The organism is Levilactobacillus yonginensis (assembly GCF_964065165.1).
In the GTDB taxonomy this organism is placed as follows: domain Bacteria; phylum Bacillota; class Bacilli; order Lactobacillales; family Lactobacillaceae; genus Levilactobacillus; species Levilactobacillus yonginensis_A.
In genome coordinates, this window is the sequence record NZ_OZ061549.1 from 1,902,348 (window position 1) to 1,960,018 (window position 57,671).

Genomic DNA, 57,671 nt, shown 5'->3' on the forward strand with positions numbered 1-57,671 from the left:
AGAGGAGTCTGGGCTTGGTCGCAAGCGCCCGGACGATTTCCAGGCGCCGTTGAATCCCATAGGGGAGGTTTTTGGCGGGTTGGTCGGCGACCTCCGTGAGGTCAAAGATTGCCAGTAACTTCTGTGCGGCGGTGGTCATGTCAGCCTCCGTGCGGTAGAACTTGGGCGTACGGAAGATACTGGTGAAGAAGCCCTCCCGATAGTGGTTTGTCATAGCGATACGAACATTATCAAGCACAGTAAGTTCTTTGAAGAGACGAATATTTTGAAAGGTTCGCGAGATACCAGCTTGGGCAATTTCCGCAGGCTTTTTACCGTTGAGGGACTGAACCCCTCGATCTGTGTAAAGGCTAATCGCACCCGAGGTGACTGGTGTGACGCCGGTTAAGAGGTTAAATAACGTGGTCTTGCCGGCGCCATTGGGGCCAATCAGTCCAATCAATTCGTTTTGATCAAAGTGGACGGACACGTTGGCCACGGCGGTCAATCCGCCGAAGCTTTTGACGATTTGTTGTGCAGTTAATAGGGGACTACTCATGGGCGGACTGCTCCTTTCGTTGGCGTGATCCGAGACGTTTGAACGAGAACTCCCACGTCCCGAGCAGGCCAGATGGCTTAAAGATCATGATGAGAATCAGGGCTAGCGAGTAAATAATCATGCGCAGGGTCCCAAAATTCTGTAGGACGGTATCCAGCGTTCCCAAAACAATGGCGGCGATGAAGGTCCCGGTGATACTCCCAACACCACCTAGAACGACGATAATTAGGATGGCAATTGAGGCCATGATGTTGAAATCTCCGGGGGCAATGGTTTGGATGTAGGCGGCGTGGAGGGAGCCCCCAATGGCCGCGGTGCTAGCGCCGAAAATAAAAGCTGCTAACTTCCAACGGGTCGTGTTGATTCCCATAGATTCAGCCGCAATCTCATCTTCACGAACGGACATGACGGCTCGGCCGCTGCGACTGTGGATGAAGTTGACGGTCACGATGGTCGTTACACACATGAAGACGTAGACGGTGACCCAGGTCACCAATGGTGGGATGTTGAAGAGTCCCGCGGCCCCGTTGGTAATCTTGAGGTTGTTGATTAGAATCCGAATAATTTCGGCGGCCCCCATCGTGGCAATGGCCAGGTAGTCTCCACGTAGTCGCAGGGTGGGGATGCCAACAATCAGGGCGGCGACAATGGCGATGCCGATGCCGACCACCACGGATAGGTAGAAGCCGATGGGAGTGACTAGCGTTTGCGTGATGATCCCGGTAGCGTAGGCGCCGATGGCCATGAATCCGGCGTGTCCCAGTGAAAATTGACCAGAGAAACCAATGATTAGGTTCAGCCCCGTGGCCAGGATGATGTTGATGCCGATGGTAACGAGCATGTTTTCAATGAAGGTGTTGATAATGCCGAGAAATTCACAGGCGTCGATCACAAAGAAGCCGAGCACCATCACGCCTAGCCAGGCGGCATTGTATTTCAGATTGGCTTTCATTTATGACTCACCTACACTTTCTCTTTGGTCTTCTTGCCGAAAATACCAGCAGGTAGGACCAGCAGAATCACGATTAGGACGAAATAGACGACGGCATCTTTGTATGCTGAGAGACCCACGGCTTGGACGGCTGTTTCCAGCAGACCAATCAGAAAACCGCCGAGGGAAGCTCCGGGGATGGAACCAATCCCGCCAATGACGGCGGCGACAAAGGCCTTGATCCCGGGGGTCATGCCCATCAACGGGTCAATTGAGTTGTAATACAGGCCAATCAGCACACCCGCAGCCCCTGCCATAGCGGAACCTAAGGCAAAGGTGAAGGAGATGGTGTGGTTGATGTTGATTCCGACTAATTGGGCTGCTTCGGGGTCCACGGAAACGGCTCGCATGGCTTTACCCATCTTGGTCCGTTTGATGATTAACTCCAGTAGGAGCATCAGGAGACAGGCGGTCCCCAGAATCAGCAACTGAATATTGGAAATCCGAATGCCGCCAATGTGGTAGGTCACGGTCTGAATCGCCTGTGGGAAGTTTCGGGTGTTGGCAGTAAAGAAGTAAGTCATCCCATTTTCAAGGAGAAACGAGACCCCGATCGCCGTAATCAATGCCGTGATACGGGGGGATTTGCGGAGAGGCCGATAGGCAAAATACTCAATGATGACGCCAACTAGGCCGCAGAAGAGCATGGCTGACAGCATGGCGAAGAGAAAGTTGAAGTGGAGCTGGTTGATGACAAAGTAGCCCCAAAAAGCGCCAAGCATATAAATGTCACCGTGGGCAAAGTTGATCAGCTTAATGATGCCGTACACCATGGTGTAGCCCAATGCGAGTAGCGCGTAAATACTACCGAGCGAGAGCCCATTGATTAATTGTTGTCCGATTGTTTGCATGTAATCACTCCAAGTCTATTTCACGTTGTACGTACGCTGAACCTCACCCTTAGTCAATTGTTCAACGATCATGGACTTCTCAGGGTTGTGGTGTTGGTTCATGGTGATGGTCCCGGTGACACCCTTGAAGTTCTTCAGCTTAGCCAATCCATCCGTGATTTTAACGGAGTTAGCGGAGCCTTCATTTTCAATGGCGGCCTTGACCATGTAGACGGAATCGTATGCCAAAGCAGAGAAGGTTGGCGCCGTAGTGTGATACTTCGCCTTGAAGTCCTTCAGGAAGCCAGCAGCAACGGCGTTCGTGTCACCAGATTTCGTAGAGAACGGTGTGGTGTAGTAGACTTGGTTGGCGCTGGCCTTACCAGCAATTTTAGTCAGCTTTGCGTCGGCCATGCCGTCACTGCCGACGATGGGAACGTTGATGCCAGCTTGTCGGGCTTGCTTGATGATCAAGCCCAGTTCTGAGTAGTAGCCGGGAGCGTAGATGGCGTCAATCTTTTTGTGTTTGAGGGCGGTTAAGATGGCGTTGAAATCCTTGTCGCCTTCCTGGAAAGTCTGGCTACTAGCGATGGAACCCGTGTAGGTCTGTTTAAAGGCCTTGGTCAGTCCGGTTCCGTAGTCACTAGAGTTATCGGTGAGGACGGCGACCCGTTTAGCTTTCAGTGTATTCGTCATAAATTTGGCTGCCGAGGAACCTTGGAAATTGTTTTGGAAGCAGGCGCGGAAGATATACTTTTGCACGTCGCCGTTTTTTTGCAGTGTGTAGTCAGGATCGGTAGCGGAGGGGCTGACGGAAGGGACAGCAGCCTTGGTCATGTTGGGGATAGAAGCTGTCCCAGCGTTGGTGGCAGCTGGTCCGACTACGGCAACCACCTTGTCATTATTGACCAACTGGGCGGCAACGGAAGCAGCGGTGGTGTTGGAAGTCTTGTTATCACGAATGACCAGTTGAATTTTCTTTTTGGATTTACCAACCTTAATTCCACCGGATCGATTAATTTTGTTAACGGCTAATTGGATACCTTGTTTCTGTTGTTGACCGTAACCGGCAGCGGACCCAGAAAGCTCCATGTTGACCCCGATTTTAACGGTCTTGCCGGGATTATTACCCTGGCTGCCATTATTCTTAGCGGTGCTACAGCCGGCCATAGCGACGGCGGCGATGGAGAGTGCTGCGATTCTAATTGTCATTTTTTGCCATGTGTTCATATGTAATTCCTACTTTCTGGATTTTATTTGGTGACCAACTAAACTGGTTGATTTCCTCCCTTGGCTAATAAAAAGGCCTCATCCACGGAATGGATGAGGCCTAAGTACGTGTACTCAGCCCGCCATCCACGCAATGGGAAAGAAGGGCTCAGTACTTGAATTTGAGTGTTACCTCAAGGTCAAGTGACCGGGTCCTTCTTCGTTAATAATAAGGCTGCGTTTTGAACGGCAGGGGCGGCTGCCATGTTGGTTGTCTTTAGAGTTGTCATCATGATAGAATCCCTGCCTTTCAAAAGTTTTTTTGCTGTTTTTGCATTAGTTGATGTGTCCTACAATAATTAAAACTAAATGAGATGTCAATAGATGATCTCATTTTTAATTTGAACATCATCGTAAACCCCTTGGTATATAAGGCTTTTGGCGATTTAAAAAATAAGAGAATGACTAAAGGAACACTGGCACCGACGGTTGGAATTGACCAACTTGGTGCATTACCAAGTTGCTTAGGCGTGTTTGTGGCTCAAAAACCAGGCGGGGATGGCAGTGACGGCAATGAACCCGACGGACCACATGAAGGCGGTTTGGTACGCAGCATTTAGGCCTACCAGTGGGAATTCATGTTGGATGATGGTTGCCAGGACGGCAGTCCCCATGGCACCACCAATATTTTGTAGCATTCGGGTGGCCGTCGTTGCCTCCGCAACCAGATGTTGTGGTAGGCCCGTGTAGCTATCTGCCATGACCGGGATGGTTAGCCCGCCTTGGCCAATTCCCCGAATGAAGAGCACGAAGAGGAGCAGCCAAGTACTGGTTTTAGCGGTAAAGAAGACGAAGGGCAGGGTGCCAGCAATGGCAATGAGAATTGATCCCAGGACGACCCAGCGAGCACCGATACTATCTGTTAGCTTACCAATTTGACTCCGGGAGAGGAGCAGTCCTACCCCTTGGGCAATCAAATAGGTACCAGACCAGACAACACTAAGGCCGCGGCTGTTTTGCAGGTAGAGCGGCAGTAAAAACATGGCACCGTTAACGGCAATCCCAGATAGCATGAGGATGACGGCCGAGGCGTTAAACGTGGCTGACTTGAAAAGTTGCAGACTGACCAAGGCCTTGGTGGGGAGTAGCCAGGCGTAAAGGATGTAGCCAAGAAGCAACGCGGTAGCCATAATGAGTGGCGTTAGGACGTTGGCAGATAAGAATTTGTCACCACTGCTAAAGCGCGTGATCCCAATGATGGCCGTGATGAACAGGCCTGCCAACAGGCTAATACTGGGAATATCTAGGTGTTTGCCCGCTTTAGGAGCTGGAAAGGCCGGCATTTTCCAGGCCAATAAGACTAGTGAGATGAGAACTAGCGGAATATTGATTAGGAAAATCCAATGCCAGTTGAGTGCTTGAATCAGATAACCCCCAATTGTGGGTCCTAGAATGGGAATCAGCACGGCGGGCATCCCGACGACAGCCATGAGTTTGCCGAGATTTTGTCCCCCGGTGGCTTGGACGATCAGTGTGGTGATCAACGGGGTGACGAAGCCAGCTGCAGCCCCCTGAATGACACGTCCTGAGACCAACCAAGGTAGTGTGTTTGCCCAGCTGGAGACGATTGAGCCGGCTAGAAAGACAATGAGAGCGCCCAAATAGAGCTGCTTACCGTCGAACCAGTTAGTGGCCCAGCCGGCTATTGGAACGGCAATGCCTAGGGCTAACACGTAACTGGTGGTGACCCACTGAACGGCGTTGACGGAAACTGCCATCGACTTCATAATAGTAGCAAGGGCGACGTTGGTCATAGTTGTGTCCAGAAGCGGTGCAATGGCGCCGATGACTAGCAATAAAGCAATCTGAGTAATGTTTTTTTGCGATTGATGTGTGGTCATAGTATCACCTGTCTTTAGATTAGATACGGACGTATCTTATATTTGAAGATAGTACACGCATCTTGGAGAAAATACAAGGGAGAACGGCGAAATTATGACAGAAAAGAAAACACGTCGCAGAGGAGCAGCGTTAGAGAATGATATTTTGGCCGCTGCCTGGGCGCAACTCCAGGAGAAGGGGTATCAGTCCCTTACGATTGAAGGGGTCGCCGAAGCCGCTGCAACCACCAAAACGGTGTTATACCGGCGCTGGCCGGACAAGGCCCATCTAGTGATCGCCGTGCTAAGTCACGAAAAATTAGTGCCACCTTACGTGTCACCAGATACGGGCAGTCTGCGGTCAGACTTTCTGGATTTATTCGGCCAAATGGCTGGTTTCTTAGCTAAACTGAACGAAGAAACGTTTCGGGGATTGTTGGCGGATCGGTTAAAGACCGTAGATTTCTCTCAGTTGCTGACGGTTGCCAACGATGGTAGTGAAATGGAACGCTTGGTCCAGCCGATACTGGATCACGCCGCTGCTCGTGGAGAGATCAGTCGGGCCAAGTGGCCAGCACGGGTGGTCAGATTGCCGGCGATTTTGCTGATCAATGAGATCTTTAGTCATCAGACACTGACTAATGAGGCCCAACAGGCGATGGTTGATGAAATTCTGTTGCCTGTTTTTGGCGGGAAAACGGTGTAAGCTTAGCCATCGTGTCAGCCGGTCTCGCGCCTATTGGGTTGCATGTGAAAGCAGGTTAAAGAGATAACCGCGGTAGATTGAAATGTCGATTTAAATAATCAATTGAACAAAAAGTCTGCTTAGAATTCGTCATCATTCTAAGCAGACTTTTAGATTGGTATATGGTGCTTATGGTGTGGGGGCGTTGAGGCTGACCGTGAGGATCCGAACGTCATAGCTGGCGTTGGGGGCCTGAATCGTGACCGTGTCGCCTGGTTGGTGGCCCAACAATGCTTTACCTAGTGGGGAAACGCGGGTAACTTTGCCGGCTTCTAAATCAGCTTCCTGAGTGCCTACTAGCTGGTAGGTGGCTTGGTCCTTATCATCCAAAAAGGTAACGGTAACCCATTTGCCGAGTTCGACCACGTTGTTGGCGGTGGGGTCCACGACTTTAGCGTACTGCAGTTGCTTGTTGAAAAAGCGTGACTGACTTTCTAGGTGGCGGAGGTCCCGTTTTGCCGCTGAATATTCGGCGTTTTCTGAAAGGTCTCCGTGAGCGCGAGCTTCCGCTAAGATTGCGATTTTTTCTGGCCGGTCGGCTTCAAGCGCGGCGATTCTTGCCTGTAACTCCTGATAGCCGGCAGCCGTGATGGGGTTGAAGTCCCGTGAATCTGCCATCGAATCACTCCATCCATTTCAAGATTTAGGTCTAGTTTACAGCAATTTGGGTTCGAAAGGAAAAGGGGGGGCGCTTGGTGGGCACTTTTCTGGTCGGTACTGGATGCGACAAGCGAGCTAGGGTCTAATTGTGATTGGTTTCTTGCTTTTGTTAGGTCACCGGGATTAGGTTACGGGCGAGTTACTCATGCATTCTTCGGTGTTGGATGGGTATCTGATGGTGCGTTGGGTATGCGTAGGTTAACTGGGTTGTATGGCAGGATGCGCGGCGCAGGCCCACCACCGGATGGGAACAGTCAGTCTCGGATTGTGAGGAAATGAGCCAATCACGGGGCCCATTAGTGCCCCTAAACGAGGTATTGACGTGGGTTGCTGGAGTTTTGGCTGGCCATTCGCGTACCCGTCATCTTAAAAAATTTTTCCGTTTACTTGATTGTGCGAAATTTAATTGTGCTGTTTTTCCCTACGTTAACGTTAAATAATTGACGTTTTCGCTACTTAGCCGTTGATCAGTGGGGAACATGTTAAAGTAGTGACAGTTGGAAGGAGTCAGTTTTACGGCAACTGATTTCGCAGCTCAATCGGTTAAAGTGTATCTGTTTGACAGTGGCTAACCGTTGACGCTGGTAGTTCCATGAATCTAATCCAAAGGTTGAACTGGTAGTCTATCTGGTAGGCAATTAACGAAGTTAGTAAAGTAACGCGTTACCAATTGGCTGAAGAGTAAGTGGTGGTTATTGGAGAACCCGAGGGGATTAGACGTGTTGGGTTAGAGCTTGGGGGAGTGCTAATTTGACAGAATAGAAGTATATAATCCACTTAGGAAGAGGCTGCCTGGGGTAGCTTCTTTTTTTGGACGCAGAAATTTAACTGATTCCCCGTATTTCGTGATAATAACGATTGCAAACCGCTACCTTTCAGGTTACATTAATGGGTGATAGGTATTACAACGGTTTAGTTAAGAGGGTGGTATAAAGTGCTAGCGGTTTATCTTTGCGAGGATAATCCAGAACAATTGAAGCATTATACCGACGTTGTTCAGCGGTATATCATGATTAATGACTACGATATGCAGGTTCAATTGGCCACGCCAAGTCCGCAGAAACTATTAGCTAATTTGACGGCTAACCCCCCGGAGTACGCGCTGTTTTTCCTGGATATTGAATTTCCGGCGGAGGACATCACGGGATTGGAACTGGCAATTACGATTCGGCAGCGGTTAGGCTTTGCAGAAATCGTGTTTGTGACGACGCACTCTGAGATGGCGCTGCTAACGTTTGAACGGAAAGTCGAGCCCATGGATTTCATCGTGAAAGACTTAGGACGTGCGCAGATTGACCAAAAGTTACGGGAAAATATCGACTACGGGTATGAGCGTTACACAAATTATTTAGGAAATACGGAAAATTTATTTAGCTATACGATTGGTGGTCGCCAGTTCAGTATGCCTATGGGTGACGTTTACTTCGTTGCGACTTCTGATATGGCCCATAAGGTTACGGTGCACGCTGCTAACCAACTGGTTGAATTTCCTGGTTTCTTGAAGGATATTGCTGACGAGTATCCAGAGCTCTATCGAACGGATAAGAGTTTTTTGGTTAACTTAGCGAATGTTAGTGGACTAGACGTTCCCAATCGGCGTCTGATTTTTCCAAATGGTGATGAGACGGACGTAGCAACACGGCGGTTCCATGAGGTGAAGACGTTGGTTCAGAAGCATTTAAAGGCCTGAGAGGGTGACACGATGCACATCTTTGATACACACTTTTGGATAAACTTTGTGTTAGCCATGACGATGCAGTGGTTTTGGACGTTGTGGATTGGGGTCATTCGTCCACGTAACTGGAAATTGCCACTGAAATGGGTAGGGTGGGCGTTGATTCCGGCCATCATTGGCACCTCCTGGTCGTTGGCGATTCCCCCCGTTTCGGCCTTACTTTATTTAAATCATCACCGACCGAAGATGTCGCTAATATTTGTCAACGCAACGATTGTGATCTATCTGGTGGTCGTTTTGGTTAATGATGTGGTTCGCGCGGTAACGATTGAATTATTTGGTTTTGTGACCAGCCAGACGGCTCCGGTCATTGCCGGCCGGCTGGTTTTTCAAGTTTTCGTCTATACGCTCTGTTCGCTTGCGGTTTCTGGAATGCGGATTCAACCCGGAAATCTGGAAGAACTAGCGCTTAGTCGCAAGGAACAGTGGACGGTTATGGCATTATTGGGGAGTATGGCGGTTCTGGCCCAGCTGTCGACCGTCATCATCCATCGGCTGGCCATTACTCACGCGATGATGACCTTTGCCCTTAGCATCGAATTGATCATGATTCTGTTGATTAGCACCAGTTTGTTCTACTTTCTGCAGAGCTTCTTTCATCGTCAACGTGTTAAGGCGGGTTATCAGGAACTACTTTTACGTTCGCGCTATGACCGACGAATTTCCGATCAGGTCCGTGCCATCCGCCAGTTCAAACGACAGTATCAAAAGCAAATGCTGCGGTTGGGTGACTACCTCGATGCTGAAGATTATGCTGGTTTGACGACTTACTTTCAAACGTTGGATTCACGCTGGCATGCGACCAGCCATGTGACTGATCTGGAAGAGAGTGGGTTGCAACGACTGAGTGATCCACCGTTGAAGAGTCTGTTGTTTCAAAAGATTCTGGCAGCTCAAGCTAAGGGCCGTGACCTACGCTTGGAGATCCCTGATGAAGTTCGAACTTTCCCAATCGATAGTCTCCTCTTGATTCGTATCGTGGGCATTTTACTCGACAATGCCTTGGAATCGGCGCCCGTTGCGGATCAACGGGATATTTATTTTGCCATTCTGACGTATCCTGGTTCCATCGAAATTTCCGTGGCCAATCCCGTGTCACAGAAGGAACCCCCACAGATCAACCGGTTCTTGACGACTGGGTACACAACGAAGGGTTCCGGCCACGGTCAAGGACTAAAAACTGTGCAAGAGATCGTTATGCAGACTGACAATGCCTCCCTACAGATTGCGTTGAAGCGGGGGATGCTGTACTTTACGCTGATTCTAACCAAGGAAGGCGGGTGAGAACGTGATTCAGGTCAGTGCGTTGAGTTTTTCGTTATCAGAGTTTTCACTGGTCTTTTGGTTTGTTTACTGTCAATACTATTGGTTTCCCCAACTGCGGGTGAAAAAGAATTTCTCGCTGTACTGTGCGCTGATTGCCGCGGGTTACACGTTGATTGATTTTATTAATCCGTTTACCTTTCATAGCTCACTATTGGGTGCTCTTTCTGTGGTCATTATGTTGGGGGTCGAACTGGGGTTGATCGGCTATCAACGGAAATGGGTGTACTTACCCGCGTTTATTGAAGTTTCTATTTTGGCGTACTTATTAATTGAATTTGTGGATATGGTAGTTATTGTGGCCACGATTTATTTGACGAACATGCGGTTTGCTACCAGTCTGTGGGGGACGTTGTCTGAAATAGCGGTTGATAACATTATCTTTGTACTGATTATTATGGGTCTTTGGATGACCCGAGCTCCCATGGAAAATCTGATTGAGTCCATGATCGGTCGTTCGATTGAGTACATGTTTCTGACGTTTATGGCGACTTTGGCGGTCGTATACATTCTTTTTGAATACTCCTTACAGATGCTCCAGCGGTCGGACCAGTACCTGATATTTTTAGCTGGAATTGCTGGGACACTGCTAGTGGGCCTATCTTTGAGCACGTACATATTGATGCAGACCCACCTGCAAGAGGAACACACACAACTTCAGCGGCAGCAACAGGCTTTTAGGGAACAGTATACGACTGAGCTGAATCGGCAGATGAGTGTGGTTAAGAAATTTAGCCACGACTACCAGAACATGTTGCTGGGGCTGGGGGGGTACCTGGAAGATCAGGACTATGAAGGCTTCCGTCAGCTATATATCGATATTCGTTCTGGTTGGGCGACTAGTAATGCAGCGGAGTTGACCATTGACGACTTGGAAAATGTCCCCGGTACCAGTCTGCGTTTCCGACTGTATCACAATTATCTGTTAGCCAGACGTGAGGGGGTCCAACTCTTTGTGAAGGTCTCGGATCCGTTGACGGCGACTGTGGCCGCACTTAAGCAGATGGGGGCGATGATCGATGAATTGGCGCCAGAGATGTTGCCAATCATTAAGCAAGTCTCGCCGGCTATGATTACGCTGGAATTGAGTGAGACACCGCGACTGTTACGATTGCAATTAACGTTTCCTAGCCCCCCTAATGCACGGGTCGATGGGCACAAACGCATTATCTCGGATTTGGACACATTAGATTTTTCTAATGCGTTAGGAATGCTCCCGCAACAAGGAGCCAGTACTTTGCAGTTAAAATTCCACTGGGGTCAGTTGATTGTGACATTACCGAAGGGTTCTGGGCAATAGACCGGGTCTTGGAGTATTCACAAAGTCCGGATGATGAATAGTTTATCGTTCGCTGCCATCAGTTGTAAATTATTCACTGAAAACGCTTGCAATCTCATGCCCATCTGATATACTAAGACTTGTAATACCAATCAATCTTTCAGGGAAGTTGTAAAATAAAGTGATTTTATAAGTTCCCGACTTTGTGAAATAACTCTCATTCAAAAGATAAGAGTTATCTTTACAGCACGATTAGTTTTCGTTAACTAACCGTGGTTGAATTGCTCAATAACTACATATTGAGATTAATAACTGATTTCGAGTGAACAGCGTTTTCCTGACTACAAACTGTGATGATGTTGAATGCTCTAATGATGTTAGTGGGAGTCGGAGAGTGGTTACTCCGACTTTTTTTGTGTCTGAGATTAGTTTTCAAACATGACTGATGTTGTGTTCCGCCTCCGGTTGCGGTGGATTTCGCCGGCAACGGCATTAACGGTATAGTTCAATTTTGAATTGCCACTTGTAAGATGGTTGTCCGTTGCATGTATAATTTTAGGCTGCTAACAACTGAAAGCGAATTAAATATTAGTATCTAAAAAAGTCGCGTGCCGCTAGGGGATTGAAACCCAGCGGCACGCGACTTTTTTACACAATATTTAGTAAATTCAAAGTTCCCCAGACCAATAAGCTGGCTAGTAAAACCAATAGGATAAGGATTGCCCATTTCTGTGGCCAACGCATCATATCCCCCCCTAAGCCATTCAACTGACTTCAGTATACGGGATAAAAATGATTAACGGTTGTAATCGTCTCAATCGTAGAAAAATTGACGATTACGCTAATTCATGTGAAACGTGGCAAAATCAGCGGGTACGGGTGCCATCACGGTGGTTAAAGGACCATCCAGTGTCCATGGCTGGGGAAAGTCCAAACGCCAACAGTGTAGCCGTAAGCGGTCCTGACCGGGGTCTGCGTAGAGGGGGTCGCCAACCAATGGATGTCCAGCGTTGGCTAAGTGCACCCGGAGCTGATGTGTCCGACCGGTCTCTAGCCACAATTTGACTAACGTGGCACCGGGTTGGTGGTCGGCGACTTCATAGTGGGTCACGGCCGGCTGGGCATTTGTGCCATTAACCAGACGTTTGCGCTGGTCATTGGGGTCGCGACCGATGGGGTCATTAAAGATGCCTTGGCCCTGTAAGGTGCCGCGGACCCAGGCCAAGTAGGTCCGTTGGACGCGTTTTTCAGCAATGTTGCGGACCATCACGGGGACTACGGCTGGAGTCTTAGTCATCAGGAGGGCACCAGTGGTTTCCTGGTCGAGGCGACTTAGAATGTAAGGACCTGGTTCGTCGGGCCCCAAGTAGGCGGCTACGTGATTCAATGTGGTACCACGTTCTGCTGGTTGATTAGGGTGCGTCTTACTGCCCCGGGTTTTGTTGACAACCAGTAGATCGGCTGTTTCGTAGAGCACGTTGACGGTGGCGGCACTGTCGGGGAGCACGTCTGGGAATGGTTCTTTGAAGTCAGCGGGAACAAAGGTGAGTTGGACGGTTTCACCAGCGTAAACGGGTTGATTCATGGTTCGGTAGGCACCGTTGACTAGAACTCGCTGGTGAATTCGTAGGTCATGGACGAGATGACTGGGGAGCAACCAGGCCGTCAATAAGGCTCTGAGTGGCATGGGGAGTTGCGTTGCGGGGATAGTCTGGGTGTAAGTCCATTGCATGGTGACACTCCTTTCCGTGACAGGGAAATTCCTAGTCACAAGCTGGTGGTAATTGAACGTTGAAAGCATTTAGAGGTTGGCAGCATAGTGGAACTTTCCGCCTTACCGGCCGCCAGATATGGGCTGGAGCGGTGCGGACGCAACTTGAAGCCTCGAAAGACTCGAGTCTCCAAGCTTGGTTTTTAGGAAAAAACACCTACTAACTAAGCAGAACGACGCGCCTGAGCCCATATCTGGCGATCTCTCGGCTTACGCTGGATTTTGCTGTAGGCTAAAATTTCAGTTAGTCCATCGTGAGTGGTGTGAATAAATCCTTCAGCGATTATTATGTTAAACCGCAATCGGAATCCCTGGCCGCCGGAGTGCAATCAATGAATCTTTCAACCTTTAGTGGGCAACAAAAAGGGCTTGGAACAGTTGTCCCAAACCCTCACATTAGCTTTATCTAGAGTCGTTTATTCTGGCTTAACAATCAGCACATCGCAGATAGCAGAACGGCTGACGTAGTTGGTAACTGAACCAACCATCAAGCGTTCAACGGCCGTTAAACCAGTTGAGCCGATGATAATCAGTTCCGTCTTATGGTCAGCTGGGAATTCACGTGCAATGACAGGCTTGGGATTCCCAAAACGAACGTGAATGCTGACGTCAGGAACGCCGGCGTCGATAGCTTGTTGCTTCAAGGCATCGAGACGATCTTGGACGTCTTGAGAAAGCTTGTAAATGACGTCACCACTGACGGCACCACCATAGGTATCACTGAACTGGTTAACTTCCAGTACGTTTAAAATATCAAGATGAGTGTTGTTACGCTTAGCAACTTCGATCGCTTTTTCTAAGACTGGTTGGGTTGCTTTAGAACCATCAACTGGAACCAGAATGTTCTTGTATTGTTGTAACATATGCAATGCCACCCCTTCACGATGCATCTTATACTTTACCTATACTATATCATTTATTCCCCAGCGTGTAAGCACTTAATTCAACGGTGAACATTGAAAAAACGTGAAAAGGCCGCCATTTAGGGCGTTCCTTGATTTCAAAAATTCAGTTGAAATATTCATAGCTTGGATGAATAAATAAATATACCGGTTTTGGTCCGCCGGGTGCGGCAGTTTTGAAGCTAGAATGGGTGGTCCACATCGTTGACAGTCAGCTACTCAGTGGTGGTTTCAGTTCCTGGCATGACCATGAGGGCGGTTTCAGTAATCCCGTATTTTTGGGTCATCAGGGTGTTCAGGGCCTGAGTCAGCTGGTAAATGGTGGCGGCGGTCATTTGGGGGTCTACGGCAATGGTCACACTGACCATTACTAAATTACCGTCGTAGTAAGCTTTAAGAAAAACAATCCGTTGGACCTGAGGGAGCTGTGCGATCGTCTGACAATATTGTTGTTCTAATTGGGGGTCAAAGTAATCGACCAGTTTGAGGCTACAATTTCGAAATATCTGAATCCCCGTGTAGAGGATGTAGATTCCTAGAAGTAGACTGGCCAGGCCGTCGATCCAGGCCCAATGTAGCCAGCCAATGCCCAAGATGGTTAACACAGTAACGAGACTAGTGAGGGCATCCGTATAGGTATCCTGAGCGGCCGCAGTCAACGCAGTATTTTGGAGGCGCTGGGCCCAGCGATGGTTGGCGCGCCACAGGAGCAGAAGCACACCACTGGAGATGAGGGCGGCAACGCCCGCAGTATTGGGCTGCAGGTGATAACTAGGATGCAGAATCAACGTTCTGCTGGCGTTATAGATGATGTTGGCAGCGATGATGACCATGACTAGGCCAGCCGTTAACGTGTAGAGGGTTTCGAAACGAAAACGAGACTGTTGCGTACGAGGGCCGACGTGTTCCTGTTCAGTGGCGGCAATGGGTGCGCCCCAGAGGTCGTCATCTCTGGTTTTACTGGCAATGTAAAGACCGGTCATGAGTAGGCTAGTTGAAAAGATACCGGATAAGTTGTTGAAAGCATCTGCCCGGAGCACCTGCGAATGACTCCAAGTGGCGGCGAGGTCCTCCACCAGGAACAGCCCTAAGTAGGTGGCCACGTTTTCCCACAGATGTCCGTAGGCTAGTCGTAGGTCGTGAACCACAGCGTGTTGCACACGATTCCAATCATTAGCGGATTGATTCATCCTATTACCTCCAACTAGTTGTTAGGCCAAGTGAAATTTCTGCTGGATATCAAAGCGTTCTTCTGGACGGAGCAACCAAGTGGTCGTGATAATAGCAATTATTAGTTCACTGCCACTGACAGCAATTTGAATACCATAGTGGACGGGATCTGAGCTAGAGAGAGCCAGACGCTGCTAGAATCAAAAAGTCGTTGAGAAAATGGCCCGCGATTGGCCACCAGAGGCTGTCGGTCCGTAGATAAACCGCGGCGAATAGGAGACCAATCGCCAAGGCACTGGTGGCTTGGAATCCAGTTGATAGCAGTGATTGATGGGTGAGATTTAGGAGGTGACTCAGACTGAATAGCAGGCTGCTAACAAAGGTGATGGTTAGTAAATGACGAGTTCCCCAGATGCGTAAGAGGCCGCCCAGCACGATGCCGCGGAAGAAGATTTCTTCGTATGCGGCGATGCAGAGGGTCGGCGCAATTGCCCGTAACGCTGAGTGAGCAGGGAGTGGCCCCACGGTCGAAACGCCCATCAGAATTAACAGCACGTAGATAACGGGGACGGTACTTACCCAGAGTTGATGCAAAAAGGTAAAGGGTGATTTGAACTTGAGTGGGGCGTGGATAATGGTGTGGTTGATAACCAATATGACGAGCAACAAGGTTAGGTCGGTGACCGAGATGCGGTTATCAGGGGTTAGTGGCAGTTGGATCATCGGCAGCATGAGTACCAACATGAACAACCAAAAGAGACCAATCATCCCGGTTTTGCGAAGTTTCATGTAATTCCTCCCTTTGGTGACCATCATTCTAGTCGCAAAGTGTTTAAATCGTTCTATGAATGGCTATAAAACGGTGGGTAATGGTGGTCACGTGACAAACGGCAGGTGGTTATTAGGAAATAAATTTACGGGTGATGGGTGATTCTTTGGAAGGACTCGATTAGGCTAATGTGCATGCCGGTGGGGCAGGATTATTTGGTATAAGTGGCTTTATTTCAAGGGGCTGGCGGCTGTCAGAACGTTTGGCAAGGGTGTTCTTAACGGGTATAGTACGACGTAACTACGGGACGCTCTGGAGAGAACTGCCGGCAGAATTAGGCAGAGGTGGGGTGGCAATATGAAACCGATTATTCAAGGAATCTTGGTTGTGGCAATGGTGATTGGTGCTTGGATTGGGAGCAATCGTCAGGCTTCAGCGAATAGCCAGTATTCTGCGGCACGGTCACGGTCAGTGCGGTTAGTTTGGCGCCGGAGCATGCGGCGGCACGCCCTAGTGGCTACCCAAGGTGCGCGTTATTCGCGACACTTAGGCGTTCGGTATAGCAACAATGATGTGACGCGCACCGTCGTTTGGTACACGGATGCTCATGAAAAATTGTATGAGAAGGACAAACATAAAAGTGCGATTTACTACCACGTCAAAAGCGCTGATGGCACACTAAGTGGCTGGATTTGGCGGGGGTATTTAAAGCCGGTCACCAAACACTTAACCAGCACGACCGCTGGACCAGTGACGGTTGATAATCTAGATTGGACTAAGACGCGGGCTTCTAAACGGGAAGCTCAGTTGATGCAGCTGTTCCCCGGCACGACATATGATGCGAGCGTTTTTCAAGCTGCAGATACAATATTGACGATTGATGATGCTCCAGACGTGGCGGATGCAATGACGGATATGGGAACCCAAAAATTCTTAGATTTTTACAAAGTGAGCTATCGGCAATTTAAACGAATTAATTTTGTAGCTAAGAATCCGGACAGTGCCACCAGTGTTGCGCAGGGCCTGGCAGCAGCTGGATATAATCAGACTGCACGGAAGCAATTTGCCGGTTGGCACATCGGTGGGAGTCTGGTTGGCCCAGATGATGGCAATGACGATAATATTTTGGAGGGTACCGTTCCAGGAGAGGGCTACCTCATACTGGTGAAAAAGTAGCGAGGCTAGATATTGCAAAATAAATATTGAAATGTTGGGAAGTTGGCCATTTAGGGGGTAATTAACGGAGGGGGCACCGAGAAATGGGAAACCAATCAGTTGGTTGAAAAACAAGCCGGTTAATTTTCATGGTTTTTCGCGAGGTGACGGGGTTGGCAAGGCCTGAGGCTTCCGGTATAGTACGAGTTACTCACTTAAAGAGGGTCACTTCCTTCCAAACCAAAAAGCCGACGAATCAGAGACGATTCGTCGGCTTTAATGGTTTTTCACTGAGAATGGATGATTGGTTATCTCCGGTTGCCGGGGACGAGGGTCTGCTGTGGGGAACCACCTGCGGCCTTGAGAATCGGTCCTCTGGTTCGCCTTGAAGCCCCGTCTAAATCGCGTGTTTCCAAGCTCGTCCCATGATGTAGGCCCGGGACAGAACACCTGAATCAACACCATCACCACGGCTGAGCCTCGTCCCGGCAACCGCCGCCAATAGCTATTTTCAATGAAGTTGGTCTAGTGGTAGTGGTGACTTGAGATATTTATCTCAGATAAGCAGAATTTCTGATTGCTATTGACGTTCAGTTATTCCAAACTATTGGACGTTAATGACAAGTTGCTCCAGAATTCAGAGTTGCCGTTGCTAATGTCGTAGCCCTTGACCCGGTGGTTAACGGGAGCCCAAGTGTAGTTGAATGCCTTCGGAACGACGTAAGCCTCTTCGTTCATGTATTCTTGCCATTCCTTGAAGATCTTAGTCCGGTAAGTGTCGTTCCAAGACTTCGAGTTGTTCATTTCACTGATCAACTTGTCGTTCTTGGCTTCAACAAAGTGGCTGAAGTTAAAGGTTGCGGACTGTCCGTACAACGTGGTTGGCGTTGGTTCGGAGGACAAGCTGAAGTTCGCGTCAAAGATATCCATCTTGTCTTGCTTTGGTTGTTGCAAGATGTTGTAGAAACTGTTCATTTCCATCGTCTTGCCAGTGGCCAGCTTAACGTTCAAACCAACCTTGTGCCATTGCTGCAGGTAGTCTTGATATTCAGCAGCTTGGACGGACGTTTCAGTCATGGCACCAAAGTAGATGGTCAGTGGCTTACCGTTTGGTTGGACCCGCCACTTGCCCTTCTTCTTGTAACCGGCTTCGTCCAGTAACTTGTTAGCCTTACTCAAGTTGTAGGGGTAACCCTTAGCTGAAGAATCCCAGTACTTTGCGAAGATTGGTGGAATCAGAGAGTTGGCCCGCCAAGTAATGCCATTACCGAACTTCTTGTTGACGGCATCGAGGTTCAGGGCGTACATCATGGCTTGCCGGAGGTTCTTGTTGGCCATTTTGCTCTTGGGGTTCATGACGTTTTTGCCGGCCTTGGTATCAAATTGTCCCACGTTGAAACCGAAGTAGCCGTAACCCAGCTCTGGTTGACCAACTGGCGTGTAATTCTTCAGGTTCTTCAGTTCTTTGTAGTCGGTCCCACGCATGATGCCAGCAGGTGAGGTAAAGTCGTATTTACCAGACTGAATAGCCTTGTCGATGTTATTCGGAGAGACTACAGTGATGGTGATGTGTTGAATTTGAGGTGTCTTGCCATAGTAGTATTTGTTAGGGGACCAGGATGTTGATTCACCTTCAACGACCTTGTCTAGCTTGTAAGGACCCGTGAAGAGGGGATTCTTCCGAATCTGAGCGGAAGCAGCTAGTTTAGCAATTGGCACATTCTTGATGTACTCGTAAGGTTCCACGGCGCCCCAGATGAAGGTGTTGCCAATGTATTTCATACTTGGTGACATCTTATCAAAATGAATGACGGCTACCTTACCGGTTGGGCCATCTGGGAAGGTGATCCCAGGAATGGTCTTAGCGGTGCCGGCGTGGTATGCGGCCATGCCCTTAATGGCGTTGAAGTCGGATGAGTACTGCTGTGAAGTCGTGTTCTTATTACCGATAACTTCGTAGGCATATTCGATGTCCTTAGCGGTGACGGGCATGCCGTTGGACCATTTGCCATCTTTACGAATGGTGATGGTGGCGGTCTTATCCTTTAGATTCAGCCGTTGATTGGCCAGCCCACCGTCAACAATCTTAAAGTCTTTATCGTAGTTGAAAAGGCCATCGATATTACCAGGTTGGTTACCGCCAGGAGCGAAGACGTCGGTATCCTCAGCGTTGGTAATCAGGGATGGATCTGTCAAACCTTGGAATGGAGCACTGTTGGGTTCGGCAATCTTTAAAGTGCTGTTCTTCGTGGCCGATTGATCTGTAGCCTTAGGATTGTGATAGATTTCAGCCAGGTTGATAGATGAACCGACTTCACCCGAACTGTTGGAACTCGAACTCTTTTTGGAACAGGCGGCCAATCCAATTACGGCTAGCAACGCCATGGTAGACAGGACGATTTTATTTTTCTTCATGTCAAAGTTTCCCCCTCGAAGTAAACGCCTCACATTGGTGACACAGGTTAAGTGAAGTAGGCACCATCTCCTCAAATGTTGATAAATTAATCTGTGGTTCCTTGTCGTTGAGAAGCGTCGGCAGCCCGACGAAGGACTTGACCGATGTAGCTGATGGCTAAGCACAGGATGATGATTTCAAGCGCAGCGGGTAACCAGGTCCACCAGTACTGCGTAATGTTATTGGGATCGTTGGCATTCGCAATCATGGTCCCTAGTGAGGGCGTTTGGCTAGGGAGACCAAATCCCAAGTAGGATAGCCCCGTTTCAACCCCAATGTTTTCAGCGAATGATAGCGTCGTGTCCACAATAATCAGTGACGAAATATTGGGCATAATGTCGCGAAAAATGATTTTCCAACGGTTAGTGCCGGAGGTCAGCGATGCAGCAGCGTAGTCTTTACCAGACTCTGCTAAAGTTCGCGAGCGAATTAGGCGTGACGTACCTTCCCAATAGAAAATGGAGAAAATCAGGGTTAGAGTAATGGCGTTGTAGTGTGGGATGATGGTGACCAAGACGATGATCATCATCGTCATTGGTAACATCATCATGAAGTCGTAGACCCGTTGCATACCCCAGTCGACGTACCCACTGAAGTATCCGGAGATCAGGCCCCAACAGATGCCAAACGTCGATGAAATGATGGTCAACCCTAACGCGATACCAATTGAATTTCGTGAGCCAACAATTAGTTGCAGAAGGATAGAGCGGCCACCAGCATCCGCTCCTAAAGGAAAGCCAGCGGTTAGCGGCCGGTTAAAGTAGTTCATGATGTTAGTTTCCATCATTTTGGGTGTATTGATGAATAGGGCACCTACCATGACGAAGAGAATAAAGCCAACGACGACAAAGAGTGAAACTAACGCGGGCCGGTCCGCCTTGAATTCATTCCAGATAATGCGGGCGGTGGAGGGCGTTGCTTCGGCCTGTGCTTCACGGGTCAACCGATCCAGATCGGCGGCCGAGATGCTTGAATGTTGCGCAAAATTTTCAGCCATAAAACTGCCCCCCCTTAGTCGATACGAATCCGTGGATCAACTAGACTGAGAATGATATCTGATAGCAGGGTTCCCAATAAGTTCAGAATGCCGTAGATGAGGACTAGCGCTGTAATCACGGTGTAGTCCCGATAGATGATGGAATTTACGAAGAGCAACCCCATGCCTGGGTAAGAAAAGACCGTTTCCGTAAAGATGGAGCCATTGAGTAATCCGGTGATGGAATATCCAGCAAATGCAGCAATGGGCAGCAAGGAGTTGCGAAAAATATGGTGCCGGTAGATATCCTTGCTGGGGACGCCTTTCGACTGAGCCGTTCGCACGTAGTCGGAGTGTTTGGCATCAATGACCTCGGAACGGAGATATTGCACGATATTGACGGTGCCAAATAATGCGCCGAGGAGGCCGGGCAATAGAATGTGGGTTAGGTGCGACCCAATAGTTTGTGCCCAGCCATTGGCGTTTGGTGAAATGGACCCAGTGGTTGGGAACCAACCCAGAATGTATCCGAAAACCCAGATACCAATGACTAAGATAACGAAGAAGGGGATGCAGTAGGTCACGTAGGTGTAAACCCGAATGACTGTATCAGGAAGCTGCCCTTCATGCCGCCCAGCGAAGACCCCCATTGGTAATGCTATGGCGTAGGTCAAAATCATCGTGAATAGAGCTAACCAGAGGGTGTTGCCTGCTCGTCCGGCAATTAAACGGGAGACGGGTTCTTGGTACTGGTAACTGTTACCTAAGTTACCGTGAAATAAGTGGACGACCCAGTGCCAATATTGCTGGTACCAGGGATCGTACAAACCGTTGAGCTTCATCAAGTGATGAATTTGTTCGGGGTCCGCTTTGGGATTGATGGACCCCGTAAAAGGGTCACCAGGCATTGCCTTAGCGAGTAAGAAAACCAGGATGCTGAGGATAATGACTTCAGGAATCATAATTAAGAGGCGACGAAGAATTGTTTTCCACATTAGTCCTGCGCCTCACTTTCTTGAGTCAGTAGTTGTTGTGCGCGTTCCGGAGGCAGGGCAACCGAATGGGTCGGACTGACCTGAATGAGTGGGTAAGCTTCCCCCGAGTCATCGTAGTAATCGTGCTGTTGGGATTGGTAGATTCGTTCGACCTTCTGTCGCATTGCCCGGTGGGCGGCGCGTTCACTGACGTTGACGTCCGGAATGGCTGCTAGTAGGCGCTTGGTGTAGATGTGCAGGGGGTGATTATAAATATCATCGCGGGTGCCTACTTCAACTAGTCGACCGCGGTTCATGATAGCAATGTTGGTACACATGTGGCGGACAACCCCGAGATCGTGTGAGATGAACAGGTAAGAGATGCCAAAGTCCCGTTGAATCTTTTTCATGAAGTTCAACACCTGTGCCTGGACGGAAAGATCCAAGGCGGAAACGGGTTCATCGGCGATGATCAATTTAGGGTTAGTCGCTACGGCGCGAGCCACCCCAATTCGTTGGCGTTGCCCCCCGGAGAATTGATGTGGATATTTGTACAGTGCGTCAGGATCTAATCCAACAATGTCTAGGAGTTGCAAAACCCGCAGCTTTTCCTGATCCTTAGTGAGATGTTCAAAGTTACGTAAGGGTTCTGCAATGATGTCCTCAATACGTTTGCGCGGGTTCAGACTGGATAGTGAATCTTGAAAAATCATCTGAACGTCGCGATTGTAGTCCAAGAGGCGGCGATTACGGCGTTGCGTAATGTCCTTACCCCGATACAGGATGGATCCGCTGGTGACTTTTTCGAGACCAACCACCGACTTCCCGGTGGTCGATTTTCCTGAACCAGATTCACCGACGAGACCGTAAGTTTCGCCGGCTTCAATGTTGAAAGTAATACCATCCACGGCTTTGACGGAGTCTGTCACTCGGTTCCAAAAACCCGATCGGATGGGATAGTGGACTTTTAAGTCTTTGATTTCAATTAAGCTCATACCGTGACGCCTCCCTCGTCAGGAAACTGAAAGGTTTGATAACATGTGCAACGTACCCAATGACCAGGAACCACCTCATGCATTTGCGGATTGGCCTCGTGAGCACTGGCAGGAACCCAAGGAATCCGGGGTGCAAAGCGATCTCCCGTGGTGGGCATCTTTTGTAGGGATGGGACGTTACCTTTGATGACGTAGAGGTCATCTTGCTGATTGTCGAGCTGTGGCATGGAGCGAAGGAGTGACCGTGTATACGGGTGTTCAGGCGTATCAAAGATTTGCTCGGCCGACCCCTTTTCGACAATTTGGCCGGCATACATCACGGCCACCTGGTCAGCCGTTTCGGCGACGACGCCTAGGTCGTGGGTGATGAGGATAATACCGGCGTGATTTTCACGTTGAATGTCGTGTAAAACGTCTAGAATTTGAGCCTGAATCGTGACGTCCAGTGCAGTTGTGGGTTCATCGGCAATGATCAAATCGGGTTTGCAGGCAATCGCAATGGCAATGATGACGCGTTGACGCATCCCACCTGATAACTCATGGGGGTATTGGCGGGCTGTTCGTTGCGGATTAACAATTCCAACTTGGTCTAGCAGTTCTAGGACGCGGTCGTGCTTGGCTGCCTTGGAAAGGTTTGTGTGGTAGGTCATGACTTCGCTGATTTGGTCTTCGATTCGCTTCAATGGGTTCAGTGCGGAGAGAGGATCTTGAAAGATCATCCCAATTTTAGCGCCCCGAAATTGGTTGTAGCCAGCCTCATCAAGCTGGAGAAGGTCAGTGTTTTCAAAGTCAATTTCGCCGGTGATGTGCGTCTCGCTCGGATCATGGAGACCCATGATGGTCGTGGCCAGGGTACTCTTGCCACAGCCCGATTCTCCCACGATAGCTAAGATCTCATCGTGGTGGACTTCAAGATTAATGTGTGAGATGGCGTCGTAGTACTGACCATTGATTTTAAACGCCGTGCTGACATCTTTGATTCTTAGAAAATTGTTGGCAGTCTCCACGAAAATCCCTCCCCAGAATTGGTGGTCGGTCATCCTTAATTGATCGGCTACTAAAATGTATAAAATTGCGACAACCCACACCTGCTGCTTGGGCGATTGAAAGCTCGTAATAACTGGTCGTTGGGTAAAACCAAAAGTAAGAAAATTTGGACCAGAATCCTTGATAAGCTTCAATGGCGCAATCATCGCAGATAACGCCGTTGATGGTAAAATTTTCGGCTTAAAAGTGGTTGGTTGGATAACGGGATTGTCAAACTAATAGTTGAGGGCCGACATTTATACAAGCAATTGAAATAATATACATAACTTGCAACTGATGAAATCAGGTAAGGAAATGTCGTTACGGCTACTAACGAATCAACTGAATGTGTTATGATAACAGTAATAAGAACAGATTTTTCGAAAGCGATGGCTGAACGATGAGACTAGACTTTTCCGTTGCCGTTCATAGCTTGTTATATCTGGATGAGAACCGTCCCCGGAAGATAGCGAGTCGTGAGTTGGCAACCTCCTTACAATTGAATGCGGTCATGATTCGTAACATCCTCTCGGTTCTGCATAAGCAGGGCTACATTGAGGGCTCCGTTGGTAAAAATGGGGGTTACCAATTAATCCGTGATCTTGCCGATATCAACGTGGGTGAGCTATATGATTTGACGATTCCGCCAACCATTAGCTACGCCCGTTTTATTACGGGTGATTCCAAGGGTACCAAAACGAGTGATCAGACGGATATTTCTGCCAACATTTCTCAAACGTTGACGGATCTTTTTACACTGGCCGATGAGGATTACCGTAAGTTTTACCACCAGTTCACGATGACTGACCTGAAGAAGGACCTGCACGCACATGGTTTTTTCCGACAGTTAATTAAGCAACCAGAGAAGCCAACTGACTGAGCTAAACACTGCCTTTTTGTTAGTGAAGCGTTTATAATTGAAACTGTAGATAAGGGATGGCGGTTACGGCCACCATTAATGATGTTGGAAGCTGCCCAGGGTGAACTTGGACGGCTTTTTAGTTTGCCCCCATATGCTGGTGAGTAGCCAGTTAAACGGCAGGTGACGCTTAAACCAGATTTATGGATCATTTTTCCAATATTTATTCTGCTAAAATGGGCTTACTCACTATGGGCAGTCTCCCTACCTTTTTCATGACAAATCAATGATTAACCCCTAAATTGTAATCGTTTGCAAAGCGTGCTATGATTTAAAGTAACCGGGATTACGACAGGTTAAGTCCACCCCCGGGTTGGTTAATTTGAAAGGGGTTTTGGGTTTATGTATTGGTATGCCATGGAATCACATGATATTCGTCACAACTTAGCGACTGAACAGTATTTGATGAACAACAAAAAGTTTGATGAACCACTGGTCTTGTTCTACTACGAAGGTCCTTGCATCATCGTTGGTCGTAACCAAAACACATTGGAAGAGATTGACCAAAAGTATGTGGAAGAGAACAACATCACGGTTACCCGTCGGTTATCGGGTGGCGGTGCTGTATATCAAGATCTCGGCAACCTTTGCTTTAGCTTCGTGGTTGATAGCGACAGCGAGGAGTTTGGCGATTTCAAATCTTTTGTTCAACCGATTGTGGACGCTTTACACGCAATGGGGGCAACAACTGCTGAAGTTTCTGGCCGGAACGACATTTTGGTCGATGGTAAAAAGTTCTCAGGTAACGCTATGTACTCACACAGCGGCAAGACTTTCTCCCATGGGACGTTAATGCTGGATGTAGACCAAGATGTGATTGCTCACGCCTTGAACGTGCCAGAAGACAAGATGAAGTCTAAGGGAATCAAGTCTGTTCGCTCGCGGGTGACGAACCTGAAGCCTTACTTAGCTCCTGAGTATCAAAACTTAACGGTTCCAGAATTCCGGGATACGTTACTGAAGGAATTGTTCCACGTGGACAATCTGGATGCCATCGCTGCTAAGAAGGTTGAAATCAAGGACGACGAAAAGGCCGCCATTGATAAGATTTACAACGACTATTACAGCAACTGGGACTGGGTTTACGGAAACTCTCCTGAATTTACGGTCAAGAAGCGGAAGCACTTTACGGCCGGTACGATTGACGCCCGCTTATTAGTTGATGGTGGAAAGATCAAGAACATCAAGTTCTATGGTGACTTCTTTGGCCCATCCGATGTTACGGAATTGGCTGACAAGCTCGAAGGTGTTCGGTATGATCGTGAACACGTTGGCGAAGTACTGAACAGTGTTAACAGCCAACTGTATTTCAACGGCATTGATACGCAGGATGTTGTTGACCTGCTCGTGGACTAGGAATCTAGTAGTTTTCGTGGATTAGCTGATTTTCCGCGGGGAATACGTTAGAATAGAAGAGGAAATTGACTAAAACGTGGTCGGTTTGACCGCGTTTTTTATTTTAGCGAAATTATTGAGGAGTTTATTTAAAAATGAAAGATCGTAACGTTATTGCCTGGGCGATTGTGTCCCTAATTGGCTTTATTGCCATTAATTTTCTGATGTCCCGTCCCTTCGTTGAAGTTGCTGGCGCACAGATGAACACGAGTGAATTCTGGCGGTCAACGATTTTGGCGGTTGTCCTGTACGCTGTTCCCATCGTTTTAGCGGCACTAAATTGGCGGCCATCATTTTACCTCATGGGACTCGTGATTGCGATGTATACGTTGTCCCTAGTGGGGGTGCTCTTGAACATGTGGAGCAACAGTAGTGCCGAAATGCTGATTCGGGTGTTGATGTCAGCCTTCGCGGTGGCCCTCATGGTGGCCAATGCCTACTGGTTGGTTTTAGCGTTACGTTTGCGGAAACGCGACCGAGATTCTAGAGATCGCCGACGCTTCAGTAATTAGGACGAGGTGAAAGAATGAAACGAGAAATTCAAACGTTTATTGATGCTGTGGCAGCCGATGAGATCGAACACGTCACGGCGGAAACGACACAAGCTAAATTTTTTGCAGATGCAGACAAGTTGATGGCACCATTGGCTGACTTTATTCGCCAACAAATTGGTGCAGATAAACTGGCACAAGCGGAACTGAAGCTGACTGACACGGACGTTTCAGTTCGGTTGGAAATGAGTGTTATCAACTTACCACTGCAAGATAGCAAGACTATTGGAAAAATCATGGAGACGACGGATGAAGCGGATATCAACGTTTACGCGGTGATCGAGACGCCAGACATCAACGTTTCCGGTTTGCGAATCGATGCCTTAGCACCAGCCACGACTTACGTGGATCAAGCCAAAGTTGCGGATCAAAGCCTGCACGATTGGTTAGGTTTGCAGATTGAGAAGCTCCAAGCGGCGGCTAGCAACAAGGAAGAAACTGACGTTAAGAAGAAGTAGCCTTGCGTTTCTAAGACTTATGTGCTAATATAATTCCTATGCGATGAGTCGAGAAATCACGCATTCCTTGCTTGCAAGGGGTGTCCGCGCAAGCGGCTAGGTGAATTTGTCAGCAGGGCACATATGTCACCGGATATGTGACGTGTCTGGTTTTGAGGGAATGTGGATTCCGAGATAAACCCATTCGTTTCGGCGAATGCTGTGTGAAGAACGTCCAATCAGTCTTTGACTGGTTGGGCGTTTTTTTATGGATTTTGAGAAAGAATCAAGCAGGTGACCAAAAAGGCTGATATTGTTTAAATAAGACGTGTTATATTAGGAATAACGAAAGCGTTTCACACACGGGAGATGATGGACATGAAATGGTTTAAATGGCTACTTATGTTAGGTATGGGAACCATGTGCCTATTTTTAGGCTGGAATTTCATCGCACAACCAGGCGTTGTGGCCCAAGCGGCTACGCAATCGTATGAGTTCACTTTGCGACCGGTTGATGAGAACGGAAATACTATTTTTTTTAACGATTCGGGAAGCAGTGATCTTGCTGCTCAACCAGTGTCAGGAAACTACGATATTGATTCGGAGACGACTTATCAAGATATTTTGGATCAGGAAAAAGCTAAAGGGTCAGGTGTGGACTATGTTCAAGTAAGGGTATCTACATTCACCCTAGTGCCGCACTAGCCAAGCGGGGGAAGTACCTGAAGCAAGGAACGGCCGTCAACGTGGTCAAGGCAGTGAAGGTTGGTCAAAAAACGCGGTATGAGCTAAGCGACGGTACTTTTATTACGGGGAACAAGCAGTTTGTTTCACCAACAAAGCCTAAAGTGGTCGTCAAAGTTAAGACAAAAACTAAGATTGTCCTGTATCATACCGTTAATTTGAACAAGAAAATCAAGACCTATAAACGTGGAACGACGATTAAGATTACCGGATGGGATTATTCTCATGGCAGTGATACCAGTCGCTCAGGCGTTCAGCGTTTTCGTACGGCTGGCGGATACATTACTGCAAACCGGCAGTACGTGGCAGTTATCAAGTAAGTGATGATGCTGACATTGCACAAAGACTATTGACTTTTAAGTAGAAATCGCCAGGTAACTGGCGATTTTTTTAATCTCTCAAAATTTTCTAGCCTTGACCAATCACTCCCTACAGTAACTGTGCTATTCTAAAATTAACTTGAATTTGAGGGGACCTGAAGATGAACAAAGGACGCGTGGAAGCCTTCACTGATGCAGTGGTGGCTATCGTTTTAACGATTATGGTTTTGGAGTTTAAGACGCCAGAGGAGCCGACCTTTGCGGCCTTGGCCACAGAGTGGAGCTATTTAGTCGCTTACTTGATTAGTTTCTTATTCATTGGGGTTGCTTGGTACAATCACCACTACATGTTTTCACTGACGAAGCGGGTGACCAAGGGCATCTATTGGATGAATAACCTCTGGATCCTAGTCATGGCGATGTTGCCAGTGTCGACGGCCTGGGCTGGTCGTTTTATTAGTGATGTTCAGCTGGAACTTTTTTACTTTATTATCTTCACCCTCTGGCAATGGGCCTTCGCGGGCCTTTCTTACGTGGTCATGCGGACCAATCGGGAGCACCATCCAGAAGTGGCTCAGAAGATTCGCCAAATGCCCGTCTATCGGATGAACATCAACGTCGGTTATTGGCTTGTCTGGGCCATCGTGGCGGTGTTGATCTTTCAGTGGCCGCCAATTGTCCTCATCTTTACGTTAGTAGAGTTGATTGCGATGGCAATTTCCACACCTAAAGATAGTGACAAATTGTTTTAGGGGAGTTAGACATGCAAGATAATTTATTTAATATTCCAGCCGTGGCTTATTTAGGCTGGCTGATTCCGTTGTTCTTTGGGGCCGGCTTTGTCATTAGTTACAGCATTGAGAAACGGCGACTGGGCAACGGATTGTGGTTTTCACTATTTTTCTATTCGTTTTTATCTTTATCGGCAATGACGATCTTAGGCACCAGTAATCGGTGGTTAATCGTCATCAGTCTGGTGTTATTCGTGTTACTACTGTTGCTAATCGGGGTGGTATTTACCCTCCAAGCCTTCCTGCTACTCTGGAATGCGTGGATCGTTTGGAAACGAGAAAGCCATACACTGGCTAATATGTTGACGTTGTTCTTAGGAATCGCCATTTTAGTGGCACCATTCGTGGTCCGGGCCACGACCCTGTACCTGCCCGTTCCAGTGGCTACAGCGTTGAACCTCTTTCCGTCGTTGGTGATTTTTTATGTGCTATTTTGGTTTTACAACTACCTCACGATGCTCTTTATCTATCAGTTTAATCGGCCACGGTATAAGCAGGACTACTTGATTGTCCTGGGAGCTGGCCTGTTAAATGGCGACCAGGTGTCGCCGTTATTGGGCCAGCGGATCGACCGGGCCTTGACCTTTTACCGCAAGCAACTAGCCAAGACCGGCCGCGCCCCCGTCATCATCTTTTCCGGTGGTCAGGGCGGCGACGAAACGGTGCCAGAGGGTGTCGCCATGCGACAATATGCCTTGGCCCGGGGATTACCCGTTGACCATGCGCTAGCAGAAGATCGGTCGAAAACAACCTACGAGAATATGATTTTCTCGAAAAAAATCATTGATCAACGGGGACCACAGCAGCCGCGGGTAACCTTCGTGACGAACGGGTATCACACATTTCGAGCGGGGATGATTGCCAAGCAAGCGGGTCTCAAGGCCAATGGTATCGGGGCGCACACGGCCAAGTTCTTTTTGCCTAACGCCATTTTGCGGGAATACATTGCCATTTTTGTGGGCAATAAACGCTGGCACGCCGTGGCGATTGGGTTAATGTTCCTGCTGACGAGTAGCCTCACGATTGCTGAATATTACTAGATAATTTATGCTGCCAACCAATCGCCTATTTGCAGCAAAGTAGGGATAGTGAGGCGTGAAGGGAGCGATTTTCAATGATGGAAAAAAGCCCCCAAAACTTTGAACAGAACATTAACCCCATTTCAGGACTTTGTTCTATAACCAGTTGCTGGAAGGGGTTAGCCCACAGAACCCGGTTATTTTGGCGAAGAACGGGTATGGTAAGTACGTCAGTGCAGATTCAAATGCGTTCGAAAAATATATGCAGTTGGCTGCTGCTTCTGAGTTGATGCGAATGGTTGAAAAAACACCGATCAGTCCAAATTGCACTAGTCCCTGTCAAGTTGACGGATGAAATACTATAATTTTTTGTAGGACGAATTTACAATTGAAGTGCAACAAGTAAGAAGAAAATAAAAAAGAACTCATAGCCTGAGTCCTGTAAAATGAAGTCACCACAACAATCACTTAAAGGAGATCTTAGGCTATGAGTCCGTACAATCATCTTACCTTAAAAGACCGAGAATGCATACTGTTAGGAGTCACTTTAAACGATACTTATCAAGGTATTGCGGAGAAAATTGGCTGCTCAAAAGCCACCGTATCACGCGAAATTAAGCGCAACGGTGGCCGTGATGCATATTCAGCTGTCAAAGCACAAGAGAACTATCAGAGACGGCGACTGAAAAGCCGACGTCCTAGGATCTTAGCTGACTTGAAACTACGAGATTTTGTCCTTCACCGCATCGTTCAATGCCAATGGTCTCCGGAACAAATCTCAGGCCGTTTAGTTCACGAAAATAGCGAATGGCAAATCAGTTACAATACTATTTATCGCGGAATTAAACTCGATAATTTAGGGATTAAACGCAAGAGTCACGGTGCTCGTGGTTTTGCCCGAAAGTTGCGCCACCGTGGCAAAACCCGTAAGGTCAAAGGAACGGTTAACGAACGACGTGGTCGGTTTAACGAAGTTCTTTCAGTTCATGAACGACCAGTTTCGTGTAATAAACGGAGCTGGTTCGGCCATTGGGAAGGCGACACCGTTCGGGGTAAAACTGGGCGTTCAGCTTTGGTTACATTGGTGGACCGTAAATCACGGTACTTATTGTCTCAACGAGTTTCCAAAGTAAACGCCAAGAACGTCACGCAAGCTATGATTGACCTACTGCATACTGTGACGCCCAAACGAGTTCGTACGCTTACGCCGGATCGTGGAACTGAATTCGCAGGATACCGCGAAGTTAGTCAAGAACTTGGTATTCCAGTCTATTTCCCAGATCCACATGCGCCCCAGCAACGGGGAACCAATGAGAATACCAATGGCCTTATTCGTGAGTACTTCCCCAAGGGAACCGATTTAGATCAGCTCACTGACCAAGATATTTATCAGTTCGTTGAAGTGCTAAATAACCGACCACGCAAGATTTTAGGCTGGAAGAGTCCATCTGAAGTTTTCTTTGGGACAAAGTTACACTTGATTTGACAATTCGTCAGATTTGATTAAGCGGCTTCACCGCGGTATTCAACCGCGGTGGAGCCGTTTCTTTGTGCTGTGCGGTCAATATAGTTGAAGTAGTGAATACCTTCCTCAATAAGCTTAATTAGCTCCTCCTTGGTTTTAGGCATTGGGTGGCTGTCTAACCAGTTTAACTTGAATTCATTCCACCAACGTTCCATTGGGGCATTGTCATAAGGCGTTCCCGGTCGGGACATGCTCCGAACGACTTTGTGTTCGGTCATTAGATCATTAAAATCTTTGGAAGTGTAAGCCGAACCACGATCAGTATGAACCATTGGATGAACTTTTCCAGCTTTGCTAAAGGCTCGCTCAAAGACTTCAACCATTGCGTCACTAGTCTCAGTAACACTCAGATTGTAGGATAAAAGACATCTGCCATACAGGTCTAGTACACCACACAATCGAGCCTTGTACTCGCCATTGATACCGTAACGAACTTCGGTGGCGTCCGACAACCACACTTCATTTGGGTTATCGGCCATATTAAACCGTTGATTTAATACGTTGTCTCGTAATTCTTGCTCAGCTTGTTTTACTCGATGGTGTTTCTTCAGTCTACTTTGGCACTTGAGATGGAGGAGAGTCATAAGCCGCTTAACGCGCTTAAGTGAGACGTAAAAATCAAGCTCTGAATCATGGTCTAGATAGATCTTCAATTTTCCTGCGCCGATTCTCTGACGATGTGCGTTGAAGTACATGAGTATCTTTTGTTTGAGCTGTGTTTCTTGTTGTTCCCGAGGGGTTTCTTCACGATGAAGCCATTGATTAAATGCTTGGCGAGATAGACCCACTTTGCGAAGAATAATGGCTTGGGCGCCATGAATCTGGGGACTGAGTTCCTGAATTGTCTGGAATACTAATTTATGTTGGGCGTTCACTCCTTGTTTTGTAGTTCCCGGAATTTTTTTGCGAAGAGCTCCATTACCTCCTGTTCTTTGAGCTGGGCCTTTAGTTGACGATTCTCTAGTTTTAAACGTTCAACTTCAGTCATTTCTTCAACTGGTTTAGTACGTCCACGGCCATCCTTTAATGCTGTGTAACCACCGTCTTTGGATTTGAGAACCCAGGCTCTTACCTGTTGGTAAGAGACGTTGAAGTGTTCGGATGCTTGGGAGTACGAATGCTTTCCAGCCGTGACATACTCCACAATTTCAATTCGTTCTTCGAATGTTGTTTTACGACTCATAATGCGGACCTGCCTTCTTGACGGGGGATCCGTCAATGATTTATTGGTCCCATTATACTGGAATTTCTTAATCCAGTCGCGAAGTTGCTTATCGCTTCTCAATCCAAAATGATTGCTGATTTCAACTAAACTACCTTCACCATTTAGATATGCTTCCACGGCTTGCTGCTTGGTCTCTGCACTATAACGTGTCCAGATATGGCGTTCTTTTAGGCCGTCAAGGCCATCACGTTTGTAAAGTTCTCGCCATGAACGAATAGTAGTGTCATAAATACCATATTGCTCAAGATATTTGCTTCTGTTCAAATTGGTCTGTGATAGACCAGTCAAAATATCCAGTTTCTCCATAGCTGTAAATCTTGTCCTAGGCATAGAAAAATCCCCTTAAAGTTAACAGATGAATTATAGTTTTTCATCTGTCAACCTTAAGGGGACTATAGCAAATGGACGGGTCGGTGTTTTTGATTATTCATCGCGATGTGCTTGATAACTCGCAAACGCTGCGTAGCCAAGTGCGGCTATCAGCAAGGTCCCCAAGCCGTAAAATAAAATATTCCCCAACGCTAACATGCTGTGAATCCTCCCTGTATTAATTAACCAGTAATATCATATCAGACGGTTAATATAAGGTAAATAGGTCACTATCAGTTTGGTAAAATGTCATATTTACTGCTGAACTTTTCGGTCACTTGACCAAGTAAACGTGGTCTTGAACCAGATCAATTTGCGTGTAGTGGCGGTTTAAGTCACGCGTATCCTTGTTTTCCAACAGGTCAGCGTGGTTCCAGAAGTCCTTTGATCCCGTGGCACCATGGGGTTCCCCAATGACGACGAAGTCCACGTCTTGGCTAGACTGGCGAATGGCTTGGAGTAGTTCCCAATCCAAGGGCAAGCCATCTGGTGACCAGGACATGACGACAACGCCAATCTGGTCTTGGTACTTGTTCCAGGCAGCCACAGCGCTCAACGGTTCAATCGGTGTTAGCGGGTGGCGGCCAGTTTCATTTTCTGCCGTCCAAGCCTGACTATCCGTCGCGTAGACTGTCTTGTGAGCGTCACGTAAGCCCTTGGAAATGTAGCCGTTGCCAGCCATCACTTCTAGTACGGCCCGGTCGCCAACGAATTTGGCGAGGTCGCCGACAAATGGCGCTGGTGTGTAGGCCCACATACCATAGTGATTTTCCAGATAGTCCCTGAAAGACCGCAAGTCATGGTCTAAGTTTGGCAGGGCATCACTCAGCTCGTTCCAAAGCTTGTCGCCCGTGGCATCACCAGCGGGGTAGCTTTCGTTGAGCTTTTTGAAAATCTGATCTTGGCTATCGTCTGGGAGTTGCAGTAGCGGTACTTGTTGCGGTAAGTCGCCGGCTGCCAGCATCCGATCGGCTAAGAGGACGTTACTAATTAAGATCTTGATGGCGGGGTAATCATTAAACTGACGATAGTAGGCCGTCATCCGCTCAATGTAGCTAGTTTTGCGCTCACTGAGGGGAGCGTGGCGAACTTTTTTCTTTAATTTTTGCAGTTTCTTAGGATTCAAAGTAAGGGTCCTTTCTGGATGAAAGTTAGTAAGGAATGGTTAAGTTCAGTTTTTGAGGGTGACAGATTGCGGCTGGATTTCGTTAGTGTTTATAGGCAAACAATTTCTAGTCAAGGTCGCGTCCAAACGAAATCAGCATGGTCGGCAGAAAATTGGCACTCACTGTAAAAAAATATTTATTAGTGAGAATCCAATGTATCAATTCTAGCCGTGAGGTCACAGGAACTGGGCTCAGGCGCCTCGTTCTGCTAAGACGTTTACGGCTCAGCAGAAGACCAAGCTTCAAGACTTGTGATATTCAAGGCTTAAAGTTGTGTCGGCACCGTTCCAGCCCAGCTCCTGTGACCGGTAAGGCAGCCATACTCACACATTGTCACGAAAAAAGTCGGCCGATTAGCATTGATTGCCGACCTGCCGACTTCCAAATTAATGATCGTCTAAATGAAGATCCAGTTCCTCTTGTTGATTTGGTTCTTGATTGGTAGCCCGATTTTCCCGTCCGTGCAGATAACCATCAATTAATTGGTAAATTTCGTAACGGTCCTGTCCGCTCAGCAATTCGCGGTTGAAGCTGAGTTGCTTGCCGGAGAGGAAGAGGCGACCTAAGTCGTACTCATCACGCTCTGCTTTACCTGTCAGGTAATCCATGGTCACGTCAAAGTATTCGGCGAGTTTCCGGACTTCAATAAATGAAGGTGTCCGAATGCCCCGTTCCCAGTTACCAATCTGTGAGGCCGTGTTGGCGTGATCGTCCGGCCCGGCCGTTTGCGCGTTTAAGGCCGTTGCCAGTTGTTCCAAAGTAATGTGTTGGCCACGTCGCAAGGCCCGAAGTCGTTCTGAAAACATCCAACTCACCCGTTTCTTTCATTTGTTTTGTTTACAGTCGTTAGTTTGAGAATAGCCGTCCTGGTGGGCAGATACGCCGCTCGTGGGACCGCTCGTCAGGACTACATTACGTGTTAATGTCCTGTTGGAGACGATCACATTTGGAGACGTTAACCCTGTGTCCTTGCCGCATTGGGGCGGCACCGAAACAGTTGTGCCACTAAGATTATTATACCACTCTATGTGGTTTTTAACGGAAAGTTGGACTATTTCACGAGTGAATCAGTTAGGCGCATAAATTCGGCAACGTCGCGCTTAATTAGCTTGACACCGGCCAGCCAGAAGTCCGGTTGGGTCAGGTCAACGTTCAGGTGTTTTTGGGCGAGTTGTTCCGTTGACATGTTGGCCGTATCACGTAGTAAAGCGATGTAGTCATTTTCAAAGTTTCCGGCCTGTTGCGCCTTGGCATAGATACCGAGACTGAAGAGGTAACCAAAGACGTATGGGAAGTTATAGAAAGCCGGTTCGTCGATGTAGAAGTGCAACTTGCTGGCCCACAAATGAGGTGAGTAGGTCGATAAGTCGTGACCAAAGGCTTCCTTCTGCGCGTTAAGCATCAGTTCATTCAGCTCGGCTGGCGTAACTAATTTTTGTTGTCGTAACTGATAGAAGTGAGTTTCAAAGAGGTACCGGGCTCGAATGTTGAGGAACATGGCCAATGGATTGTCCATTTTGGCGTTGAGCAACGTAATCTTTTCTGCGTCCGTCTTAGCTGCTCGAACGTTGGCGTCCGCCACGATGAGCTCACCAAAAGTCGAGGCCGTTTCTGCCACGTTCATGGCGTACTCTTGTCGCAACAAGGGCAGGTCGGTCATGACGCTGGAATGAAAGGCGTGACCGAGTTCGTGTGCCAGCGTTGAAACGTCGTTAGGTGAACCCGTGAACGTCATAAAAATACGGGACTCATGCGTTTCCGGCGCACTTTCCATCCAACCACCAGGCGCCTTCCCCGCGCGGTCTTCGGCTTTGATCCACCGATTTTCAAATGCACGTTGGGCGAGGGCGGCCATCTTGGGCGAGAATTCGCCGTAGTGTTTGATAATGAACTCAGCGGCCTCATCGTAAGTAAAGTGGTGTAGTTGACCACCTGGTAAATTCAACGGTGCCTCAACGTCCTGCCAACCGGCGTGCTTCTTGCCCAGCAAAGCTGCTTTACGATCCAGGTAGTCGAGTAAGAACTGTTTGTTCTCATCGACGACCCGCCAAATCGTGTTGAGGGTTTTGGCACTTAGCCGATTTTGCTTAAGTGGTTCCTGTAGAAAATCGGTTACGCCGTGGGCCCCGTATTCGGTTAGTCGGAAACCAGCCAGATGGTTCAGTGTGTCGGCGAAGAGCTGTTCCTTGTCCGTCCAGGCTTGTTCCCAAGCCGGTAAAAGTTCGGCCCGATACTGGGGGTCAGCGTTACCCAATAAGTTATTGTCGGCCTGTCCTGCCGAGAGGGTTACGGGCTGGCCGTCGGCATCGTGGAAGGGGACGCTAATGGTGGCTACCAGCGAATCGTAGTGACTACTCCAGGCGGATTTACCGTCGAGGTTTAGCCGGTTGATCAAGGCTTCAGTCTTGTCGTCCAGCAGTTCTTTACCTTCGTTACGCATTTCCTGCAGATTGAAGGCAATTGGTTTGAGGTCAAAGTCGACCAGCATGGCGTCGAAGTTGGCATCGGGAACCTGGACCAGAACTTTCTTTAATTTGCCACTCACGTTTTGAATCTGGGTATCTAAATCTTGCAATTCAGCTTCAACGGGGGCCACGTCGGGATTGTGAATGTCTGCAGAACCGACAGCGGTGACAAAAATGCCTGCTTGGCCGAGACCAGCATCGATTGCTTGGAGTTGCGTGATTAGTTTTTTAAATTGAGGATAGTCGGGAGCATCACTGGCGGCGTCCCACCGATCGAGGAGGTCACCCAGAGCCGCGGTGGCGGTCTTGATTTGTGTTAATTTTGCTTTGAGCTGGTCGGAATTGATTCCGCCGGCAAACAGGGAGTCAAGCTCCCATTTCATAGAGTACTTCATCGACAATACCTCCTAGGGTTAATTGTTGTGACCATTATAGCAAACATCGTCAGGATTGCGCTGATAAGAAGAACTCCGTATACTTACGACAGAGAGAATTTGGAGAAACCGAGGGGAAGAAAAATGAACAAGCGTTTGAAGCACTGGCTAATTGGTTTGGGAATTATTTTGGTACTAGTTGTGGGCGGTCTGGTGGGGGCCAGTCTCTATTTCTACAATATGACCGTTGCTAGTGGCAAAAAGAGTTTTGTGGCGACGGATATCAGATTGAAAAAGAGTGATCCGTTGTACGCTGAAAAGAAATGGTATCGCAACGTTAAGAAGCAACGCTGGACGGAACAAGCCGCCGGCGCTAATTTGAGGTTGGTTGCTGACTACATTCCAGCCGAGCAGACCACCAAGAAGACCGTCGTTTTGGTTCATGGTTTTGGTTCCAACAAAGAAGCCATGGGTGGCTATGTGGCCATGTTTCATAAGCTGGGCTATAACACGCTGATTCCGGATACGCGGGGACAGGGGCAGAGTCAAGGTAAAGTCATCAGCTACGGGTATTACGAAAGTAAGGATTATTTGAAGTGGGTCGATCAGGTGATTGCCAAGCAGGGTCAGCAGTCCCAAGTGGTGCTATTCGGGGTGTCTATGGGTGGCGCCACGACTATGATGACCAGTGGGCTCAAGACACCGAGCCAGTTAAAAGCGTACGTTGAGGATTGCGGTTACACCGATGCCCAGGAGGAAATTACGTACCAAGCCAAGCAGATGTATAACATTCCATACTGGCCGTTGGTGCCGATGACCAGTACCGTTGCGAGGATCAAGGCGGGCTTCCATTTCAAAGACGCTAACGCGGTGGCGGCCGTTAAGAAGAACCATAAGCCAATGTTGTTCATCCACGGGGGGGCGGATAAGTTCGTTCCAACGCGGATGGTGCACCAAGTCTACCGGGCAGATGCCGGGCCTAAGCAACTGTTGATCGTTCCTGGTGCGAAGCATGCGGCCGCTCTGTCGCATAGTCCCGCTATTTACGAACGGACGGTTAAAGCTTTCTTAGCGAAGTATATTCAGTAGGTCTAATTGCTAAATTGGCCACTTCCAGTTGCCAGGACAGGCGGTAGCCGTGGGGACCGCTTCCGGTCTGTGGAGCGGTCCTCCAGCTCGACTTGAAACCTCGGAAATTCGCCGAGTTTTCAAGCTCGTCCCGTGGCGTAACCTCGGGAAACCACCGAGGTTACGCCACTTTCACCGCTACCACCTGCCCTGACAACCTCCGGTTACATCGGCGGTGAAGTTATAATTCGCTGTGGATTGTTCGTAATCAGGTAAACTGAATTGAGATTGACTATTGCTTAAGTAAGTTGCCGGAAATATAATCGGCGATTGGCATTGATTCGGCTAGGATTCAGCGTTTGCAGTCGTAATGATACTTCGGCGGAAATGAACGTTATTAGTCTGCGCCAAGTAGTGGATTTACGATTACCACTAGATGGTGATGGTCAATCTTAGCCGTGAGGTCACAGGAGCTGGGCTCAGGCGCCTCGTTCTGCTTAGTCGTTTACGGCTTAGCAGAAAACCAAGCTTCAAGACTTGTGATTTTCAAGGCTTGAAGTTGTGTCGGCACCGTTCCAGCCCAACGCCTGTGACCGGTAAGGCGGCAATTATGCAACCGCATTTAACCAGAAGGAGTGAGTTGATGGCTGACGAACCATCACACCAATTTAAACCGGTGACCGAAACCATCCTGACGTTGGGGGCCACCCTAGTGATGGGGATGGTTGATGCCGATACGTTTCTGAATCACGGATCAGTCTTTGTGAGTGCACAAACCGGTAACCTCATTGTTTTTATGGTGAAACTGGTGACCCACGGGTGGTCCGTTGCCTGGGTCAACGTGCCTGTCTGGATCGGCTATTTTCTAGGTTGTTTCGGTGCTCAAGCGTTGAGCGAACACTTCAGCCGTGGGAATAACCGTCGGCAAATGCGGTGGTTGATGCTGTTGAATGTGGTGGCGTATCTGAGCTTGTCCAGCTTCCAAACCGTTATTTCGGGAATGTGGCTGATTTTTCTACTGGGTATTTTGGCCGGTTATGAATTAACCATCTTTCGTCAGGTTGGAGGGATTGCCTTAAATAATGGCGTTATGACGGGGAATACCAAAAGCCTTGCCATCAGTAGCTATCAGGCGTGGATCGCTGGCGATAAAGTTGCCCGTCATCGACAAATTCAAGTAGTCTTCGTCCTAGGAATTTTTTTACTGGGCTGCGGGTTAGGCGCTTGGTTGGCCAGTCGATTTACTCTGGGTGTGTTGTGGGTAGCGACGCTGATTAAGGCTTTTCTGTTGCTTTGGCTATTCTTACCAATTGCCCAGCAGCGTCCGGCCATTTGAATAGTTGGGTTGCGGGACCAAATAGCGTATAATTAACGAGAATAGGATGAAACTAGCCCGAGAAACAAGCGGGATTGAAAACTAAGGAGCACAGCATATTGTTAATCACAGGACTAATTATCGGTCTCTTGCTGATTGGGCTGGTGCTCGGCTACTTGGTGCGTCAGCATAAGCACCGGCAGGAACTCCTGGCGGTTCAGGCGCAAGCGCGGACAATTATTGCCCAAGCAACCAAAGAGGCCCAGCAGCGTGTAGAAAAAATTCGCACGGATAGTCGCCGGGAAACCTTGGCCTATCAGCAATCAGTTAAAGATGAATTGACCGAACAACAGAGTGACATTGTGGTACGTGAACAACGCCGCAAGCAACGGGAACAATTGATGAGTCAGGTTACAGTTCGTTTAGATGATCAGACGGCTATGCTGGATGAACGATCACAAGCGAATCGTGAACAGCGTCAAGGAATTCACGTTTTACGTGATCAAGCGGAAGAATTGCGTGCAAAACGTGATGAGACCTTGGCCGAGCGAGCGGGTATGGACGCGCAACAAGCCCAGAACACGGTAGTCCAAGGGGCTGAATTTGCCTTGAAGCGGGATCGTGACATTGAGGTGAAAGCCTTGAACGATAACGCCATGGCCAATGCTGAAAAATGGGCCAAGGACGTCGTTTTGTCGGCGACCGAGAGCGGTCCGCAAGACTTACCTAAGGAACACTTAGAACACACGGTTACCGTACCTAACGGTGAGATTCGGAGTAAGATCATTGGCCGCGAAGGGCAACACATTCGGTTACTTGAAACCTTGACCGGGACGGATTTAATTTTTGTGCCGGACGATAACACGACCCTGTTTATCAGTACCCATGACCCGATTCGTCGAGAAGTGGCTCGTGTGGCATTGACGAACTTGGTTGCCAGTCGGCGAATCTCAGCCAATCAGATTGAAACGCAGGTGGAAAATGCCCAGCGTGACGTGAACCACAGCTTGTGGGAAACGGGTGAACAAACTGTGAGTCTGTTGCACGTGGGCTGGATGCATCCTGATTTGATGAAACTGATTGGGCGACTCAAGTACCGGACCAGTTATGGTCAAAACGTGCTTTTGCATTCCATTGAAGTGGCTCAGCTAACTGGTGCTATGGCTGCACGCTTAGGATATAATACGCGACTTGCACGGCGGGCCGGCTTACTGCATGACTTGGGGAAGGCCATCGACCACGAAGTCGAAGGCACCCACGTGGAAATTGGCACGGAATTTGCCCAGAAATACGGTGAGGATGCCGTGGTGATCAATGCCATTGCAGCGCATCATGGGGATATTGAAAAGACGTCGCCAATTTCTGATTTAGTAGCCGCAGCGGATGCTATTTCGGGTGCTCGTCCGGGTGCGCGGAGTGAATCCGTAGAGGACTACATTAACCGGTTGCGGGCGCTTGAGCAGATTGCCAACGAGCAAAAAGGGGTTTCGGAAAGTTACGCCATTCAAGCGGGGCGTGAACTGCGGATCATTGTCAAGCCGCAAGAGTTGGATGATACTGCGGCAGCTAAGCTAACCAAAGAAGTGGCTCAACAGGTCGAAGAAAAGCTAACGTATCCAGGCAAGATCAAGGTTACTACGATTCGGACTGCGACAGCGGTTGAGTACGTTGGCGATGAAAAGAAGAAAAAGAAGAAGAAAAAGAAAAAGGCTGCTAACGCAAGTTAAGTTACGTTAATTGCCTGGTAACAGTCGTTTTAGCTAGCTGAATTTAGAGATCATAAGGGTTTGGGACAAACGTCTCAAACCCTTTTTGGGCGCTAACCGCCTTATCTCGCACTTTCTTTTTTGTCAAAAAAGTGATGAGCAGCCAGGAACGGTTGCTCATCACAGATGAAATTTATGTAGCTACAGAATGTCCGTAGCGGCTATTATTACTTTAAGCGTGGGGGTCGTTAACCACATTGAAATTATGGTTGGCAGTCGCATCGATGATAGGGTGTTCCTGCAGGTAGTCAGCGATAATTTCGCTCATGGCTCCCTGGCTTTCAGCAATAATCTTGTCGGCGCTAAACATCCCATAGTGACCGCCACCAACTGCCCGGTATTGGTTCAAGACAATGTGGAGTGGTTGGTCAGGGGTCACGGGCTTACCATGATAGGTCAGGTGTTCAACCCGCTCGCCAAATGGTTTGGCGACGTTCAAACGATAATCGATGCCTTCGTACATATCGTAGTTGTATTGGCGCTTTTTAGGATGAACGAAAGCTGGGTTGACAGCAATCTGGCCGTTTTTGACGGTGAAGTAACGGGCACTGACTTCCAAGGCATCTTTCAGGTCAGCCCCGGTAATCTTCAGAAGTGAAAGCCCATTGGGATAAACGTAGTTAGTCATGATGTTACGCATGGTGATGGGGTTTTCAAAGCCCCGGGCTTCATTACTGAACAGGGCAGTTGCGGAAATATCGGCGCCCATCGTGGCCATTTGAACTTTTTGAATAAATTCGATGTATGGTGTCTCATTGATTCGGGCATCGAAGGGATCAGTGAAAGTCATATCGCCTTGAATGTGGCCCAGCGGTTGATCAAGCCAGTGGGTGACCTGGTTGTTGAGGTCATGGGCTGCAGCCAGGACCTGTTCGTCTAATGGGGCGTCCTTCGTGAGAACGAGATCCGTGTGGTGACTGGTCACCGAGAACCGGCCATTTTCATTGCGGTTAAGGTCCAACGTGATTTTACCGATGGCCTGTCCTCGGAAACCAGGTTGAGTCGTAGGAATATCAAAGACATCGGTGGCCAGCTGTCGATGTTGGTGGCCGGTGACCAACGCATCGATGCCAGGAATAGCCTCTAAGATGTGGTAGGCTTCGTTTTCGCCCACGTGAATGTCATTGGGCTCACCAGTCGTTAAATCGCGTTCAAACCCCCCGTGGTAACACACAATGACCACATCAGCTTGTTCCCGGATGATGGGCACGTATTTCTTGGCAGCGATGAAAGCTGACTCAAATTGAAGGCCATCAATGTTAGTGGCCTTTTCCCACTTGTAGACGGCCTGTGTCGTAAGGCCAAGGACGCCAATTTTAACGCCCTCTTTTTCGATGATCTTGTAGGGTTGCCCGTATTCGGGCTCCCCGTTGGCATCCAAAATGTTGGCGCAAAGAATCGTGCGCTTGGCATCACGAATAGCGGCCTGCAGGTACTTCTGGCCGTAGTTAAACTCATGATTGCCTAGAATTCCGCAGTCATAGTCGACTTGATTGTAAATATTCATTAGGGGTTGTGGGTCCCGTTCGGGTTCTACCCGGGCAACGTAATAAGCCAAGGGGGACCCTTCTAGAAAATCGCCGTTCTCAATGGTCACCACCGGGCCTTCTGACTTGGCGGCGGCTTGCTCGCGGGCGATGACTGTGGCCGCACGGGCCAGGCCGAATCCCTGATTGCTTCCCTTTTTTACATAGTTCGTGGGGAAGACGTACCCGTGGGTATCACTTGTTGATAAAATTGTCAGCTTCATTGATGTCACCCTCCAATTCGGTCGCTAGCTGACCATGAAACCATAGCCGGCTGCTGGCGGACCGTTCGCGAAAAGACGCCAAATCTTTAACGTGTTAAAGAAATTATAAGCTAGTTTGGCATGAGTGTAAATTTACGATGGCAAAAAACGTTAAATTATGAGATTTTTTCTAACAAAACGGTGTAGGGGCGGGATAATTAACGCTCCTTTTGACTTTTGGCGCTTAGATTTCGCCTCCAGTTGCCAGAGTGTGGGCCGGCTGTGGGAAACACCTGCGGCCTGGGAAGCGGTCCTTCGGCTCGTCTTGAAGCCCCCTGCCAGGAACGCGTGGGTCTTCAAGAACGTTCCGCGCTGTAACTTCAGGAAAATCACCCGAACTAACAGCGCCGACACAGCCGGCCCGCACCCTGACGACCGGAGGCGGCAATCGAAATGAAACCATAAAAAAAACGGCGGCCAGACCTTGATTGTCTGCGTCGTCGTTGAATGATAAAAACGTAAATCACGTTTGGAGTGGGTCGGTTGTCGTAACAGAGCCGCCCGTTATTTTTTACTTTGGAGGAGTAAAATTGTAACTTATTCGTTTGATTATTCGTAAGTTATGAGGCTAGTTTAGCAGGTAATTGTGAAGAAAATGTGACGCATATCTTGCGTTTTAGTTAGCGTCCGCAAATTCTTGCATATAGAGCATCTGATCGGTTGAAACTTGTTGATACAGTTCATCCGCCAGTTCGGAAGACAGGGCGTTCGTGCGTCGTTGTTGCCGAATATAGGTGTATTCGTATTGGAAAGCCTGGATGAACAATTCATTTTGCTGGTCGCCGTTTTGCTGAGACTTGAAGCGACGGTGGCGGGCATTGTAGTAGTTACGCACTACGTTGACTTCGGTTTGATTGTCGATATTGGCTTCATTCGTCAAAAATTGGATGACAGTGTTGTAAATGTCAGCTTCAATTTTGAGGAAGTTTTCGCGGCGTTCTCGATCGACGCGATTATTTCGAGATTGGCGGCGACGGCCACGGGACGTCCTTTGTTCCTGGGCGATTCGTTGTTCAGCTAGTCGTTGTTGTTCCTCTGAGTGGGGCCGAGCAGCCAGCTGTTTCCGTTGTTTTGCAATCCGCTGGTTGCGCCGCCATCTTCGTGAAAGGCCGTGCTCCAGTCGGTGCCAAACAAAGCGAATCCAGAGGGTTCCGTTGACGAAGGGATTGTTGCTGCTCATCTGAGACTTGAAAACTAAGATCCGGACGTAGCGGTTGGCAAAGCTAGCGGGGATCGTGCCATCGTCAGAGAGCCGTTGGACCGTTTTAACCTCGATTTGGGTGGCTTGATTCAGGAGCACCTGCAATTTCTTGCGATTGGGTCGCTGAGAAGTTACCTGGCTGTTTAGAATTTCGACGACTTCTTGCGTTTCGGCGGGATAGTCGGGATTTTCCTGGACTAGACGGTCCGTGGCATAAGCCACCAGCGAGCGGCGCTCCTTGAAGGCTGTTTCGGGATCGACCGGCAAGGTTTTCTTAGGTAGGATAAATGGCAGAATAATTGTCGGTACTAGGAGACTTAAAATAATTACGATAGCAGCAACAAAAATCATGGTATTGCGGTACGGGAAAGCGTGACCGTTCAACGTTAGTGGAAGTGAAAAGGCCATGGCCAAAGTAATCGTTCCGTGAACACCGGAAAGGGCACCAATTGCGGCGTTCTGGCGGCGTTCTTTGGGCTCAGACTGGATCAACGCCCAATCTAAACGAATCCAGGCGTAGCGTAAGGCTAGCATGACGAGGTAAAGGATGATGGCCAATAAAACAAAGGTTGATAATGATTTGGTATGGTCTTGTTGAATATTTACCCAGACCGTTGGCAACGATACACCCAGGAGCACAAAGACGAACCCATTCAGGATACTCGTCAGAATCCGCCAGGTTGACCGTGAGACCAGTTGTAACTCGGTGCTAGATAGCCGCAGTTGGTTGTTAGAAATACTGTAGATCAGCCCGGCGGCAACAACGGCCAGAATTCCTGAAAGCTCGAGATGTTCTGCTGCCAAATAGATGAGGAAAGGCACCATCACATCATAAGGAACAATCACACTGGAAGAATCTTTACCACTCTGAACCAGGTAGACGCGGGCCCAGACGGCAATAGCTCCCAGAATGAGGCCAATGAGGAGTCCCCCTAAGAAGACGACCAGGAAGTGCTTAATTCCCGCCCCAACTGAGAATTTCCCCGTGGTGAAGGCGGTTAATGCCAGACTGAAGGCCACTAAACCGGAAGCATCGTTGAAGAGCGACTCACGTTCCAGCATCCCCATGACGCGTTCGGGAACGGCCATATTGCTGGTAATTGATGAGACGGCAACCGCATCGGTGGGTGTTACAATAGCGGCTAAGGCAAAGGCTAGTGCCAGCGGAATGCCGATCAGCATGGCGTGGCTAACGTAGCCCATTAAGATAACGGTTAGGATGGCAAGTACAACGGCCATTGATAAGATTGAGCCTAGATTACGCCGAAGTTCCTTGGCGTTGGCATTTTGGCCGTCATAGAACATGAGTGGCGCAATAATGATGAGCATGAATACTTCGGGTTCAAGAATAAAGTGATGGTACAGGGGAACCAGTGACAAAATAGCACCGGCAAATATTTGGTAAAAAGCTTTTGGTATTAGTGGAAAATATGGATAAATCGTATTGGCCACAATGGTTGCGAGAACCAGTAACACGATGGCGTAGAAGATTTCCAAGTGAATCCCTCCCAGATGTGAAAATAAGTGCTGTCCCCAATTTTACGCTAATGTCTGGCAAATTGGGGGAGAATCACTCGAAACTCGCGAAAAACACAAGTGGGTGAATAACCGGGTTGGTTGGGAAGGTAGGTTAAGCAAGTTAGTGAAATTAGTCTGTGAATATTAAATCATTTAAATTGGATATATATTCATAAAGCTGAAAAGGGAACGCCTGGAAAGGTCTGTGACAAACACAAGAAAGTTATCAGCAGATAATTGATTCAGTTTAAAAACTTTGTGATAACGCAAAAGATTGCTACGTGAGACGTTTGCGTCGCCAATCACAAACGAATTTATATTCGGATAACTGGTTGGTGATAACAACCAACTCATTAAAAAATGTTGCCTGTTATTTAGAAAGTTTCCAAAAAGGGTTGATTATTCATTCAATTGTGATAACATATAAGTTGGTTCTACTAGATGGTTCAGCGAATTATTCTAGGGGGGAACCGAGCTAAGTCGTTTGTTTTTTCTATCGTTACTCAATCCAACGATAAGGAAGTGCTGAATATGATTAATTTGTACATTGCACCAAGTAGCGCATCCAGCCGGAAGGCACGAGCATGGCTCAAGGAACACGATATTGCGTTCAGAGAACGGAACATCAAGTCCAAGCCGTTGAATGCTTCTGAAGTTAAGCAGATTCTTCGCTTAACCGAAAACGGGAGTGAAGATATCATCTCTACCCGGTCAAATGTATTTAAGCAACTACATGTTGACTTGGATAACTTATCAGTTAGTCAGTTGGTCGATCTAGTTGTGAAGTATCCTGACTTAATCAAGCGGCCGATCATCTTTGATGACAAGCGCCTGGAAGTCGGCTACAACGAAGAAGAAATTCGGCGGTTCTTGCCACGTGATGTGCGGACTGCAGAATTACACCACTTGGAATCACAACTGAGTTCATAAAACGAATCGATCAGTTCTCGGGGGAGTGCTGGTCGGTTTTTTATTGAAATAATTATCAATGGTGTACAATCAAGTTAAAAGGCAAAAGAAAGCGGTCGAGAATTCTCTCGACCGCTTTTTTACATATCATTAAGAACACATTCTGTGGTTAGACATGTTGCTGCTTGCGATAGTTTTGGGCCATATTAGCGTAACCTAACTGTTCTAAGGTTTCCACGACCGTTGCGTCGATCGTTCCCGTTGCAACTACGTCAAAGCCAGCTAATTGGGCGACAATCAAGCTCTCAACTCGATGAACGACGGTTGGGTCATTCGTGAGATCTGTCAGTGATTCGTGAATCTTCTGGGGGTCAAACGGACTGTGTTCTCCCGCAACGTTCTCCACGGTCAGACCGCCTGGGTGCATTGTGGTCTGTGATCTTCTTAAAACGTCCATCGTCTCTAGCCCTCCTAGGTTTGCCGGACCTAACTCAATCATGATTTTAGTGGTCGGTAAAAATTCGTCTATGACTATGTTACGATGAATGAGCCCAAATTACAACTAGATATGGTGTGAAAATTTGACGTTTTTCTACATATAGTGGCAAAACCACAGAGCGTGGTTCCCTGTTTTTTACGTTAGATTCCGCGTAAAGCTTCTTGACTGTGAATGAGTTGAGCTAGTAGGGCATTATTAGGAGCCGCAACGCCTAGTTTAGAGCCTAATTTAGCCACATAACCGTTTAAGAAATCAATTTCGGTCGGCCGATGTTTGGCCATGTCCTGATGCATTGATGGGTAGTGGCCACCGTTGGTTTCTGGTGAGAATTGGGCGGCAATGAGGTTGGTGACGTCGGCCACACTGAATTGAATTTTGGCGGCGTTGGCGACGGCTTGGAATTCGTTGAGTACCCGGTCGTTGAGCTCGCGCCAATTGGGTAGTGCGCCAAATTCACCAATATTGCAGTCAAAGAGGGTGCAGTAGGTGTTCAACACGCTGTTGAGGCCGGCTTTTTTCCAAATGGCTGCCATTACATTAGCGGCCTCACTAGCGTGTAGTCCCGCAGCGTTGAGTGTATCGATTAGTCCAGGTAAGTTCGGGAACTTGTCGGGAACGACGGCTTGTAGCGAAATACTACCAGTACCAGTGACTGTAATGTGGCCGGGACCAGCTAAGCCGGAGGACCAAACGGTGGTCCCTACGACGACTTGTTCCTTAGGGACGTGACGTTCGATAGTTTCCACGTTGCCAATCCCATTGGCCAGGGTCAAGACGGCCGGTTGGTTATCCAAAATGCCGTTAAGTTGTTGCAGCATAGCGTCCATCTGCATGGCCTTGGTGAAAAGAATGACGAGGTCGAACTGTTCGGTGACGTCGGCTGGGCGTTTCGACGTCATGGGGATGACCTGGTCGCCCTGACCGTCCGTGGTGATGGTCAGACCATCCCGGTTGATAACGTCTAGGTGTTCCTGCCAGTTATCGATCAAGGTGACGTGATTGCCCGCCTGTTGTAGCTTAACGCCGAAACGGCTACCCATGGCACCCGCACCAGCAATCGCAATTTTCATGAAGAATCACTCCTATTATGATTGACTTAGCCTCAGTGTAGCAGTTTTTCGGTGAAAATGGTGTGGGAACGGTAAGGATTGGTAATTGACATCATTCAAGCGCTGGGCTAACATGAAACTTACTATTAGATGAGAAAATAATGAGAAAAATAGGAGCGATGTGTATGTCGAAGAGTGTTAGCGCGCAAGACTTGTTCAAGTTAGTAGCACTGTCTCAACCATTAGCCAGCAACGGTCAGGTATTTTTCGTTGAAAATGGAGTCGATCAAGCCAGTAACGGGTATGTTTCCCAAATTAAACGGCTCGGTGTCGGCGGTGGCACACAGAATGTGGCAGTTAATGGTCGGTTAAACTTACAGCCAACCGTGGCGGGGAACAGCTTGTACTACACCGCCACCGTAGACCAAGCCAAGGCGCAACTCTTTCGGGTACCAGTAACTGGTGGCGAACCAACGGCCGTCACGACGAGTACGCCTAATGAGGCTGTCAATACGGTGTTTGCCGCTGCGGATGGTTCGAGTATCTTCTTCAAGACCACACAGACGGCGGAACGGCCTAAGTTACCCAATACCGAGGCATTTCCGCAACCCCGGCACGTTGAGAATTTAATCAACAAAGCGGATGGCTATGGATGGCTTCCTTTGGACGTGGTGTACCGGTTGCGACGCTATCAACCGAGCACCGGCGTAGTTGAAGAAGTTTTCCAACAAGGCCATGATTTCGAGTTGACTTCGGTCAGCGCTGACGGTCGGTACGTTTCCTATTTAGTCGATGATCGACCCGCGGATGATACGGACTTTTCCCGGGGTGTCAGCGTATTAGACGTTCAAACGGGTGAGACGGTTGATTTAACGACGACGCTACCTAAAGGCCGTTTCTCAGACGCCACGTTATCCCCAGATGGCCAACGGGTGGCCTTAGTGGGTGACGACGGCTCCTTTGGTCGTCATACTGTGGCGAACCTTTACCTGGTTAACCGGGAGAGTGGGGAATTAGTCAATCGTACCGCTGAATTAGATGCTGATTTGGTTCCAGACTTTGCTGGCGACTTTGTGCAACATCCCAGTGGTAAATTAGTTCGGTGGCTGACCGACGAAGACGTGGTCTTTGCCGCTGCCTTTCACGGACGTTCCCAACTTTACGTGGCGAATGCGACTGACCTGCATTTGATCGATGATACTGCGCGTCAAATCGTGGACTTCGATGTGGTCGATTCTCAGCACGTCGTCGCCGCCGTTTCTTATCAGGATAAGCCGAGTGAGCTCTTACGATTGTCCGTCAGAACGGGTGAGGAGCGGGTATTATATGATCCGAACGCGGCCTATGAGGACACCCATGAGTTTGCCCACGCTCAGCGATTTGATTTTGAATCGGATGATGGTCAGGATTTGGAAGGTTGGTACTTACCGGCCCAAACGCAGGCGGCTAAGGAACCGGTATTGTTGTACGTTCATGGGGGACCGCACGCCAACTATGGCGAAACGTTCTTCTATGAATTTCAGGTGCACGCGAGTCGCGGGTTCGGGGTCGTCTTCTTTAATCCTCGAGGGTCAACCAGTTATGGGCAAGCGTTTGAAGACGATGTGAATGGCCATTATGGTGAAAACGATTATGATGATGTCATGAAGGGCTTAGATGTTGCTTTGCAACGCTTCCCACAATTAGATGCTAGTCGGCAGTACATCGCTGGTGGCTCCTATGGCGGGTTCATGACAACCTGGGCCGTGGGTCACACTAAGCGGTTCGCTGCAGCGGTTGCCCAACGAGCTGTGACTAATTGGATCAGTTTGTTTGGGATTAGTGATATTGGCTTTTACTTTAATCCGGAAGAACTGGGTATTGATCTCTTTGCACAGGGCGGCCTAGAGTCTTACTGGAAGCAGTCACCGTTAGCCTACGCGCAGAACGTGACGACGCCGATTCGGTTGCTTCATGGTGAGTGGGACATGCGCTGCCCTATCAGCCAGTCGGAGGAATTCTTTACGGCCATCAAGCGTAACGGCGTAGATGCAGACTTTTTACGGTACCCGCAGAGTTTCCACGGAATCTCACGGAGTGGGCTGCCCAGCCTGCGGATTCAACGGATCGACGATATGACTGAGTGGTTTGTCGCTCATCCTGCTGTTCAGAAATAACCTAGAATGGCCGCCTCCGGCCGCCAGGGCTGGTGCTGGCTGTGGGGACCGCCCGCAGCCAAAGTACGGGCTTCCGGCTCGACTTGAAACCTCGGAAGTTCGCCGAGTTTCCAAGCTCGTCCCGTGGCGTAACCTCGGAAATGCACCGAGCTAACGCCACTTTTACTGCCAACACCAGCCCTGGCGACCTACGGCTACACTTACGGGTTAGGTGAACATAACTGAACTGTTTCTCGAGGTAATACGAGGTTATCATTGCTGTGGCTAACTGGCCAGATTCTTTGGTCTTGGTCAGTAAACCAACTAATTTAGGTAAAATTGATTGTTTATAAATCACCAAAAAGGCCGTTAGTACCGTGAGTTTCGGTATTAACGGTCTTTCTGGTATTGTTTGGATGATTCAGGGGAAACAGCGTTGTATCAGCATTCGCAACCACCTTGGCAACCGTGACGGGCGCAACTAGCCCGGGCAAAGTGCGGGGTGGCAGCTTTGATTGCTAGACGGGCTGAGGGGGGAGTCGCTATACTCGGATTAATTATAGGGGATGAGCAGATGGAGAATGTATTTAGACAGCAGCTGGTTAAAATTCGGCGCCAGCAAAATATCTCACAGGAACAATTGGCCGGACAACTGTTTGTATCACGCCAGTCTATTTCTAAGTGGGAACAGGGGGAAACGTCGCCGGACATTGACACGTTGGTCAAGTTAGCAAATTTATTACAGGTCGATCTGAATGAATTGGTTAGCGGTGAACAGCCCGCTGAAGCGTCTTTCAGAGCCGATAACTTGGAGACGCAACAAGCTAATCATCAGTCACAGATGAATGGTTGGGAATTTTTGTCAAAAAATTGGTGGACAATCATTCCGATTCTGGGGATTGTTGGTTGGATGCTTGGGGCTAATTGAAGATGCTGGTTGAGCTTGTAGCGCTAGGATGTTGGGATGTCCTGGTGCTATTTTTGTGGCGTGTTGAGAGTGGGTTAGGGCATTAGGGAGTATCTTACCAGACTGTTGTGTGGTCTGGCAGCTTTTGAAACGTGCTCCACGAGCCAGGTCCCTGCGCTTAACCCCGATTTTATTGAGTTAAGGCGTTAGAAAGTGTCTCGCCGAACTGTTGTGGGCTTGGCGACTTCTGAAACGTGTTACTATCGGGCAGACAGTTGCGCTTAACCCGATTAAGCAAACGACCCAAGCCCAGGGTCATTCACTTAATCACGTTAATGCTCGCTGTCTAACCGCCCTTCGTAACACTCCTAACCCAAAAATCCCCCGTCGCGACGTACGACGGGGGACACAGTTTATTTCATTTATGAGGATTAGGAACTGTTTTAATCTTTCTGTAAATCAGTGATTATTGAAGGTTACCAACACGGGCGTAACCAACAGCGTGCCACCATGGGGCGTGAACGGCTTCAGTCACAACACCGCGGTTTTGGGAATCGATCATCTTACCCTTACCAACGTACAGACCAACGTGAGAGATAGAACGCTTGGAACCACCGAAGAAGACCAGGTCACCCTTCTTGATGTTCTTGTAGCTCACGTGCTTGAACTTGTTGTATTGTGCTTGGGCGGTACGAGGAATCTTCTTGGAAGCACCCTTCTTGTAAACGTAGCTAGTAAGACCAGAGCAATCAAAACGGGAAGGACCAGTTGAACCCCAACCGTAAGGCTTACCTAATTGTGCTTTAGCAACTTTGTGGATCTTGTTGTAGGACATGGTAGCTGCGGATGCATCAGTTGGTTGGGTAATGGCGATACCTGCAATTGCAAATGCTACAGCGGCCATCACGGATAATAAAATGTTAGTAAACGTCGTCTTCATAAATGTAAACAAACTCCCTTTTTCAAATTAAATTTAGTATTTTGTGTTTCTCGCTTCGTTTCAACATGCTTAATACTATCAGGGAGTTGTTACAGAAATGTCTCAAAGCCGTCTCATTCGGATTAAAGGTAATGTTAAGTTCTGCAACATTTGGTCTTAATTGGCCGGGTAGGCGTGCGGGAAACGCCGGTAGGCCGCCATTTCTGGTGTCAAAGTAATTTGTTGCAGCCGCTGAGTAGTTCGGGGGATAAAAAAGTAATTTAGCGTATTTAAATCGATAACCGACCGATAATGGGTGTAATTATGGTTGGGTTGGGTCCGTCTGGCGGGGTCATAGGGCAGGACAACTTCTGCTAACCAATTGAAAATTCCGGTGATACTTTCAGTGGTTGTTGTGAAAGCGGGGGTCCCCCATTTTCTAATAGCCATGTGGATGAATCGACGCGTGGGTACTGGGCCACTCGGAAGTGGTGCTTGGCTCGCCAGATAGTCGTGGGCGGCCATAGCCGTTTGACCCGAGAATTCTGATCCAGTGACGTTTAGAAAATTGTTTAGATTCTGCAAATGAGTGGGTAGCACCGGGGTGTTGGTCAATACGCCTGCCGGATTGCGGTCGGCGTGCAGTGGGCCACCGGTGGGTTCAATGACGAGCGTTTGGCCGGACTGGTCGCTGAGAATCCAGTGGAAAGGGTAGACGTGCTGATCCTGCCCCCATTTGCGGCCAACCAGGGTGACTTGGGGGAGGTCGGCAACGAGTGCGTCGAGGGTGGCGTGTTCACCTAGGGCCCAGTTGATGAAGTCCTGGGGGGTGAGGTTGATATTCCCCGCGACGGGGGCATCGGCATAAGATGCTACACCAGGTAAGTAGAGTTCGGCACAGCTGATACCGTTTTCATTTACGCCGTCAGCCATCAGGTAGGCGGAGAAGTCACTAGCAATGCGACCACCGCCTAGAATTGCATAACGCGTGGTCCGAAAAGTATGTAAGGCCGTTGCCCAGCGGTAGTTGCGCGGCAGAAAGACGGGCCGCCAGGGAGTGGTGGTCGGAAAATCCATGGTTCGGGCAAAAAAATGGTGGGCAGAAGCGGAGGTATAGGTTAGACTAGTACACACAAGGGTTCCTCCTTTGGGACTCATAATTAGTCTAATTATAACTTAAAAATGGCCGGGACTGCGGCCTTGTATTCCGGGCAATAATCTCGTAAGCTATTAAGGAGAGAAAATGCCCAGATAAAGGCTTATTTCTGGAAGGGAATTGGGATAATGAAATCAACATGGAACTTAGTGGGGATGACCCTGTGGCTTATCGTCCTCGTCACGCTGGTCTGGATGGTCCACGATATGCGGGTTCGTCGGATCCGTTTAATTGTTAAAGAGCACCATAGTTTTTCCTGGAAGAACTTTAGCATTTCAACCATTGAATTGGTTGTTTGGCTACTCTTCTTTGGGGGGATGAGTTACACGACTTTCTTCCAAAATGTTAACCAACTGGGAACGCGGGTCAGTCAAACAACGCGTTATGAACCGCTAGTCATCAACACGGGGAGTAGTAACGGCTCAGCCTACTACGTTTCTGTAAACAATAGTACGGGGAAAAAGCCCGTACAGACTTACACGTACCTGACTGAGGGTGAGAAGTACCAAGTTCGTAGTACGGACGCCACGGTCTCTGATGGTAAGAAAGCCATCAACCTTCCAGCTTCGGCTTACAAATGGAATACGCAGAAGGTGACTAAGTATGACCAACGCCATCAAAAGGCGTGGGTCGGGGTCATCGAAACCACGTACAAGAAATCATTCGTCAATGGGATCGGCTTGCACGCCGGTCGTCTGGCGAACCGCTTCACGCTGATTCGGATTCCGGATCATTCCTTCATGTTACGAGAGTAGACAAAAACACAGGCTGTTTTCCAATCGGAAAACAACCTGTGTTTTTTGTATATCGGGGGAGTGCGGTTGATCAATCTCGCCTTACCGGTCGCCAGATATGGGCTGGAACGGTGCCGGCACAACTTTGAGCCTCACCAAAGGCGTGAGTCTCAAAGCTTGGCCTTGTTCTAAGCCGTAAACGGCTAAGAACAACGAGGCGCCTGAGCCCATATCTGGCGACCTCTCGACTGACATGGCTGAAGAAATACTAAAGACGGTAATTACAAAAGTACAAACCGCTGGTGGTCCGCTGATGTTAGCCGTGAGGGTGGAAAAAATAGGCTCAGCCGTGGCACTGCCTTAGCGAAGTGAGTTTCTTCGGTTAGGCAGAACCGAGTTTCGAGACCGCTCTGTGGCTCGAAATCGCGTTCACAGCGTTCCAGCCTATTTTTTCCACCCGGTAAGGCGGACTAAGGCGGAAAACCAAAATCAGAAATCATTTGGGTTGGCAGCGGCTGGTTGGTAATCATCCATTTGAGTGTCGCGGTAGTCCCACCACTCGTTTTCGTAGCCGAAGAACCCGGCCTCACGCATAGCAGCGTCCAGGATCTGGTAATTCTTTTCCTGTGTCGCGGTACGGGGATGATTCCGGTGAGCAGCTAAGGTGAAGTCGTCGAAAGGCGTTTGCATTTCCAGTTCGTTGCCATCGGCGTCACAGAGTGTGAGGTCGAAGGTCACGCCCTTTTGGTGAGAGAAATTTGGATTGGGTTTGGCAACGAACGAAGGGTCAGGGTAGACATCGTATAATTTTTCCTGGGCCGGTACGGGACGATAAGCGTCCCAAATTTTTAGCCGGTAGCCCTGTTCTTTAACAATGGCACTCGCTGCGGCCAATTTTTTTGCAGTTCCTGTGCGGGCGATAGCAGTGGTGAAATCGTAGATCACACGGTGGGTAAAGTTGTCCGTGGTGGCGTAGCGCAGGTCGACAATGATGCTGGGGTCCAGCGCTTGGACGTTGGTAAAACCAGTTTCTAGTTGTGACATGAGGCACCTCCATAAATTGTTATCAATAGTATACCGGGTTCCAGATAGAAAAGCTTGTGAAAGGGCTTAAGTTACTGAAGTTTCGGGCATTCTTGATCAAAAATTAAAAACGCCTGATCCGTAAGATCAGACGTCCAATATAGTCGGAAACCGCGAAAGTCACTTCAGCTTTCGTACTTTTCAGTGTAGCTGATAATTGATTATTTTAATGGGTTGAAGAGCTGGTTGGTTCGGTCACTTAGTAATTAGCGAACATGTTCCAAATGGTCCTGCGCGTAAATTCCAATGTCGGCGACGTGGACCGTGCCAGCGTGATGCTTGCCGCTAGCAGTCAAGAGACCAATCTTGTTGTAGGCCATGGTTGTCGTGCTGTCAGCCACCACGGCAACGCCCATGACGTCGCCGGTGTCGGCGTTAATGCCAGATGGTACATCGATGGCGACCTTCTTGGCATCAGCAGCGTTGATGGCATTGATGGCATTGGCGAAGTTCCCCGTGATTTCGCGAGACAAGCCAACGCCGAAGATGGCGTCGACAATCATGCTAGCGGCGACCACGTGAGTTAAATCATTGGTGACGGGAATGCCATAGTACTGTGCAATTTTTAGCTGTTGGTTGGTCTGCGGGGTTGCCTTTTCGAGGTCTCCTAGGATGTAGAGTTCGACGTCGATTCCCCGAATCTTAAGCAACCGGGCCACGGCAATACCGTCACCCCCGTTGTTCCCTACACCGGCAACCACAACCACGTGGCTCAGATCAAAATCGTCGTTTAAAATGTTGTTAAAGGTAGCCAGAGCGGCCCGCTCCATCAGAACTAATGCGGGAATCCCGACCTTATTAATCGTATGGGCATCATAGCGTTGGGCTTCAGCAATGGTAATAGCTTTACTCATAAAAATCCCTCCTTAGTTAGGGAAAGCGCGGCTAGTGACTATCCGTTTGACGGTCAACTTGCAAGACTCGTGAAGAAAGTTGCTGGAGTTGGGTGGTAATTGTCGCGTAGTCAAAATCAGTATCGGTTGGTGTGGCCTGTTGCCACCACTCGTGCAGAACGGCGACGGCCTGTTTGACTAAATGTTGACCTTCTGCCGTTAATGTTAAGCGGCGGTTCCGTCGGTCTGCAGGATCGGTTTCCTTGCCAAGCAGGGAAAGACCGACCATGTGGTGAACCATCCGGGCCATTAGACCTTCATCAACTGCCATGGTCCAGGCGGCCTTGCGTTGATTCAGTTGACTGGTCTCAGAGACTAAAACTAACAGATAAAATTCAGTAATGTTGATGGGCATCTCATCGGCTTCAAGAATCTGGTTCATCGCCCGTTGAAATTGGCGGTGGAGGATGGCCAGATTCGTGGTGAAGTCTAGTATTGAGTCTTCCATACGCCACCTCCTTAGTTTGACTTAATTTAATATAACTTTAGTTTACACCAGATTAGCGGGAAGGATAATCCTTTGACTCGTATTTGGCAGTTGGCGTGCTAGAATAGGAGTACAACTAATTATGGGAGGCATTGCCGTGTTTATACAAATTCCGGCCGACATGGACGAGGTGCAGATGCGCCAGCTACAGCTTAAGCAGCACGGGGAGACAGCGACGGAGGATGAAATTATTCACCAGGCCGTTCTTGATATTTTACAGAATTTTTTGGACCAGATAGAGGATGGCCACTACGATACTGCTGCTTGGCAGGGCGAAAACTTGACGGTCACGGATATCAATGGTGATCTGACGGCAACGATTAAACCCGTGGCAGCAACATTTATCGCTGATTTTCGGGATAACGCTGACCAAGTGACGGAACGTTTGGAGCAGGAAGCCATTCAAGCATCTGGTGCCAGATAAATTATTTGTTTATCGAACTAATTTAGGTTTAAAATAAAGGTGTTGTGCGCCCTTAGTGTAATGGATAGCACATGAGATTTCGGTCCTCATGATCCGAGTTCGACTCTCGGGGGGCGCAATAGGCAGTATCATTTAGCTGATGTTCTGGAAGTTTCTCCAGGATATCAGCTTTTTCTGTACGAAGGGTCGGTCGTACGTAGCCGAATTCATCGGGCCTTGGGTCACACGTTTCAACCATATACGTTCGGAGCGCAAAAAAGGGTCTGAGGCTTTTGTCTCAAACCCTGTATTTGGGTAATTCATAATTGGTGAGTCTGACCCTCAATTGTCATGCGATTCCGACCACCCTGCTTGGATAAATAAAGGTAGTGGTCAACGCGTTTGAACCAACTGTCAAAATTCGTGTCAGTTGGTTGTAGGGCCGAGATACCAATCGAGACCGTCACCGTTAGTTTCTGGTTGTCTAGGTGAACGGGGTGCTGTTTCAGTGTTTCACGGATGGCCGTAACGGCAGATTGTGCATCCGTTGGTGAGGTGTCTTCGAAGATGATAACAAATTCTTCGCCACCATAGCGGAATAGTTCGCCGCGGCTCGTTTGATGAGCTAGTTCTTGATTGAAGTGTTGGGCAACGTGTTTGAGGACAGTGTCACCAGCTAAATGGCCGTATTGATCGTTGAAGTATTTGAAATGGTCAATGTCAAACATGGCCATGGTAATGGGTTTGGCGGGATGCCGGCGGTAAACGCCAAAGACGCCAACGGTCGTGGTGTCAAAGTTGGCTCGATTACGAACGCCAGTCAGCTCGTCGTAGTTGGCTGCCTGGCTTAACCGGGCAAAGTGGGTGATGACCTGGTTGATCCGTGTCACGAAGAACCGAATGAGCCACATGTAAAGGATGAAGATAACCAGTACATTGACCATGTAGAATAGGTGATAGGGCCGTACCGACCAGATGATCAAGCACCAGGCCAGACCATATAATAGTTGAAGGAGTAAAAAATGCCTTTCTGAATTTAAAGCGAGGGCTTGATGCCGGCTAATGTAGATGATTACACCGTATAGGATTAGTAGCATGGTGGCAAATAACCACCAACGCTGTGGACTGGCACCTAAGCGTAGGGATGCTCCGTAGAA

Annotated in this window: 52 protein-coding genes and 1 tRNA gene (2 of these 53 cut by a window edge); 23 read left to right on the forward strand and 30 right to left on the reverse strand. The window is 48.6% G+C overall.

Translation table 11 applies throughout. From position 1 onward, the window contains the following. From AB3Y94_RS08965 to AB3Y94_RS08985, 5 genes are all read right to left on the reverse strand, one after another. Window positions 1-538: the 5' portion of an ABC transporter ATP-binding protein gene (locus AB3Y94_RS08965; protein ID WP_367295917.1), read on the reverse strand. 245 nt of this gene lie to the left of the window's left edge; the window shows 538 of its 783 coding nt (coding positions 1-538); the start codon lies at window positions 536-538; its stop codon lies off the left edge, out of view. Further along, window positions 531-1,490, reverse strand: coding sequence for a branched-chain amino acid ABC transporter permease (locus AB3Y94_RS08970; protein WP_367295918.1), 960 nt, complete (start codon window positions 1,488-1,490; stop codon window positions 531-533). The genes AB3Y94_RS08965 and AB3Y94_RS08970 overlap by 8 nt, the downstream gene beginning before the upstream one ends. Before the next feature lie 11 nt (window positions 1,491-1,501). Next, a complete protein-coding gene (locus AB3Y94_RS08975; RefSeq protein ID WP_367295919.1) occupies window positions 1,502-2,380 on the reverse strand; it encodes a branched-chain amino acid ABC transporter permease in 879 nt (292 codons plus the stop codon). Window positions 2,381-2,395: 15 nt separating this feature from the next. Continuing rightward, complete coding sequence (locus AB3Y94_RS08980; protein WP_367295920.1) at window positions 2,396-3,589, reverse strand: ABC transporter substrate-binding protein; 1,194 nt, start codon at window positions 3,587-3,589, stop codon at window positions 2,396-2,398. 503 nt (window positions 3,590-4,092) lie between these two features. Beyond that, window positions 4,093-5,469, reverse strand: coding sequence for a DHA2 family efflux MFS transporter permease subunit (locus tag AB3Y94_RS08985; protein ID WP_367295921.1), 1,377 nt, complete (start codon window positions 5,467-5,469; stop codon window positions 4,093-4,095). Window positions 5,470-5,563: 94 nt separating this feature from the next. Between AB3Y94_RS08985 and AB3Y94_RS08990 the strand changes: the two genes are divergently transcribed. After that, complete coding sequence (locus AB3Y94_RS08990) at window positions 5,564-6,154, forward strand: TetR/AcrR family transcriptional regulator (RefSeq protein ID WP_367295922.1); 591 nt, start codon at window positions 5,564-5,566, stop codon at window positions 6,152-6,154. A gap of 168 nt (window positions 6,155-6,322) precedes the next feature. Here AB3Y94_RS08990 and greA read toward each other — a convergent pair whose 3' ends face one another. Further along, window positions 6,323-6,811, reverse strand: coding sequence for a transcription elongation factor GreA (gene greA, locus AB3Y94_RS08995; protein WP_367295923.1), 489 nt, complete (start codon window positions 6,809-6,811; stop codon window positions 6,323-6,325). Between the two features lie 976 nt (window positions 6,812-7,787). Here greA and AB3Y94_RS09000 point away from each other — a divergent pair. The 3 genes from AB3Y94_RS09000 to AB3Y94_RS09010 all read left to right on the forward strand — a co-directional run bounded on the left by AB3Y94_RS09000 (window position 7,788) and on the right by AB3Y94_RS09010 (window position 11,211). Next, a complete protein-coding gene (locus AB3Y94_RS09000) occupies window positions 7,788-8,543 on the forward strand; it encodes a response regulator transcription factor (RefSeq protein WP_367295924.1) in 756 nt (251 codons plus the stop codon). Window positions 8,544-8,555: 12 nt separating this feature from the next. Then, window positions 8,556-9,872: a GHKL domain-containing protein gene (locus tag AB3Y94_RS09005; protein ID WP_367295925.1), complete on the forward strand. Its 1,317-nt coding sequence runs from the start codon at window positions 8,556-8,558 to the stop codon at window positions 9,870-9,872. Window positions 9,873-9,972: 100 nt separating this feature from the next. Beyond that, window positions 9,973-11,211: a signal transduction protein gene (locus AB3Y94_RS09010; RefSeq protein WP_367295926.1), complete on the forward strand. Its 1,239-nt coding sequence runs from the start codon at window positions 9,973-9,975 to the stop codon at window positions 11,209-11,211. An 820-nt stretch (window positions 11,212-12,031) separates the two neighbouring features. On the opposite strand, the gene AB3Y94_RS09015 is transcribed toward AB3Y94_RS09010, so the two are convergent. The 4 genes from AB3Y94_RS09015 to AB3Y94_RS09030 form a co-directional block, all read right to left on the reverse strand. After that, window positions 12,032-12,922 (reverse strand): RluA family pseudouridine synthase, encoded by an 891-nt coding sequence (locus AB3Y94_RS09015; RefSeq protein ID WP_367295927.1) that lies wholly within the window; start codon window positions 12,920-12,922, stop codon window positions 12,032-12,034. Window positions 12,923-13,377: 455 nt separating this feature from the next. After that, entirely contained in the window at window positions 13,378-13,824 is a 447-nt protein-coding gene (locus AB3Y94_RS09020; protein ID WP_367295928.1) for a universal stress protein, read from the reverse strand. 254 nt (window positions 13,825-14,078) lie between these two features. Further along, window positions 14,079-15,053 carry a cation diffusion facilitator family transporter gene (locus tag AB3Y94_RS09025; protein WP_367295929.1) on the reverse strand — a complete coding sequence of 325 codons (975 nt, stop codon included), beginning with the start codon at window positions 15,051-15,053 and terminating at the stop codon, window positions 14,079-14,081. Between the two features lie 154 nt (window positions 15,054-15,207). After that, complete coding sequence (locus AB3Y94_RS09030) at window positions 15,208-15,822, reverse strand: type II CAAX prenyl endopeptidase Rce1 family protein (RefSeq protein ID WP_367295930.1); 615 nt, start codon at window positions 15,820-15,822, stop codon at window positions 15,208-15,210. Window positions 15,823-16,159: 337 nt separating this feature from the next. Between AB3Y94_RS09030 and AB3Y94_RS09035 the strand changes: the two genes are divergently transcribed. Then, complete coding sequence (locus AB3Y94_RS09035) at window positions 16,160-16,978, forward strand: hypothetical protein (protein ID WP_367295931.1); 819 nt, start codon at window positions 16,160-16,162, stop codon at window positions 16,976-16,978. Window positions 16,979-17,551: 573 nt separating this feature from the next. Here AB3Y94_RS09035 and AB3Y94_RS09040 read toward each other — a convergent pair. The 5 genes from AB3Y94_RS09040 to AB3Y94_RS09060 all read right to left on the reverse strand — a co-directional run bounded on the left by AB3Y94_RS09040 (window position 17,552) and on the right by AB3Y94_RS09060 (window position 23,397). Then, the gene (locus AB3Y94_RS09040; RefSeq protein ID WP_367295932.1) at window positions 17,552-19,372 is read right to left on the reverse strand and encodes an oligopeptide ABC transporter substrate-binding protein; all 1,821 of its coding nucleotides are present in this window, start codon (window positions 19,370-19,372) and stop codon (window positions 17,552-17,554) included. An 86-nt stretch (window positions 19,373-19,458) separates the two neighbouring features. Further along, window positions 19,459-20,409 carry an ABC transporter permease gene (locus AB3Y94_RS09045; RefSeq protein WP_367295933.1) on the reverse strand — a complete coding sequence of 317 codons (951 nt, stop codon included), beginning with the start codon at window positions 20,407-20,409 and terminating at the stop codon, window positions 19,459-19,461. 14 nt (window positions 20,410-20,423) lie between these two features. After that, window positions 20,424-21,383 (reverse strand): ABC transporter permease, encoded by a 960-nt coding sequence (locus AB3Y94_RS09050; protein WP_367295934.1) that lies wholly within the window; start codon window positions 21,381-21,383, stop codon window positions 20,424-20,426. Continuing rightward, a complete protein-coding gene (locus AB3Y94_RS09055) occupies window positions 21,383-22,357 on the reverse strand; it encodes an ATP-binding cassette domain-containing protein (protein ID WP_367295935.1) in 975 nt (324 codons plus the stop codon). The genes AB3Y94_RS09050 and AB3Y94_RS09055 overlap by 1 nt, the downstream gene beginning before the upstream one ends. After that, window positions 22,354-23,397 (reverse strand): ABC transporter ATP-binding protein, encoded by a 1,044-nt coding sequence (locus AB3Y94_RS09060; protein ID WP_367295936.1) that lies wholly within the window; start codon window positions 23,395-23,397, stop codon window positions 22,354-22,356. The genes AB3Y94_RS09055 and AB3Y94_RS09060 overlap by 4 nt, the downstream gene beginning before the upstream one ends. A 386-nt stretch (window positions 23,398-23,783) precedes the next feature. Here AB3Y94_RS09060 and AB3Y94_RS09065 point away from each other — a divergent pair, with 386 nt between their 5' ends. The 9 genes from AB3Y94_RS09065 to AB3Y94_RS09105 all read left to right on the forward strand — a co-directional run bounded on the left by AB3Y94_RS09065 (window position 23,784) and on the right by AB3Y94_RS09105 (window position 31,045). Further along, window positions 23,784-24,263 carry an Rrf2 family transcriptional regulator gene (locus AB3Y94_RS09065; protein WP_367295937.1) on the forward strand — a complete coding sequence of 160 codons (480 nt, stop codon included), beginning with the start codon at window positions 23,784-23,786 and terminating at the stop codon, window positions 24,261-24,263. Window positions 24,264-24,644: 381 nt separating this feature from the next. Then, complete coding sequence (locus AB3Y94_RS09070) at window positions 24,645-25,658, forward strand: lipoate--protein ligase (RefSeq protein ID WP_367295938.1); 1,014 nt, start codon at window positions 24,645-24,647, stop codon at window positions 25,656-25,658. A 134-nt stretch (window positions 25,659-25,792) separates the two neighbouring features. Continuing rightward, a complete protein-coding gene (locus AB3Y94_RS09075) occupies window positions 25,793-26,209 on the forward strand; it encodes a hypothetical protein (protein WP_367295939.1) in 417 nt (138 codons plus the stop codon). 14 nt (window positions 26,210-26,223) lie between these two features. Next, window positions 26,224-26,706 carry a hypothetical protein gene (locus AB3Y94_RS09080; protein ID WP_367295940.1) on the forward strand — a complete coding sequence of 161 codons (483 nt, stop codon included), beginning with the start codon at window positions 26,224-26,226 and terminating at the stop codon, window positions 26,704-26,706. Window positions 26,707-27,063: 357 nt separating this feature from the next. Further along, window positions 27,064-27,390, forward strand: coding sequence for a hypothetical protein (locus AB3Y94_RS09085; protein ID WP_367295941.1), 327 nt, complete (start codon window positions 27,064-27,066; stop codon window positions 27,388-27,390). Between the two features lie 17 nt (window positions 27,391-27,407). Then, a complete protein-coding gene (locus AB3Y94_RS09090) occupies window positions 27,408-27,749 on the forward strand; it encodes a DUF5776 domain-containing protein (RefSeq protein WP_367296503.1) in 342 nt (113 codons plus the stop codon). A 161-nt stretch (window positions 27,750-27,910) separates the two neighbouring features. Further along, window positions 27,911-28,501, forward strand: a complete 591-nt coding sequence (locus AB3Y94_RS09095; RefSeq protein WP_367295942.1) for a TMEM175 family protein — start codon at window positions 27,911-27,913, stop codon at window positions 28,499-28,501. An 11-nt stretch (window positions 28,502-28,512) separates the two neighbouring features. After that, window positions 28,513-29,580: a YdcF family protein gene (locus tag AB3Y94_RS09100; protein WP_367295943.1), complete on the forward strand. Its 1,068-nt coding sequence runs from the start codon at window positions 28,513-28,515 to the stop codon at window positions 29,578-29,580. A 466-nt stretch (window positions 29,581-30,046) separates the two neighbouring features. Continuing rightward, complete coding sequence (locus AB3Y94_RS09105) at window positions 30,047-31,045, forward strand: IS30 family transposase (protein WP_367294841.1); 999 nt, start codon at window positions 30,047-30,049, stop codon at window positions 31,043-31,045. Window positions 31,046-31,062: 17 nt separating this feature from the next. Here the strand turns inward: AB3Y94_RS09105 and AB3Y94_RS09110 are convergent, their stop codons facing one another. From AB3Y94_RS09110 to AB3Y94_RS09130, 5 genes are all read right to left on the reverse strand, one after another. Next, window positions 31,063-31,959: an IS3 family transposase gene (locus AB3Y94_RS09110; protein ID WP_137617402.1), complete on the reverse strand. Its 897-nt coding sequence runs from the start codon at window positions 31,957-31,959 to the stop codon at window positions 31,063-31,065. Continuing rightward, window positions 31,956-32,615 (reverse strand): transposase, encoded by a 660-nt coding sequence (locus AB3Y94_RS09115; protein WP_367295944.1) that lies wholly within the window; start codon window positions 32,613-32,615, stop codon window positions 31,956-31,958. The genes AB3Y94_RS09110 and AB3Y94_RS09115 overlap by 4 nt, the downstream gene beginning before the upstream one ends. A gap of 337 nt (window positions 32,616-32,952) precedes the next feature. Continuing rightward, entirely contained in the window at window positions 32,953-33,804 is an 852-nt protein-coding gene (locus AB3Y94_RS09120; protein ID WP_367295945.1) for an SAM-dependent methyltransferase, read from the reverse strand. A 426-nt stretch (window positions 33,805-34,230) separates the two neighbouring features. After that, window positions 34,231-34,650, reverse strand: coding sequence for a helix-turn-helix domain-containing protein (locus AB3Y94_RS09125; protein WP_125682488.1), 420 nt, complete (start codon window positions 34,648-34,650; stop codon window positions 34,231-34,233). Window positions 34,651-34,895: 245 nt separating this feature from the next. Then, window positions 34,896-36,704: a M3 family oligoendopeptidase gene (locus AB3Y94_RS09130; RefSeq protein WP_367295946.1), complete on the reverse strand. Its 1,809-nt coding sequence runs from the start codon at window positions 36,702-36,704 to the stop codon at window positions 34,896-34,898. Window positions 36,705-36,767: 63 nt separating this feature from the next. Here AB3Y94_RS09130 and AB3Y94_RS09135 point away from each other — a divergent pair, with 63 nt between their 5' ends. From AB3Y94_RS09135 to rny, 3 genes are all read left to right on the forward strand, one after another. Further along, window positions 36,768-37,772 (forward strand): alpha/beta hydrolase, encoded by a 1,005-nt coding sequence (locus tag AB3Y94_RS09135; RefSeq protein ID WP_367296504.1) that lies wholly within the window; start codon window positions 36,768-36,770, stop codon window positions 37,770-37,772. Between the two features lie 622 nt (window positions 37,773-38,394). Further along, window positions 38,395-39,087 (forward strand): YoaK family protein, encoded by a 693-nt coding sequence (locus tag AB3Y94_RS09140; protein WP_367295947.1) that lies wholly within the window; start codon window positions 38,395-38,397, stop codon window positions 39,085-39,087. 98 nt (window positions 39,088-39,185) lie between these two features. Continuing rightward, entirely contained in the window at window positions 39,186-40,793 is a 1,608-nt protein-coding gene (gene rny / locus AB3Y94_RS09145; RefSeq protein ID WP_367295948.1) for a ribonuclease Y, read from the forward strand. 211 nt (window positions 40,794-41,004) lie between these two features. Here rny and AB3Y94_RS09150 read toward each other — a convergent pair whose 3' ends face one another. Next, window positions 41,005-42,582, reverse strand: a complete 1,578-nt coding sequence (locus AB3Y94_RS09150; protein WP_367295949.1) for a bifunctional UDP-sugar hydrolase/5'-nucleotidase — start codon at window positions 42,580-42,582, stop codon at window positions 41,005-41,007. Window positions 42,583-43,237: 655 nt separating this feature from the next. Beyond that, a complete protein-coding gene (locus AB3Y94_RS09155) occupies window positions 43,238-45,319 on the reverse strand; it encodes a cation:proton antiporter (RefSeq protein ID WP_367295950.1) in 2,082 nt (693 codons plus the stop codon). A gap of 552 nt (window positions 45,320-45,871) precedes the next feature. Here AB3Y94_RS09155 and spx point away from each other — a divergent pair. After that, a complete protein-coding gene (spx, locus tag AB3Y94_RS09160) occupies window positions 45,872-46,270 on the forward strand; it encodes a transcriptional regulator Spx (protein WP_125682502.1) in 399 nt (132 codons plus the stop codon). A gap of 148 nt (window positions 46,271-46,418) precedes the next feature. On the opposite strand, the gene AB3Y94_RS09165 is transcribed toward spx, so the two are convergent. Both AB3Y94_RS09165 and AB3Y94_RS09170 read right to left on the reverse strand, forming a co-directional pair. Then, window positions 46,419-46,706: a hypothetical protein gene (locus AB3Y94_RS09165; RefSeq protein WP_367295951.1), complete on the reverse strand. Its 288-nt coding sequence runs from the start codon at window positions 46,704-46,706 to the stop codon at window positions 46,419-46,421. Between the two features lie 182 nt (window positions 46,707-46,888). Further along, window positions 46,889-47,818, reverse strand: coding sequence for a ketopantoate reductase family protein (locus AB3Y94_RS09170; RefSeq protein WP_367295952.1), 930 nt, complete (start codon window positions 47,816-47,818; stop codon window positions 46,889-46,891). Window positions 47,819-47,982: 164 nt separating this feature from the next. On the opposite strand from AB3Y94_RS09170, the gene AB3Y94_RS09175 reads away from it, so the two are divergent. Both AB3Y94_RS09175 and AB3Y94_RS09180 read left to right on the forward strand, forming a co-directional pair. After that, window positions 47,983-49,953 carry a prolyl oligopeptidase family serine peptidase gene (locus AB3Y94_RS09175; RefSeq protein ID WP_367295953.1) on the forward strand — a complete coding sequence of 657 codons (1,971 nt, stop codon included), beginning with the start codon at window positions 47,983-47,985 and terminating at the stop codon, window positions 49,951-49,953. A gap of 553 nt (window positions 49,954-50,506) precedes the next feature. Further along, window positions 50,507-50,860, forward strand: coding sequence for a helix-turn-helix domain-containing protein (locus tag AB3Y94_RS09180; RefSeq protein ID WP_367295954.1), 354 nt, complete (start codon window positions 50,507-50,509; stop codon window positions 50,858-50,860). Between the two features lie 445 nt (window positions 50,861-51,305). Here AB3Y94_RS09180 and AB3Y94_RS09185 read toward each other — a convergent pair whose 3' ends face one another. Then, complete coding sequence (locus AB3Y94_RS09185; RefSeq protein ID WP_367295955.1) at window positions 51,306-51,779, reverse strand: C40 family peptidase; 474 nt, start codon at window positions 51,777-51,779, stop codon at window positions 51,306-51,308. Between the two features lie 156 nt (window positions 51,780-51,935). Beyond that, window positions 51,936-52,892 (reverse strand): linear amide C-N hydrolase, encoded by a 957-nt coding sequence (locus tag AB3Y94_RS09190; RefSeq protein WP_367295956.1) that lies wholly within the window; start codon window positions 52,890-52,892, stop codon window positions 51,936-51,938. 150 nt (window positions 52,893-53,042) lie between these two features. On the opposite strand from AB3Y94_RS09190, the gene AB3Y94_RS09195 reads away from it, so the two are divergent. Continuing rightward, window positions 53,043-53,669, forward strand: a complete 627-nt coding sequence (locus tag AB3Y94_RS09195; protein ID WP_367295957.1) for an LVIS_2131 family protein — start codon at window positions 53,043-53,045, stop codon at window positions 53,667-53,669. Window positions 53,670-54,137: 468 nt separating this feature from the next. Here the strand turns inward: AB3Y94_RS09195 and AB3Y94_RS09200 are convergent, their stop codons facing one another. From AB3Y94_RS09200 to AB3Y94_RS09210, 3 genes are all read right to left on the reverse strand, one after another. Next, entirely contained in the window at window positions 54,138-54,692 is a 555-nt protein-coding gene (locus AB3Y94_RS09200; RefSeq protein WP_125682517.1) for a M15 family metallopeptidase, read from the reverse strand. Between the two features lie 245 nt (window positions 54,693-54,937). Beyond that, the gene (locus tag AB3Y94_RS09205) at window positions 54,938-55,585 is read right to left on the reverse strand and encodes an NAD(P)H-hydrate epimerase (protein WP_367295958.1); all 648 of its coding nucleotides are present in this window, start codon (window positions 55,583-55,585) and stop codon (window positions 54,938-54,940) included. 31 nt (window positions 55,586-55,616) lie between these two features. Beyond that, on the reverse strand, window positions 55,617-56,072 hold the full coding sequence (locus AB3Y94_RS09210) for a MarR family winged helix-turn-helix transcriptional regulator (protein ID WP_367295959.1): 456 nt from the start codon (window positions 56,070-56,072) through the stop codon (window positions 55,617-55,619). 136 nt (window positions 56,073-56,208) lie between these two features. Here AB3Y94_RS09210 and AB3Y94_RS09215 point away from each other — a divergent pair, with 136 nt between their 5' ends. Further along, entirely contained in the window at window positions 56,209-56,535 is a 327-nt protein-coding gene (locus AB3Y94_RS09215; RefSeq protein WP_367295960.1) for a hypothetical protein, read from the forward strand. 46 nt (window positions 56,536-56,581) lie between these two features. Further along, window positions 56,582-56,653 (forward strand) — tRNA-Arg (locus AB3Y94_RS09220). Between the two features lie 181 nt (window positions 56,654-56,834). On the opposite strand, the gene AB3Y94_RS09225 is transcribed toward AB3Y94_RS09220, so the two are convergent. Continuing rightward, window positions 56,835-57,671 carry the 3' portion of a GGDEF domain-containing protein gene (locus AB3Y94_RS09225; RefSeq protein WP_367295961.1) on the reverse strand. The gene runs 288 nt beyond the window's last position, so 837 of the gene's 1,125 nt are visible here — the last part of the coding sequence; the start codon falls outside the window, past its right edge; its stop codon occupies window positions 56,835-56,837.

Excerpts from the sequence above, each read along its gene's own strand:
- AB3Y94_RS09180 (WP_367295954.1), top strand. The coding sequence starts at position 50,507 with ATGGAGAATGTATTTAGACAGCAGCTGGTTAAAATTCGGCGCCAGCAA.
- AB3Y94_RS09050 (WP_367295934.1), bottom strand. The coding sequence starts at position 21,383 with ATGTGGAAAACAATTCTTCGTCGCCTCTTAATTATGATTCCTGAAGTC.
- AB3Y94_RS09210 (WP_367295959.1), bottom strand. The coding sequence starts at position 56,072 with ATGGAAGACTCAATACTAGACTTCACCACGAATCTGGCCATCCTCCAC.
- AB3Y94_RS09045 (WP_367295933.1), bottom strand. The coding sequence starts at position 20,409 with ATGGCTGAAAATTTTGCGCAACATTCAAGCATCTCGGCCGCCGATCTG.
- AB3Y94_RS09035 (WP_367295931.1), top strand. The coding sequence starts at position 16,160 with ATGAAACCGATTATTCAAGGAATCTTGGTTGTGGCAATGGTGATTGGT.
- AB3Y94_RS09080 (WP_367295940.1), top strand. The coding sequence starts at position 26,224 with ATGAAACGAGAAATTCAAACGTTTATTGATGCTGTGGCAGCCGATGAG.
- AB3Y94_RS09100 (WP_367295943.1), top strand. The coding sequence starts at position 28,513 with ATGCAAGATAATTTATTTAATATTCCAGCCGTGGCTTATTTAGGCTGG.
- AB3Y94_RS09150 (WP_367295949.1), bottom strand. The coding sequence starts at position 42,582 with ATGAAGCTGACAATTTTATCAACAAGTGATACCCACGGGTACGTCTTC.
- AB3Y94_RS09025 (WP_367295929.1), bottom strand. The coding sequence starts at position 15,053 with ATGAATCAATCCGCTAATGATTGGAATCGTGTGCAACACGCTGTGGTT.
- greA (WP_367295923.1), bottom strand. The coding sequence starts at position 6,811 with ATGGCAGATTCACGGGACTTCAACCCCATCACGGCTGCCGGCTATCAG.
- AB3Y94_RS09015 (WP_367295927.1), bottom strand. The coding sequence starts at position 12,922 with ATGCAATGGACTTACACCCAGACTATCCCCGCAACGCAACTCCCCATG.
- AB3Y94_RS09085 (WP_367295941.1), top strand. The coding sequence starts at position 27,064 with ATGAAATGGTTTAAATGGCTACTTATGTTAGGTATGGGAACCATGTGC.
- AB3Y94_RS09115 (WP_367295944.1), bottom strand. The coding sequence starts at position 32,615 with ATGGAGAAACTGGATATTTTGACTGGTCTATCACAGACCAATTTGAAC.
- AB3Y94_RS08970 (WP_367295918.1), bottom strand. The coding sequence starts at position 1,490 with ATGAAAGCCAATCTGAAATACAATGCCGCCTGGCTAGGCGTGATGGTG.
- AB3Y94_RS09060 (WP_367295936.1), bottom strand. The coding sequence starts at position 23,397 with ATGACCGACCACCAATTCTGGGGAGGGATTTTCGTGGAGACTGCCAAC.
- spx (WP_125682502.1), top strand. The coding sequence starts at position 45,872 with ATGATTAATTTGTACATTGCACCAAGTAGCGCATCCAGCCGGAAGGCA.
- AB3Y94_RS09065 (WP_367295937.1), top strand. The coding sequence starts at position 23,784 with ATGAGACTAGACTTTTCCGTTGCCGTTCATAGCTTGTTATATCTGGAT.
- AB3Y94_RS09030 (WP_367295930.1), bottom strand. The coding sequence starts at position 15,822 with ATGAAACTTCGCAAAACCGGGATGATTGGTCTCTTTTGGTTGTTCATG.
- AB3Y94_RS09140 (WP_367295947.1), top strand. The coding sequence starts at position 38,395 with ATGGCTGACGAACCATCACACCAATTTAAACCGGTGACCGAAACCATC.
- AB3Y94_RS09075 (WP_367295939.1), top strand. The coding sequence starts at position 25,793 with ATGAAAGATCGTAACGTTATTGCCTGGGCGATTGTGTCCCTAATTGGC.
- AB3Y94_RS09200 (WP_125682517.1), bottom strand. The coding sequence starts at position 54,692 with ATGTCACAACTAGAAACTGGTTTTACCAACGTCCAAGCGCTGGACCCC.
- AB3Y94_RS09040 (WP_367295932.1), bottom strand. The coding sequence starts at position 19,372 with ATGAAGAAAAATAAAATCGTCCTGTCTACCATGGCGTTGCTAGCCGTA.
- AB3Y94_RS09055 (WP_367295935.1), bottom strand. The coding sequence starts at position 22,357 with ATGAGCTTAATTGAAATCAAAGACTTAAAAGTCCACTATCCCATCCGA.
- AB3Y94_RS09095 (WP_367295942.1), top strand. The coding sequence starts at position 27,911 with ATGAACAAAGGACGCGTGGAAGCCTTCACTGATGCAGTGGTGGCTATC.
- AB3Y94_RS08980 (WP_367295920.1), bottom strand. The coding sequence starts at position 3,589 with ATGAACACATGGCAAAAAATGACAATTAGAATCGCAGCACTCTCCATC.
- AB3Y94_RS09205 (WP_367295958.1), bottom strand. The coding sequence starts at position 55,585 with ATGAGTAAAGCTATTACCATTGCTGAAGCCCAACGCTATGATGCCCAT.
- AB3Y94_RS08990 (WP_367295922.1), top strand. The coding sequence starts at position 5,564 with ATGACAGAAAAGAAAACACGTCGCAGAGGAGCAGCGTTAGAGAATGAT.
- AB3Y94_RS09175 (WP_367295953.1), top strand. The coding sequence starts at position 47,983 with ATGTCGAAGAGTGTTAGCGCGCAAGACTTGTTCAAGTTAGTAGCACTG.
- AB3Y94_RS08985 (WP_367295921.1), bottom strand. The coding sequence starts at position 5,469 with ATGACCACACATCAATCGCAAAAAAACATTACTCAGATTGCTTTATTG.
- AB3Y94_RS09165 (WP_367295951.1), bottom strand. The coding sequence starts at position 46,706 with ATGGACGTTTTAAGAAGATCACAGACCACAATGCACCCAGGCGGTCTG.
- AB3Y94_RS08975 (WP_367295919.1), bottom strand. The coding sequence starts at position 2,380 with ATGCAAACAATCGGACAACAATTAATCAATGGGCTCTCGCTCGGTAGT.
- AB3Y94_RS09125 (WP_125682488.1), bottom strand. The coding sequence starts at position 34,650 with ATGTTTTCAGAACGACTTCGGGCCTTGCGACGTGGCCAACACATTACT.
- AB3Y94_RS09105 (WP_367294841.1), top strand. The coding sequence starts at position 30,047 with ATGAGTCCGTACAATCATCTTACCTTAAAAGACCGAGAATGCATACTG.
- AB3Y94_RS09005 (WP_367295925.1), top strand. The coding sequence starts at position 8,556 with ATGCACATCTTTGATACACACTTTTGGATAAACTTTGTGTTAGCCATG.
- AB3Y94_RS09195 (WP_367295957.1), top strand. The coding sequence starts at position 53,043 with ATGAAATCAACATGGAACTTAGTGGGGATGACCCTGTGGCTTATCGTC.
- AB3Y94_RS09070 (WP_367295938.1), top strand. The coding sequence starts at position 24,645 with ATGTATTGGTATGCCATGGAATCACATGATATTCGTCACAACTTAGCG.
- AB3Y94_RS09185 (WP_367295955.1), bottom strand. The coding sequence starts at position 51,779 with ATGAAGACGACGTTTACTAACATTTTATTATCCGTGATGGCCGCTGTA.
- AB3Y94_RS09020 (WP_367295928.1), bottom strand. The coding sequence starts at position 13,824 with ATGTTACAACAATACAAGAACATTCTGGTTCCAGTTGATGGTTCTAAA.
- AB3Y94_RS09170 (WP_367295952.1), bottom strand. The coding sequence starts at position 47,818 with ATGAAAATTGCGATTGCTGGTGCGGGTGCCATGGGTAGCCGTTTCGGC.
- AB3Y94_RS09130 (WP_367295946.1), bottom strand. The coding sequence starts at position 36,704 with ATGAAGTACTCTATGAAATGGGAGCTTGACTCCCTGTTTGCCGGCGGA.